General features: G+C 48.7%; 62 protein-coding genes and 1 other annotated feature (2 of these 63 running past the window's edge). Of the genes, 7 read left to right on the top strand and 55 right to left on the bottom strand.

Translation table 11 applies throughout. From position 1 onward, the window contains the following. The 36 genes from ileS to NYE37_RS06005 all read right to left on the bottom strand — a co-directional run. Positions 1 to 426 carry the start of an isoleucine--tRNA ligase gene (gene ileS, locus NYE37_RS06180; protein ID WP_049720284.1) on the bottom strand. Its footprint begins 2,346 nt before the window's first position, so the window shows 426 of its 2,772 coding nt (coding positions 1-426); it begins with the start codon at positions 424 to 426; its stop codon lies off the left edge, out of view. A gap of 52 nt (positions 427 to 478) precedes the next feature. Next, positions 479 to 708: a binding site (T-box leader), on the bottom strand. A gap of 44 nt (positions 709 to 752) precedes the next feature. After that, positions 753 to 1,667 (bottom strand): DivIVA domain-containing protein, encoded by a 915-nt coding sequence (locus tag NYE37_RS06175; protein WP_049720285.1) that lies wholly within the window; start codon positions 1,665 to 1,667, stop codon positions 753 to 755. Positions 1,668 to 1,761: 94 nt separating this feature from the next. Further along, entirely contained in the window at positions 1,762 to 2,520 is a 759-nt protein-coding gene (locus NYE37_RS06170) for a YlmH family RNA-binding protein (protein WP_049720286.1), read from the bottom strand. A 28-nt stretch (positions 2,521 to 2,548) separates the two neighbouring features. Continuing rightward, positions 2,549 to 2,809, bottom strand: coding sequence for a YggT family protein (locus tag NYE37_RS06165; protein WP_037995137.1), 261 nt, complete (start codon positions 2,807 to 2,809; stop codon positions 2,549 to 2,551). A 10-nt stretch (positions 2,810 to 2,819) separates the two neighbouring features. Then, positions 2,820 to 3,230: a cell division protein SepF gene (locus NYE37_RS06160; RefSeq protein ID WP_037994942.1), complete on the bottom strand. Its 411-nt coding sequence runs from the start codon at positions 3,228 to 3,230 to the stop codon at positions 2,820 to 2,822. Positions 3,231 to 3,256: 26 nt separating this feature from the next. Further along, positions 3,257 to 3,958: a YggS family pyridoxal phosphate-dependent enzyme gene (locus NYE37_RS06155; RefSeq protein WP_340711877.1), complete on the bottom strand. Its 702-nt coding sequence runs from the start codon at positions 3,956 to 3,958 to the stop codon at positions 3,257 to 3,259. Then, positions 3,955 to 4,788 (bottom strand): peptidoglycan editing factor PgeF, encoded by an 834-nt coding sequence (gene pgeF, locus NYE37_RS06150; protein WP_037994946.1) that lies wholly within the window; start codon positions 4,786 to 4,788, stop codon positions 3,955 to 3,957. The genes NYE37_RS06155 and pgeF overlap by 4 nt, the downstream gene beginning before the upstream one ends. Positions 4,789 to 4,841: 53 nt before the next feature. Beyond that, complete coding sequence (locus tag NYE37_RS06145; protein ID WP_049720287.1) at positions 4,842 to 5,138, bottom strand: YlmC/YmxH family sporulation protein; 297 nt, start codon at positions 5,136 to 5,138, stop codon at positions 4,842 to 4,844. 150 nt (positions 5,139 to 5,288) lie between these two features. Continuing rightward, on the bottom strand, positions 5,289 to 6,065 hold the full coding sequence (gene sigG, locus NYE37_RS06140; RefSeq protein ID WP_037994949.1) for an RNA polymerase sporulation sigma factor SigG: 777 nt from the start codon (positions 6,063 to 6,065) through the stop codon (positions 5,289 to 5,291). Between the two features lie 74 nt (positions 6,066 to 6,139). Then, positions 6,140 to 6,862, bottom strand: coding sequence for an RNA polymerase sporulation sigma factor SigE (gene sigE, locus NYE37_RS06135; protein ID WP_037994951.1), 723 nt, complete (start codon positions 6,860 to 6,862; stop codon positions 6,140 to 6,142). A 17-nt stretch (positions 6,863 to 6,879) separates the two neighbouring features. Then, a complete protein-coding gene (gene spoIIGA, locus NYE37_RS06130) occupies positions 6,880 to 7,788 on the bottom strand; it encodes a sigma-E processing peptidase SpoIIGA (RefSeq protein WP_340711876.1) in 909 nt (302 codons plus the stop codon). Positions 7,789 to 7,974: 186 nt separating this feature from the next. Beyond that, positions 7,975 to 9,123 carry a cell division protein FtsZ gene (ftsZ, locus tag NYE37_RS06125; RefSeq protein ID WP_037994954.1) on the bottom strand — a complete coding sequence of 383 codons (1,149 nt, stop codon included), beginning with the start codon at positions 9,121 to 9,123 and terminating at the stop codon, positions 7,975 to 7,977. Between the two features lie 39 nt (positions 9,124 to 9,162). Further along, on the bottom strand, positions 9,163 to 10,404 hold the full coding sequence (gene ftsA / locus NYE37_RS06120) for a cell division protein FtsA (protein WP_121874216.1): 1,242 nt from the start codon (positions 10,402 to 10,404) through the stop codon (positions 9,163 to 9,165). Positions 10,405 to 10,600: 196 nt separating this feature from the next. Continuing rightward, positions 10,601 to 11,332: a cell division protein FtsQ/DivIB gene (locus tag NYE37_RS06115; RefSeq protein WP_049720288.1), complete on the bottom strand. Its 732-nt coding sequence runs from the start codon at positions 11,330 to 11,332 to the stop codon at positions 10,601 to 10,603. A 130-nt stretch (positions 11,333 to 11,462) separates the two neighbouring features. Next, positions 11,463 to 12,731 (bottom strand): UDP-N-acetylglucosamine 1-carboxyvinyltransferase, encoded by a 1,269-nt coding sequence (gene murA, locus NYE37_RS06110; RefSeq protein ID WP_049720289.1) that lies wholly within the window; start codon positions 12,729 to 12,731, stop codon positions 11,463 to 11,465. A 14-nt stretch (positions 12,732 to 12,745) separates the two neighbouring features. Further along, positions 12,746 to 13,654, bottom strand: a complete 909-nt coding sequence (gene murB, locus NYE37_RS06105; protein ID WP_037994964.1) for a UDP-N-acetylmuramate dehydrogenase — start codon at positions 13,652 to 13,654, stop codon at positions 12,746 to 12,748. A 116-nt stretch (positions 13,655 to 13,770) separates the two neighbouring features. Beyond that, positions 13,771 to 14,883, bottom strand: a complete 1,113-nt coding sequence (gene murG / locus NYE37_RS06100; protein WP_037994966.1) for an undecaprenyldiphospho-muramoylpentapeptide beta-N-acetylglucosaminyltransferase — start codon at positions 14,881 to 14,883, stop codon at positions 13,771 to 13,773. Positions 14,884 to 14,898: 15 nt separating this feature from the next. Then, positions 14,899 to 16,005 carry a stage V sporulation protein E gene (gene spoVE / locus NYE37_RS06095; RefSeq protein WP_037994969.1) on the bottom strand — a complete coding sequence of 369 codons (1,107 nt, stop codon included), beginning with the start codon at positions 16,003 to 16,005 and terminating at the stop codon, positions 14,899 to 14,901. A 35-nt stretch (positions 16,006 to 16,040) separates the two neighbouring features. Further along, positions 16,041 to 17,411, bottom strand: a complete 1,371-nt coding sequence (gene murD / locus NYE37_RS06090; protein ID WP_049720290.1) for a UDP-N-acetylmuramoyl-L-alanine--D-glutamate ligase — start codon at positions 17,409 to 17,411, stop codon at positions 16,041 to 16,043. Continuing rightward, complete coding sequence (gene mraY, locus NYE37_RS06085) at positions 17,411 to 18,430, bottom strand: phospho-N-acetylmuramoyl-pentapeptide-transferase (protein WP_037994974.1); 1,020 nt, start codon at positions 18,428 to 18,430, stop codon at positions 17,411 to 17,413. Before mraY ends, murD begins: the two co-directional genes overlap by 1 nt. A gap of 10 nt (positions 18,431 to 18,440) precedes the next feature. Next, the gene (locus NYE37_RS06080; protein ID WP_084712913.1) at positions 18,441 to 19,826 is read right to left on the bottom strand and encodes a UDP-N-acetylmuramoyl-tripeptide--D-alanyl-D-alanine ligase; all 1,386 of its coding nucleotides are present in this window, start codon (positions 19,824 to 19,826) and stop codon (positions 18,441 to 18,443) included. A gap of 11 nt (positions 19,827 to 19,837) precedes the next feature. Then, entirely contained in the window at positions 19,838 to 21,325 is a 1,488-nt protein-coding gene (locus NYE37_RS06075) for a UDP-N-acetylmuramoyl-L-alanyl-D-glutamate--2,6-diaminopimelate ligase (protein WP_037994976.1), read from the bottom strand. Positions 21,326 to 21,603: 278 nt separating this feature from the next. After that, positions 21,604 to 23,520, bottom strand: a complete 1,917-nt coding sequence (locus tag NYE37_RS06070; RefSeq protein WP_049720291.1) for a stage V sporulation protein D — start codon at positions 23,518 to 23,520, stop codon at positions 21,604 to 21,606. A gap of 123 nt (positions 23,521 to 23,643) precedes the next feature. Next, positions 23,644 to 25,404 carry a peptidoglycan D,D-transpeptidase FtsI family protein gene (locus NYE37_RS06065; RefSeq protein WP_049720292.1) on the bottom strand — a complete coding sequence of 587 codons (1,761 nt, stop codon included), beginning with the start codon at positions 25,402 to 25,404 and terminating at the stop codon, positions 23,644 to 23,646. A 47-nt stretch (positions 25,405 to 25,451) separates the two neighbouring features. After that, positions 25,452 to 25,817, bottom strand: coding sequence for a cell division protein FtsL (ftsL, locus tag NYE37_RS06060; RefSeq protein WP_049720293.1), 366 nt, complete (start codon positions 25,815 to 25,817; stop codon positions 25,452 to 25,454). 37 nt (positions 25,818 to 25,854) lie between these two features. Next, positions 25,855 to 26,793 carry a 16S rRNA (cytosine(1402)-N(4))-methyltransferase RsmH gene (rsmH, locus tag NYE37_RS06055; protein WP_198050787.1) on the bottom strand — a complete coding sequence of 313 codons (939 nt, stop codon included), beginning with the start codon at positions 26,791 to 26,793 and terminating at the stop codon, positions 25,855 to 25,857. Between the two features lie 10 nt (positions 26,794 to 26,803). Beyond that, a complete protein-coding gene (gene mraZ, locus NYE37_RS06050; RefSeq protein ID WP_062843156.1) occupies positions 26,804 to 27,235 on the bottom strand; it encodes a division/cell wall cluster transcriptional repressor MraZ in 432 nt (143 codons plus the stop codon). A gap of 139 nt (positions 27,236 to 27,374) precedes the next feature. Next, positions 27,375 to 28,634, bottom strand: a complete 1,260-nt coding sequence (locus NYE37_RS06045) for an adenosylhomocysteinase (RefSeq protein ID WP_037994981.1) — start codon at positions 28,632 to 28,634, stop codon at positions 27,375 to 27,377. A 76-nt stretch (positions 28,635 to 28,710) separates the two neighbouring features. Further along, positions 28,711 to 30,348, bottom strand: a complete 1,638-nt coding sequence (gene bshC / locus NYE37_RS06040; RefSeq protein ID WP_082813533.1) for a bacillithiol biosynthesis cysteine-adding enzyme BshC — start codon at positions 30,346 to 30,348, stop codon at positions 28,711 to 28,713. Between the two features lie 57 nt (positions 30,349 to 30,405). Further along, a complete protein-coding gene (locus tag NYE37_RS06035) occupies positions 30,406 to 31,758 on the bottom strand; it encodes an MFS transporter (RefSeq protein WP_062843154.1) in 1,353 nt (450 codons plus the stop codon). Positions 31,759 to 31,807: 49 nt separating this feature from the next. Then, positions 31,808 to 32,797, bottom strand: coding sequence for a ketopantoate reductase family protein (locus NYE37_RS06030; protein WP_340711875.1), 990 nt, complete (start codon positions 32,795 to 32,797; stop codon positions 31,808 to 31,810). A 20-nt stretch (positions 32,798 to 32,817) separates the two neighbouring features. Continuing rightward, positions 32,818 to 34,353 (bottom strand): acyl-CoA carboxylase subunit beta, encoded by a 1,536-nt coding sequence (locus tag NYE37_RS06025; protein ID WP_037994990.1) that lies wholly within the window; start codon positions 34,351 to 34,353, stop codon positions 32,818 to 32,820. Positions 34,354 to 34,370: 17 nt separating this feature from the next. Continuing rightward, positions 34,371 to 35,147, bottom strand: coding sequence for an enoyl-CoA hydratase (locus NYE37_RS06020; RefSeq protein ID WP_049720298.1), 777 nt, complete (start codon positions 35,145 to 35,147; stop codon positions 34,371 to 34,373). After that, positions 35,128 to 36,057, bottom strand: coding sequence for a hydroxymethylglutaryl-CoA lyase (locus NYE37_RS06015; RefSeq protein WP_037994992.1), 930 nt, complete (start codon positions 36,055 to 36,057; stop codon positions 35,128 to 35,130). The genes NYE37_RS06020 and NYE37_RS06015 overlap by 20 nt, the downstream gene beginning before the upstream one ends. A gap of 29 nt (positions 36,058 to 36,086) precedes the next feature. Beyond that, positions 36,087 to 36,299 (bottom strand): acetyl-CoA carboxylase biotin carboxyl carrier protein subunit, encoded by a 213-nt coding sequence (locus tag NYE37_RS06010; protein ID WP_037994995.1) that lies wholly within the window; start codon positions 36,297 to 36,299, stop codon positions 36,087 to 36,089. A gap of 10 nt (positions 36,300 to 36,309) precedes the next feature. Beyond that, positions 36,310 to 37,641: an acetyl-CoA carboxylase biotin carboxylase subunit gene (locus NYE37_RS06005; RefSeq protein ID WP_037995151.1), complete on the bottom strand. Its 1,332-nt coding sequence runs from the start codon at positions 37,639 to 37,641 to the stop codon at positions 36,310 to 36,312. A gap of 167 nt (positions 37,642 to 37,808) precedes the next feature. Here NYE37_RS06005 and NYE37_RS06000 point away from each other — a divergent pair, with 167 nt between their 5' ends. Beyond that, on the top strand, positions 37,809 to 38,282 hold the full coding sequence (locus NYE37_RS06000; RefSeq protein ID WP_049720299.1) for an N-acetyltransferase: 474 nt from the start codon (positions 37,809 to 37,811) through the stop codon (positions 38,280 to 38,282). A gap of 58 nt (positions 38,283 to 38,340) precedes the next feature. On the opposite strand, the gene NYE37_RS05995 is transcribed toward NYE37_RS06000, so the two are convergent. Both NYE37_RS05995 and NYE37_RS05990 read right to left on the bottom strand, forming a co-directional pair. Then, positions 38,341 to 38,949, bottom strand: coding sequence for an RsfA family transcriptional regulator (locus NYE37_RS05995; RefSeq protein WP_037995000.1), 609 nt, complete (start codon positions 38,947 to 38,949; stop codon positions 38,341 to 38,343). A gap of 180 nt (positions 38,950 to 39,129) precedes the next feature. Further along, positions 39,130 to 39,897 carry an enoyl-CoA hydratase/isomerase family protein gene (locus NYE37_RS05990; protein ID WP_049720300.1) on the bottom strand — a complete coding sequence of 256 codons (768 nt, stop codon included), beginning with the start codon at positions 39,895 to 39,897 and terminating at the stop codon, positions 39,130 to 39,132. Between the two features lie 114 nt (positions 39,898 to 40,011). Between NYE37_RS05990 and NYE37_RS05985 the strand changes: the two genes are divergently transcribed. Further along, complete coding sequence (locus NYE37_RS05985; RefSeq protein WP_037995005.1) at positions 40,012 to 40,236, top strand: DUF2626 family protein; 225 nt, start codon at positions 40,012 to 40,014, stop codon at positions 40,234 to 40,236. 111 nt (positions 40,237 to 40,347) lie between these two features. Here NYE37_RS05985 and fabV read toward each other — a convergent pair whose 3' ends face one another. The 8 genes from fabV to NYE37_RS05945 form a co-directional block, all read right to left on the bottom strand. Further along, entirely contained in the window at positions 40,348 to 41,547 is a 1,200-nt protein-coding gene (fabV, locus tag NYE37_RS05980) for an enoyl-ACP reductase FabV (RefSeq protein WP_037995008.1), read from the bottom strand. A gap of 17 nt (positions 41,548 to 41,564) precedes the next feature. Continuing rightward, a complete protein-coding gene (locus NYE37_RS05975; RefSeq protein WP_037995011.1) occupies positions 41,565 to 42,668 on the bottom strand; it encodes a class I SAM-dependent methyltransferase in 1,104 nt (367 codons plus the stop codon). A gap of 12 nt (positions 42,669 to 42,680) precedes the next feature. Continuing rightward, a complete protein-coding gene (gene cysK / locus NYE37_RS05970; RefSeq protein ID WP_037995014.1) occupies positions 42,681 to 43,628 on the bottom strand; it encodes a cysteine synthase A in 948 nt (315 codons plus the stop codon). Next, the gene (locus NYE37_RS05965; protein WP_049720302.1) at positions 43,601 to 43,918 is read right to left on the bottom strand and encodes a rhodanese-like domain-containing protein; all 318 of its coding nucleotides are present in this window, start codon (positions 43,916 to 43,918) and stop codon (positions 43,601 to 43,603) included. The genes cysK and NYE37_RS05965 overlap by 28 nt, the downstream gene beginning before the upstream one ends. A gap of 5 nt (positions 43,919 to 43,923) precedes the next feature. Further along, positions 43,924 to 44,457 (bottom strand): thiol-disulfide oxidoreductase ResA, encoded by a 534-nt coding sequence (gene resA / locus NYE37_RS05960; RefSeq protein ID WP_049720303.1) that lies wholly within the window; start codon positions 44,455 to 44,457, stop codon positions 43,924 to 43,926. Positions 44,458 to 44,493: 36 nt separating this feature from the next. After that, on the bottom strand, positions 44,494 to 45,198 hold the full coding sequence (locus tag NYE37_RS05955; RefSeq protein ID WP_369792448.1) for a cytochrome c biogenesis CcdA family protein: 705 nt from the start codon (positions 45,196 to 45,198) through the stop codon (positions 44,494 to 44,496). A 16-nt stretch (positions 45,199 to 45,214) separates the two neighbouring features. Next, entirely contained in the window at positions 45,215 to 45,787 is a 573-nt protein-coding gene (locus NYE37_RS05950; RefSeq protein ID WP_049720304.1) for a TlpA family protein disulfide reductase, read from the bottom strand. Between the two features lie 78 nt (positions 45,788 to 45,865). Next, positions 45,866 to 46,498: an MBL fold metallo-hydrolase gene (locus NYE37_RS05945; protein ID WP_082240647.1), complete on the bottom strand. Its 633-nt coding sequence runs from the start codon at positions 46,496 to 46,498 to the stop codon at positions 45,866 to 45,868. Between the two features lie 132 nt (positions 46,499 to 46,630). Here NYE37_RS05945 and NYE37_RS05940 point away from each other — a divergent pair, with 132 nt between their 5' ends. Together NYE37_RS05940 and NYE37_RS05935 are read left to right on the top strand one after the other, a co-directional pair. Next, positions 46,631 to 47,188, top strand: a complete 558-nt coding sequence (locus tag NYE37_RS05940; protein ID WP_082813532.1) for a YhcN/YlaJ family sporulation lipoprotein — start codon at positions 46,631 to 46,633, stop codon at positions 47,186 to 47,188. A 144-nt stretch (positions 47,189 to 47,332) separates the two neighbouring features. Further along, the gene (locus NYE37_RS05935) at positions 47,333 to 47,497 is read left to right on the top strand and encodes a DUF2197 domain-containing protein (protein ID WP_082240649.1); all 165 of its coding nucleotides are present in this window, start codon (positions 47,333 to 47,335) and stop codon (positions 47,495 to 47,497) included. Here the strand turns inward: NYE37_RS05935 and NYE37_RS05930 are convergent. The 6 genes from NYE37_RS05930 to NYE37_RS05905 form a co-directional block, all read right to left on the bottom strand. After that, on the bottom strand, positions 47,479 to 47,763 hold the full coding sequence (locus NYE37_RS05930; protein WP_037995025.1) for a hypothetical protein: 285 nt from the start codon (positions 47,761 to 47,763) through the stop codon (positions 47,479 to 47,481). The genes NYE37_RS05935 and NYE37_RS05930 overlap by 19 nt on opposite strands. A gap of 18 nt (positions 47,764 to 47,781) precedes the next feature. Continuing rightward, positions 47,782 to 48,072, bottom strand: a complete 291-nt coding sequence (locus NYE37_RS05925) for a YlaH-like family protein (protein WP_170151240.1) — start codon at positions 48,070 to 48,072, stop codon at positions 47,782 to 47,784. A 15-nt stretch (positions 48,073 to 48,087) separates the two neighbouring features. Beyond that, a complete protein-coding gene (locus NYE37_RS05920; RefSeq protein WP_037995029.1) occupies positions 48,088 to 48,918 on the bottom strand; it encodes a deoxyribonuclease IV in 831 nt (276 codons plus the stop codon). 65 nt (positions 48,919 to 48,983) lie between these two features. Beyond that, positions 48,984 to 49,721: a glycerophosphodiester phosphodiesterase gene (locus NYE37_RS05915; protein ID WP_049720403.1), complete on the bottom strand. Its 738-nt coding sequence runs from the start codon at positions 49,719 to 49,721 to the stop codon at positions 48,984 to 48,986. Positions 49,722 to 49,809: 88 nt separating this feature from the next. Next, the gene (locus tag NYE37_RS05910) at positions 49,810 to 51,300 is read right to left on the bottom strand and encodes a leucyl aminopeptidase (protein WP_049720305.1); all 1,491 of its coding nucleotides are present in this window, start codon (positions 51,298 to 51,300) and stop codon (positions 49,810 to 49,812) included. A 330-nt stretch (positions 51,301 to 51,630) separates the two neighbouring features. Next, entirely contained in the window at positions 51,631 to 51,810 is a 180-nt protein-coding gene (locus tag NYE37_RS05905) for a hypothetical protein (RefSeq protein WP_340711874.1), read from the bottom strand. 275 nt (positions 51,811 to 52,085) lie between these two features. On the opposite strand from NYE37_RS05905, the gene NYE37_RS05900 reads away from it, so the two are divergent. Beyond that, on the top strand, positions 52,086 to 52,706 hold the full coding sequence (locus tag NYE37_RS05900) for a YktB family protein (RefSeq protein ID WP_037995034.1): 621 nt from the start codon (positions 52,086 to 52,088) through the stop codon (positions 52,704 to 52,706). Positions 52,707 to 52,833: 127 nt separating this feature from the next. Further along, on the top strand, positions 52,834 to 54,291 hold the full coding sequence (locus NYE37_RS05895; RefSeq protein ID WP_037995036.1) for an aminotransferase class I/II-fold pyridoxal phosphate-dependent enzyme: 1,458 nt from the start codon (positions 52,834 to 52,836) through the stop codon (positions 54,289 to 54,291). 56 nt (positions 54,292 to 54,347) lie between these two features. Here the strand turns inward: NYE37_RS05895 and NYE37_RS05890 are convergent, their stop codons facing one another. Then, positions 54,348 to 54,491, bottom strand: a complete 144-nt coding sequence (locus NYE37_RS05890; RefSeq protein ID WP_121874250.1) for a GapA-binding peptide SR1P — start codon at positions 54,489 to 54,491, stop codon at positions 54,348 to 54,350. A 165-nt stretch (positions 54,492 to 54,656) separates the two neighbouring features. Next, on the bottom strand, positions 54,657 to 54,959 hold the full coding sequence (locus NYE37_RS05885; protein ID WP_037995039.1) for a DUF3055 domain-containing protein: 303 nt from the start codon (positions 54,957 to 54,959) through the stop codon (positions 54,657 to 54,659). A 205-nt stretch (positions 54,960 to 55,164) separates the two neighbouring features. On the opposite strand from NYE37_RS05885, the gene NYE37_RS05880 reads away from it, so the two are divergent. Beyond that, positions 55,165 to 55,581, top strand: coding sequence for a DUF1885 family protein (locus tag NYE37_RS05880; protein ID WP_037995041.1), 417 nt, complete (start codon positions 55,165 to 55,167; stop codon positions 55,579 to 55,581). A gap of 53 nt (positions 55,582 to 55,634) precedes the next feature. Here NYE37_RS05880 and NYE37_RS05875 read toward each other — a convergent pair whose 3' ends face one another. Continuing rightward, on the bottom strand, positions 55,635 to 56,913 hold the 3' portion of the coding sequence (locus NYE37_RS05875; protein ID WP_340711873.1) for a helix-turn-helix domain-containing protein. It continues 56 nt past the right edge of the window; 1,279 of the gene's 1,335 nt are visible here — the last part of the coding sequence; its start codon lies beyond the right edge, outside the window; its stop codon occupies positions 55,635 to 55,637.

Genomic DNA, 56,913 nt, shown 5'->3' with positions numbered 1-56,913 from the left:
TTTGAATTGTTCTTTTTGTTTATTGACAAAGGATAAAGCATACTCTTTGCACATTTCCCGGAATTTGACCGGATCCACGTTTTTCCGGTCCACTTTTTTCTTGCTGACGATGGCATGCTCAATCGGCAAACCGTGGGTATCCCAACCGGGAATGTAAGGAGCATAATATCCCTTCATCGATTTATACCGGATAATGAAATCTTTGAGAATTTTGTTCAGAGCATGCCCGATGTGCAAATCCCCGTTGGCATAAGGAGGGCCGTCATGCAGAATAAAGGAATTGGCTCCTTTTCTTTTTTCCAGCACTTGCTGATAAATGTCGATCTCATCCCACCATTTTTGCATTTCCGGTTCACGGTTGGGCAAGTTCCCGCGCATTGGAAAATCGGTTTTCGGCAGGTTTAATGTTTGACGGTAGTCCGGCATGTGTGATCACTCCTTTATCCTTTCTAAAAACATAAAAAAACCTTCTGCATCCTCTAGGGACGAGAAGGTTTCCCGCGGTACCACCCTACTGGCTTCGTATCCTTGAATTGGAGACAAAACCTCTCAACCATCCTTAACGTGGATGACGCGGTCGACCTTACTCCAATTTCAGGTGACAGTTCCAGGGTGATTTTCGATAGAAACTCGGATTAGGCTTACACCATCCCTAATTCGCTGCAAACACGAGTTTACCTATCTACTCTTCCCTTTCTTTACCATTAGCCCTGATTCTCTTTTGCTGATCTCCCAGAACATCGGCGTGTCCATTAAAACATGGCTTTCTTCTTCAGTTTTCTGGATGTTCTGCGCAACTCGCGGCGTGGTTCTTCTTCTTCATAATAAGAAGAAGCGGCGACTTCGTCCATGACGGCATTATCTTCGACATTGTTCATGTTATTGAAATCCTGGAATTCCTGCGTGTTGAAATCTTGGTACTCTTGGGTGTTGAAATCCTGATACTCCTGGGTGTTGAAGTCTTTATACTCCTGGGTGTTTTGATCCATCAACATCTCCCGGGATTGATCCTGTTCCGCATATTGTTCAAGTTTCTTACCTTGCTCTTCCAAACCGGACTCCAACTCTTCCAAAGATTCCCAATCGGAGTTTTCCAGAATGTCCAGATGCGATTGCACCAGTGTGCGGAAACGTGCACGGTAGACGGTGGCTTTTTGTTTCAAATCAAGCAGCTCGCTGTGGATGGCACGGGCCTTTTGCAATGCTTCGTTGATGATCCGGTCGGCATTTTTCTCTGCTTCCTGAACAATCAACTCGGCTTCTTTCTTGGCGTTTAAGCGAACTTCCTCGGCCACTTCCTGAGCCACACGGATCGACTTGTGAATGCTTTGTTCCATCGAGCTCAATGCTTGAGGCGACGGATGCTGAACAGGCTCCGGATAACGTTGCATCGGTTGCGGTGCCGGTGCCGGCGCCGGCGGTTGTGCGGCTTGCTGCTGTTGTTGCATTTGCTGCGGCCCGGTTTGGAACATGGACTCGTCTTCCATCAAACGCTCAATCTCTGCCTGTAACTCTTCCACTTGTTGTTCCAGTTCCAGTTTTTCCCGTGTGAGCAGTTCGAAATCTTTAATAATCTGGTCAAGAAAATCGTTCACTTCATCAACATCATATCCACGGAAAGATCTTTTAAACTCTTTATTGTGTATATCTAAAGGTGTTAATGGCATCTTTCGCACCTCCTGAAAAAATTGCACGCATTCTTATTCTACAAAATGAAAAAACGTCCTTCCGAAAGCCTGCAAAAATCCATCCGGGCTCCCATCAATGATAAGTACTCAGTTTTATCCATATTCTTCCTTTTTTGCTATGTCCCTCAATACTTTCTACAGCCAAACGTCCAAATCCTCTTAGTGAAATCAAGTCGCCCGGCGCCACCGGATAATCCGGTTGATCCACTAATTTCCAATTCACTTTGCACTTACCGCTTTTCACCATGGACGCAGCCTTTGTTCTAGAGACCCGATAACCTTCTGATATTACTGCATCGACACGCATCGAGGCCACAGAAGCCGTCCGGATCTTTCCGTTTCTTTCGGGAAGAGTCAGTTCCGCGCGATTAATCTTCCTTATACTAACACGATGGCGTCCGACTTGTCCAATACCCAAAAAAATATATTCCGCCATCTCGCCGGCAACGATAATATCACATCCTTTTGCGTGTGGCAGGATGTCCCCCAGCATGTTCCGTTTGATTCCCAAACCCGTCAAAGCTCCCAATACATCACGGTGTTTCAGTTCTTTTGAATCTTTTGTTTCAAGTCTGTAAAAAACCAAATCCGTCCATTCCGGATTTTCCCCGTAATAATCGGGAGCAATCAAAGCGCGCTTTCGCTCTGCTTCCGGATACCCGCCATCCAGACAGAAGAGAAGAGCCGGCTCCCTTTTGACAACCGACGTCAGAATAAACTGCTCTCTCGGATCCAAAAATGGAGTGACAACGAATTGGTTTTTGTCGGATGCGCGGTGCACATAGTCCAAAGAACGTTCCACAAAAGGGCGTTCTTCCGGACGAAAATGCATAAAAATATTCTCTTTTGACATCACAGAATTATAGCACCCAACCGATAATTGTATAAACGCCTAATTCTACGAAATGCAAAACAAAAAGCGCCACGATGGGGGAGATGTCAATCATCCCGCCGATCGGTGGAATGAAGCGGCGAAACACACTCAAATACGGTTCGGAAACTTTCGCGAGAAAAACGCCCACCGGAGTGTCCCTGAAATTGGGAAACCACGAAGACAAAACATAAATGATGAGCACAATCGAATAGATATTGAAAAACTGGTTCACGATGGAGTAAATCATTTTTTCCACTTCACCTCAAATTTTTTGCCTCTTCCTCTTTGAACAGATCTGTGATCGATCCCTGGATATCCACATTCGCCGGTGTGCAAATAAAGATATTTTCACCCAGTTTTTGAATGTTTCCTCCCAAAGCATAGACGGTACCGCTTAAAAAGTCGATGATCCGCACCCCTTGTTCGCGGCGGACCATTTGCAGGTTGACAACCACAGGGCGGTGGCTTTTCAAGTGATCCGCAATTTCCGGCGACTCTTCATATGCGCGCGGTTCAAATAATACCATACGAATGTTTTTTTGTGTATGGAGCGAAACCACATTGTTTCGTCCCTTCGGACTGGAAGTTCCTTGCTCTTCTTCCGTTTCTTCGTACAAATCCTCATCGGTCACGCCGAAAAAACCCATAATCCGATCCATGAATGTCATTAGGAAATCGCCTCCCGACACAAAGGCTAGCCACCCCGTTTTTCACCCCCAATCAAAACAGAGCCCAATCGCACCCAAGTCGCTCCTTCTTCGATGGCAATTTCAAAATCTTGGGACATGCCCATGGATAAATGAGGTACTTGCAAACGGGGATGGTTTAACCGTTGTAATTTTCCTTGCAATCGTTTTAATTCACGAAAGACAGGCCTCACTTCTTCGGGGTTGTCCGCAATGGGTGCCATGGTCATCAGGCCGGTGATGTCAATGGTGTTTAAATTCGCCACCTCACGGGCAAATTCTTCTAATTCTTGAGGAGAAATTCCATATTTTGATTCTTCTCCCGAGACATTGACTTGCAAAAAACAACGTTGCGGCGGATATCCGCCTTGCAAAACCCGTTTGTTGATTTCTTCCGCGAGGGAAAAACGGTCCAGCGAGTGGATATAGGAAAACTTGCCAACCACATCTTTTGCTTTCCGCCGTTGCAAATGGCCAATAAAATGCCAAGTTCCCCGGTCCTTTAACTCCTCCCATTTGGGAAGGGCGTTTTGCACCCGGTTTTCGCCGACATGCTCCAACCCCAGGTCCAATATGTTTTTAGTCGCTTCTGTATCTAAATATTTAGTGACCGCAAGCACATGAACCTCCTTTGGATCCCGGCAGGAACGCTGACACGCCTGCTCGATTCGTTGTTTCACTTTTTCCCACCGGTTAGCAAATTCGTTCATTCCGATCCCCTTTCCTTCTTTCCGATGTATGCAACCATTCGTCCGGTTTCTCCCTGATCGCGACGATGGGAATAAAAATAATCTTTATCACAGCTTGTACAAAATCGGGACAAAAGGATATGTCGCGGATGGACGCCGGCTTTTTCCAAAATTTTAGCATTGGCTTTTTTCAAATCCAGTTGCCAGCGGCCCCGTCCCCGACTTACTGCGACTTCATTTACGGCTTCTTCATCAGACAATATGTTTTCCAGCGGCCGGTATACCCGTTCATCCACTTCATAACAACAGGAGCCGATCGACGGACCAATCACGACACGGATTTTTCCGGGATCTGCTCCAAGCGATTGCAAACGTCTGACCATTTTTGAACCGATTCCCCCGACCGTTCCTTTCCAACCGGCATGCGCAATCCCGATCCAATCGACATCGGGGGCATAAAAATAAAGCGGAACACAATCGGCAAAGTAGGCCGCCAACAAGATTCCGGTTTCGTTTGTCACCATACCGTCGGTGTCTTGGAAAGCGGTTTTCCGCGCGTCTTTTCCATATCCCCGGTGTTTCTCTTCCACCGTTTCGATATGGACACCATGGATCTGTTCGCCGCAAGTCCAGGCGGAAAAAGGCATCTGAAGCACAGAAGACAGTTCTTTCCGGTTGGATACGACTTGTTTTGGTTGATCACCGACATGAAGTGCGTAATTTCGGCAAAATTTATCTTCTCTGTGATCTTTGGCGCTAAAACCCACGGTCAGATGAGGAAATGCGTTTTCCCATGCATCCACCGTAAAATAAGGCACGCCACTTTTCTGTTGATAACGAAAAGGCTCCATATACACCCTCCCTTCCAACCATATTACCATATCTTCACACCGGAACAAACCGATTAACGGTACTCATCACCGTCCGGTAACATGGAATGGGAAGGGGGTGCCATCGGGGAGGAGCGGCCGCTGTCCAACCGGACCAAAATCACATCCGAACCGATTTTTACAATGTGACGCCATGGAATCACCCACTCATGCCCCCCGGAAACCAGCCCGAACCATCTCGTTTCCCCGGGAACCACAATGGCTTGGATCACGCCTTTTTGCATATCCAACTCCAAATCATAAATTTGTCCCAACTTGCGCCCGTCTGCAATATTCACCACATCTTTTTCCTGCAACTCGGATATTTTCATGGGAAGATGCCCTCCGTTTGCCATTTCATTTTTATTATATATATGTAAACAGGCTGGAAAATGTAATTGGGACATCCCTTTTTTAAGTGGAACTTTTTCCGTAACAAAGAAAGCTTGCCATTTCCACCCGTTGGCAAGCTCCGGTTTATTTTAATTAATAAATTTATTCATTTGTTGTATGGCTGCTTTCTCCAAGCGTGAAACCTGAGCTTGGGAAATGCCGATTTCATCCGCGACTTCCATTTGTGTTTTTCCCTCGAAAAAACGCATGGACAAAATCATTTTTTCTCTTCCGTTTAACCGGTTCAGCGCCTCTTTCAGCGCAATCTCTTCAATCCACTGCATATCTTTGGATTTGTCATCACTTAATTGATCCATGACAAAAATCGGATCACCGCCATCCTGATAAACCGGTTCAAACAACGAAACCGGGTCTTGAATTGCGTCCAGTGCAAACACTACATCTTCTTTTGGGACATTTAATGCTTCCGATATCTCATAGATCGTCGGTTCCCTGGAATGCCGGTTGGTTAGTTGATCGCGAACCTGCAGTGCTTTGTATGCAATATCCCGCAGCGACCGGGATACGCGAATCGGATTGTTATCCCGCAAATATCGACGGATCTCTCCGATGATCATCGGCACGGCATAGGTTGAGAATTTAACATTTTGGCTGAGGTCAAAATTATCAATGGCTTTCATTAATCCGATACATCCGACTTGGAATAAATCATCCACGCATTCTCCACGGTTGTTAAAACGCTGAATCACACTCAATACCAAGCGCAGGTTCCCATTGACCAATTTTTCCCTCGCTTCAAGGTCTCCGGCTTGATATTTCTGAAACAATACACGCATCTCTTGGTTTTTCAGGACCGGGAGTTTTGATGTATCCACACCGCAGATTTCCACTTTGTTTCGTGCCATGAAAAATTCTCCTCCTCAGGATGGAACTAACTTACAGTATGTCCTGCGAAGGAGAATTTATAATGAAAATGAAATTAAACCATTTTATTGAATTCTTTACGCAATCTCTTAATAATTCTTTTTTCAAGACGGGAAATATAGGACTGAGAGATTCCCAACAGATCCGCGACATCCTTCTGTGTTTTTTCTTCACCGCCATCCAGACCAAAACGCAAAATCATAATTTTCCGCTCCCGGTCTGATAGATGCGATAATGCCGTCCGCAAAATTTTTTTATCCACTTCTTCTTCTATGTCGCGGCAAATGATGTCATTATCCGTCCCCAATACATCAGACAGCAGCAACTCATTTCCATCCCAATCCGTGTTTAAGGGCTCGTCAAACGAAACTTCCGACCGGACTTTGTTGTTGCGGCGCAAAAACATCAAAATTTCATTTTCGATACAACGGGAAGCATAGGTGGCCAATTTGATTTTTTTCTCCGGATCAAAGGTGTTCACCGCTTTAATCAAACCGATGGTTCCGATCGAAACCAGATCCTCGATATGGATCCCGGTGTTTTCAAACTTCCTTGCGATGTACACAACCAAGCGCAGGTTTCTTTCGATCAGGATGGCCCGGACGGCCGAATCCCCGCTTGGAAGCCGTTCTAACAAATGGGCTTCTTCTTCTTTGCTCAGCGGCGGCGGAAGGGCTTCGCTGCCTCCGATATAATAGATTTCTTCTCCCTTCAGCCCGAAATGAATTAAAATACGATACCAAAATAATTGAAACGCCATTTTCCATCTGGCAAACATCCCATTTACCCCCTCTTTTAAACGGCTGATACACAGGATGGATGAATGATCGCCTGGTAAGTCCCGTCGGATGAAAGACTTCCGACATCTATACCTATGAGAATTTTCTTGATTTTATTCTCATTTTCTCCTTGCGAAATGATGACATAATCCGGTTTGAGGGCCATCAGGAGATTATTCTTTGTTCCGGCCGCCCGATAAGGAATCAGGCGAATGCGATTCATCCAATCCGCCGGCAGCTCATCCCAGTCTTTTTCAAACCCCGGCTCTTTTGCTATTTTCCACAAAGGTTCCGGAAGCAGCAGTTTTAACTGCTCCAATTCCACCATGATCACCGGCGCGCGGGTGATCGGGTCCCGCAATTGATTTCCGGTGTCCACCAATCCCACACAACACAATTCTTGATCCTTCAGACGGATTTTCACATCGGCTGTGAATTGGTGAAACATTTGCCGCTCATCCAACGAACGCAATGACAAGCGGGTGTACAACCACACAAACGGAAATCCGAAAATGATCAGCCCCCATGAGACCGGGGATCCCCAACCATGTTGGGACTCCGTGTAAAAAATGCCTCCGGCCACCTGGCTGTCACCGGTCATGACATAGTGAAAAGCAACCATCGCTCCTCCCGTAATAAAGCAAATAAGATAAAACATTCCCAAATTCCTGAAAAAAGCAACCGGATCCTTAAAACCAAAAGCAATCCAAATCATAAAAATGGAAACAATGATTTTCACCGGCAAAAAGTAAGCGATGGAAAATTGCGGCCACAGATGCAACATCGAGTAAAACCCGCCCAGAAGGGCAGAAAGCAATAACCGCCACCAGACAGCCTTTTGCTTCCGGATCCCGGAAGTAAGCCAAAGGAGCAAAAAATCAATTGCGCTGTTGAGAAAGAAAATCACATCCGCATACACTGTCATAAGCTCTCTCTCCAAATCGGGGTGAGAATAGTATATCTTAATCTATATTTCAAAGTCTGTCTAAACTTGCCAACCCCATTTGACTTTTTTCGTCGAACCGGGAAACAACATGCAGGCTCCATCCGCACGGCATGCACAAAAAAAGCAACCGAATCCCGAAGGAGTCCGGTTGCAACAAACAGGCGTTCATTTGTTTTTGCGGTTGCGTAAGAAAGTGGGCACTTCCAAGTTGCCGTAAGGATCCATGATGCTTTCTTCATCCGGTTTTTTGGGGGCAGGGTCTTTTTGCAAGCGTTGGAACGGGTTCAAATTGTTATCTTCCCTTCCGCCAAATGAAGGTTTTCCCTGTGATTGCGGTTTGGCGCTCTTTTTCTCTTGCTCTTCATGATCGAAGCCGGTGGCAATCACCGTGACCAAAATTTCATCTTTGAGATCTTCATTAATGACAGCCCCGAAAATCATGTTCACTTCCGAGTGGGAAGCCTGGGTCACAATATCCGCCGCTTCATATACTTCGTACAAACTCAAATTGGTGCCGCCGGTGATATTCATCAACACACCGCGGGCTCCTTCGATCGAGGTTTCGAGCAAAGGACTGCAAATCGCTTTTTTGGCCGCATCGGCAGCGCGGTTTTCCCCGTTGGCCGAACCGATTCCCATCAAGGCGGAACCCCGTTCCGTCATAATGGTGCGGACATCCGCAAAGTCAAGGTTAATGAGCCCCGGGACGGCAATCAAATCAGAAATCCCTTGAACCCCTTGTCTCAACACGTTATCCGCTTCTCTGAACGCTTCCAGCATCGGGGTGTTTTTATCAACGATTTCCAACAGCCGGTCGTTGGGAATCACGATTAACGTGTCCACATTTTCCTTTAATGCCGCAACCCCTTGTTCCGCCTGATTCGCTCTTCTCCGTCCTTCAAAAGTAAACGGTTTGGTGACCACACCGACAGTCAGCGCCCCCAATTCACGGGCCACCGCGGCAATCTCCGGTGCCGCTCCGGTTCCGGTGCCTCCACCCATTCCGGCGGTGACAAACACCATGTCGGCTCCCTTTAAGACGCTTTCGATTTGTTCCCGGCTTTCTTCAGCCGCTTTTTTTCCGATTTCCGGTTTGGCTCCGGCTCCGAGCCCCCTGGTCAATTTTTCCCCGATTTGCAGGCGGACAGGCGCCTTGGAGCGGTTTAAAGCCTGTGCATCCGTGTTGACGGCAATAAATTCGACCCCTTGCACGCCCGCCTCAATCATCCGGTTGACTGCATTGCTTCCGCCACCACCGACACCAATGACTTTTATCTGGGCAATTTGTTCCATTTCAAGATCAAAATCCAACATATTCTTGTCCCTCCAATACAAAAGCTTACCAAAATCTTTTTAAATGAATTCATTTAACCAGTTTTTCATTTTTTCAAAAGCCGACGGTCCACGCTGCTTTTTCTGGCGAGGAGGGTGATGGGAGGTTCGATGCGACTCGGTTTGGAAAGCCCCGCGTTTATGCAAGTAGTGAATCATGCCGACTCCGCCGGTGTATGAGGGTTCTTTGACGCCAATATTTTGGGGAGTGGCAATCCGTACGGCTCCGCCCAATTGGTTTTGCGCAACATGCAGGATATACTGTGTTGCCATGACTCCTCCCGTCAACACATAACCACCGGCAGGTTCTTCCGAAAAGCCCATGGCTTTGACCTGTTGGCGGATCAACTGAAACATTTCTTCCAGCCGGGGTTCGATGATTTGCGCCAACTCCAGTTGGGTTACAATCCGGTCTCTGCTCGTTCCAATCGTTTGCACATTAAACATCTTGTCTGTCAACGCAAATTCTTTACAGGCAACCCCGTATTTGCATTTCACTTCCTCGGCTGAACTGGTCTGTGTCCTGAGTCCTATCGCAATGTCATTGGTTATGTATTCCCCACCAATCGGAATGACGGAAGTTCCTGCAAGGTGACCGTGCTGATAAACCGTCAGTGTCGTGGTTCCGCCACCCATGTCCACCATGACGACACCCAGATTTTTCTCATCATCAGACAGGCAAAGCTCACTGACGGCCAGCGGCAAAAACACCATTCCGGCGATATTTAAGTCCGCCCGCTCCACACAGCGAAGCAGATTGGTCAATATCGTCTTGGTCCCGGTGACAATGATCGCATCCACTTCCAACCGGACACCGACCATTCCGTTTGGATCTTTGATATCATCGAGGCCGTCAACAATAAATTGCTTTGGAACGACTTCAATCACTGCCCGTTCCGGCGGCAACGCAATCACACGCGCCGCTTGCAACACACGGTCAATGTCATGAAGGCTGATCTCCCTGTCTTCACTGGAAACAGCAACAACACCATGGCTCGGCTGCAAAGAGACATGGTGTCCAGACACTCCGACAAACACCTCGGAAATCTCTATGCCAACCATGCGTTCAGCATGATCCACCGCTTCACGTATTGATTGTACGGCTTGATCAATATTGATGATAGCTCCCTTTTTCATTCCTTGTGACTCTGCCGTCCCTACTCCCACAATGTGTGGTGTTCCGTCTGCGTTGATTTCGGCTACGATGACACGAACTTGTGAAGATCCAATATCCAAAGTGATAACGAAATCCTCATTGCTCAATTCTGGGCACCTCCTTGCCCGGGAGTCAGTCTTAATGTATGGGTATCCATTTTAGAATGAAAATATATTAAGGAAAAGGGAGGAAACTCTTACAAACCATATTCAACAATCACAGAGTGATCCCCTCTAAAGCAAAACATTTTTATTTATATTCCTATTTCCATGTTTTTCTTTTTAAACAATCTTCCACCTCATATCAGGTTGCCGGCTCCGCTCCGTCATCCGGAATAAACCAGATGCTTTCCAACAAATACAGTGTACCTTGCGGATGTTTAAAAAACGAGGGATAGTAATTCATTTTTTGTGAAAGATCTTCCACTCGCACAAAAATGCGGTGATGATAACCGGTTAAAATTTCCACTTGATCCTGGTGTTTGGAAACGGGTCGGACTTCTTTGATGGAACGTTGAATCATCGGAGGGATTTTTCCAATTTCTTTCACTGTTTGTTGCAGCATGGGATGGGCAAGATCCCATCCTTTAAATAAAATCCGGTCAGATTTGAATGAAAGCTGCCGGTGAGGTAAAATAGTACCGTCCAATAAAATGGGGAGATGTTTCTGATCTTTGGTTTCAAACCAACCGACAACCGGTTTTTCCCGAATCAAAATGGTCACTTTGTCCGGAAACGATTTTTTGACCTCTGCGTGACGGACTTCGGGAATGGTCCGGATTTGACTTGCGATTTCGTCGGGTTGGACACCAAAAAAAGAAACCCCTTCCTGTATCTGCGCTTTCTTTAAAATCGTTTCGGTTGATACCAATTGGTTTCCGGACACTTGAATCTCTTTGATTTTACTCAGCGGCGATCGCAAGAATATGGCAAACAACGCTCCCATAAAAAACAAAAAGATAAATGCCAAAATCCATGGTGACGGGGACCGTTTTTTGCCAATCCAATTGCGAAAGGGAGGAATGCGTTCATCCACCAAATGATACTCCTTTCCTCTGCTTTCGCCTGACTGACCAAGATGCAAAAAATATAATCTTCCCTATATATTACCACAAATATGGGATGTTGAAAGGTTTTCGCACAAAAAAACAGCGGCACAATCTGTGCTACTGTTCAGCATCCTTCTTGATCCGTTTGATATTTCCTCCCAATTGTCCGAATGTTTCCTCCATTGGCTCATAACCCCGGTCAATATGATGAACGCCATGAACAATGGTCCGGCCGCAAGCCGCCAATCCGGCGATCACCAATGCCGCTCCGGAACGCAAATCTGATGCAAACACTTCCGCTCCCTTCAGTCTTTTTACCCCGCGAATCGTGACCGTACGCCCGTTCAAATGCATATCCGCTCCCATTTTCTTCAATTCATGCACATGTTTCAGGCGCCGTTCAAAAATGTTTTCGGTCACCCGGCTTTCGCCCTCCGCCAGCGCAAGCAGGACCATGGTTTGTGGTTGCATATCGGTCGGAAATCCGGGAAACGGCTTTGTCACCAATTCAGAAGCCGGCCGGATGGATGAACCCGCCTTTACCCGGATGCCCTCCGGATCCCGACTGAAATGAACCCCCAATGGCTCAAGATGTTCGGCGAGCCCTTCCATCTCAGCTTCCTTGATCCCTTTCATAACCAATTTTCCCCCGGTGATTGCCGAGGCAATTGCGAAAGTGCCCGCGGCAATCCGGTCGGACATGACCTGATGGGAAGCGGCTGTCAAATAATCGACCCCAATGACCCGAATCTCGGGCGTGCCGGCTCCTTCAATCTGAGCTCCCATTTTGGTCAGGTATGTTGCCAACTCAACGATTTCCGGCTCACAAGCTGCATTTTCAATGACGGTCTCCCCTTCGGCACACACCGCCGCCATCATGATGTTTTCCGTGGCGCCGACACTCGGAAACTCCAACGGGATGTGTGTGCCGGTCAGTTTGGGCGCTTCGCACTGAATGATCCCATCCGTCTCCACAATTTCCGTTCCCAACATGGCAAGCCCTTTGAGATGGAGATCAATCGGCCGTGCACCGATATTGCATCCCCCGGGTTTGGTCACACGAACCCGCTGAAGGCGTGAAAGCAACGGCCCCATCAGAAAAACCGATGACCGGATTTGCCTCATTAGATGTTCCGGAATGCAATGTCTTTCCATGTTCCGTGTATCCACATACAACGTCGACCGTTCACGAACGATTTCCGCTCCCAACGATTCCAAAATCTTACACATTGCAAAAATGTCGGTCAGTCCGGGAACGTTTTCGACTTGGTGAATTCCTTCGGCTAAAACCGTAGCAGCCAGGATGGGTAAGGTTGCATTTTTTGATCCTTGGACACGAACAGATCCGGACAGAGGTTTGCCACCTTCAATCACAAACCGTTCCAATGTGTCACCTCCGTTTACTCTTCACCCACCACCTGCACTTCCGGTTCGAGACGGATATTGTATTTCTCATCAATGGTTTGAATGATGTGCTCGATTAATTGCAAAACATTTTTGGCCGTGGCATTACCCCGGTTGATAATAAAGTTCGCATGCGTGGTAGACACTTCGGCATCCCCGATCCGAAAGCCCTTTAAACCGGCTTCCTGGATCAGGCGGCCGGCGTAATCCCCCGGCGGATTTCTGAAAACACTACCAGCGCAAGGATATTGTAATGGCTGTGTCTTTCTCCGGCGGTCTTTATAAGAAGTCAGCCGCGACATGATCTCATCCCGTTCACCGTACTCCAATGTGAAGGAAGCTTCGGTCACGATTCCTTTCAGTTTGGTTTGAAGCACGGAAGTACGATAGCGAAATTCCATCTCTTCATTCGACAATGTCACCCATTCACCGGTTTCCAAAAGCACAGTCGCGGAATGAAGAACTTTAGAAATGTCAGAACCATGCGCACCCGCATTCATGTAGACGGCGCCCCCCACGTTACCGGGGATTCCCGCCGCAAACTCCAATCCGGTCAGCCCTTGTCTGGAGGTCATGGTTGCCAGCAAGATGGTGGAATACCCGCCGCCGGCGGTGACCCTGGTTCCATCCACTTTCAACTCGTTAAACCCTTCATCCAATTTGAACACCACACCCCGGATTCCACCATCCCGCACCAACAGATTGGACCCTCTGCCAATCACTCTCCAAGGAATCTGATGCCGGTACACCACCTGCATCGCCTGTTCCAATTCTTCCTTATTGCGCGGATAGATCAGGAGATCGGCAGGGCCTCCCACTTTCCACGTCGTATGGCGGGACAAAGGTTCATTGACTCGCACATCCTGGATTCCGATGCTTTTCATCTCTTGTATGATTTGTTCCACTTGATCGTCCCTCCTCGCCTACCCCGAAAGAGTCCCTCCAACCACTGGCTTAACATAGTTTATGCCGGTCCGTACTGATTGTGACGAACGTCTAATTGGTAGAGACCCTACTTTTCTCATTCATGGGTAACTGCAATTTTTTCCAACTCGCTGACCAATACTTCCGCCGCATGGGGGCGCCCCAGACGGCTGGCCGCTTCACTCATCGCATGATGTTCCTCTTTATTTTCAATCAGCCGTTTCACTTCACGCCACAAGTTTTCGCCCGTGCATTCACTTTCCAGAAGCATTTTGGATGCCCCTTGTTCCTCCAGCCATCTTGCATTGGCTTCCTGGTGGTTGTTGGTGACATAAGGGGACGGAATCAGAATAGAGGGTAAACCCAATGCTGTCAACTCGGCCAGCGTCGAAGCCCCTGCTCGTCCAACCACCAGATAAGTGGCTGCCAGCACATCCGGCATGTTATAGATAAACGGCTTGATATCCAGATTGGGGATATCATCGGTTTCAACCATTTCACGAATTTTATCATAGTGAACTTCGCCAGTCACATAGACAAAATGGACATCCGGCATTTCTTTCATGCGGGGGATCATTTCGAGAACCGCTTCATTAATGGCTTTGGCTCCCCGGCTTCCCCCGAAAATCAAGATAATCGGTTTGTGGGCATCCGTGATTCCCAAAGATTTTCTCCCGTTCGCGGCATTGGCTTGTACCACTTCGGTCGCCCTCGGGTTGCCGGTGAATACAATGCGGTTGGCACGGCTCAAATATTTTTGCGATTCCTCCAGGCTGATGGCAACCACATCCACAAACCGCGATAAAAATTTGGTGGTCAAGCCCAACACGACATTTTGCTCATGAATCAGGGTCGGAATTCCCATCTGATGGGCCGCATACACAGCCGGACCACTGACGTAACCGCCGGTTCCCACCACCACATCCGGCTCAAATTCGCGCATATATTCTTTGGATTTGCGAACGGCTTTGATGAATTTGTGCAAGGTGTGGACGTTTTCCCAAGAAACGCTTCTCTTAAACCCTTGGATTTCCACGGTATAAAAATGAATGTTCCCTTCTTTGGGAACAATTCGTGATTCCAATCCTTCACTGGTACCGATATAAGCGATTTCCACATCCGGGAATTTTTTTCTGACTGCCCGGGCAATTGCCAAAGCCGGGTAAATATGCCCGCCGGTTCCGCCACCGGATAACAAGATTCGTTTCATGATCCTTCCTCCTGATTATTTGGATTTACGTACAAACCGCGATAAATTCATCAATATTCCTACGGCTGCTAATGTCAATGTGAGGGAAGAACCTCCGTAACTCAAAAAAGGCAATGTGATTCCGGTCACTGGAAAAACCCCGGAGACAACCCCGATATTGATCACGGCCTGAATGATGATCATCGCCGTGATCCCTGTTGCCACCAAGCTGTAAAACATGTCGGGAACACCCATGGCCACCCGGATGCCGCGCCATACCAGGACGGCAAACAGCAAAATCACCGTGGCCGCTCCCAAAAAACCCAACTCTTCGGCTAAAATCGAAAAAATAAAATCCGTATGCGGTTCGGGAAGATACAGGTGTTTTTGTTTGCTCATGCCAAGCCCCAGCCCCATGAGCCCGCCGGGGCCGATGGCATATAATGACTGGATCAAATGATAACCCGCACCAAGCGGATCCTGCCACGGATTTAAAAAAGCGACAATCCGTTGAATACGGTAAGGTGCAGCCAGTATCAGCATGACGAATCCGACCACACCCAATAAGAAAAAGAAAGCCAAATGTTTTTTTCTGGCTCCGGCAGCAAAAATCAAAATAATTCCGGCTCCCATCAAAACGGTGCCCGTTCCCAGGTCCGGCTGCATCATGATAAGCCCGAAAGCGAGCCCCAACAACAGAAGTGCAGGTAAAAAACCCCGGGTAAAATGTTTGATGTCATAGTCGGGGTTGGAAAATATGCGGGACAAAAACATAATCATGGCCAGTTTCATAAACTCGGAAGGCTGGATGCTGAAAGCCCCGATTCCCAACCAGCTTCTTGCACCGTTACGCAAAATTCCAACCCCGGGGATCAAGACGATCAACAACAGAATGAAACATATCACAATCCCTGGTTTCGCCCATTCACGAAACTTTTCCGGGTCCAGTTTTGCAATCCAAAACATCAAGAAAACACCCAAAGATGCAAACAAGAATTGCCGCTTGGCGAAATAAAACGCGTCGTCGTATTTATGATAAGCAAAAGCGGCACTTGCGCTGTACACCATCAATACACCGATGGTCAAAAGCAAAACGATCGCAACCACAATGACGATATCGGGTGTTTGGCTCTTTGGATTCATGGGCGTTTTCACCTCTTGAAAATTTGGGCAAGCTCTTATACTTGAAGATTATGCACAGTCTTCTTAAATATGCTTCCCCTTTCCTCAAAAGAGGTGAACTGGTCCCAGCTTGCACATGCCGGGGAGAGCAACACCACATCCCCGGGCCGGGCCAGGTCAAATGCCCGTTTCACAGCCGTTTCCAAACCGTCCACGGAATACACATCTTTCAGCCCGGCATCCTTTCCCCGCCGGGTCAGGATCTCTTTGGTTTGGCCGTATGCAATCAACGCTTTCGCCCTTTTGTTAAAAACCGGGATCAACTCTTTAAAGTCGATGCCCCGGTCCAATCCTCCCCCGATCCAGATGACGGGTTCACGAAAGGATTCCAAGGCTTTGGAAGCCGCTTGCGGATTGGTCGCTTTGGAATCATTGTAAAAACGGACTCCGTTGATCTCAGCCACAAATTCCAAGCGGTGCTCCACCCCGCGAAAGTTTTTCAGCACCTCACGGATCGCAGACACGTCCGCTCCGGCTGCCAGACTCATCGCGGTGGCCGCCAGTACATTTTCCAGGTTGAATTCACCGCGCAGGGCAATGTCATTCACCGGAAGGACGGGTTCCGTTTTGTCCCCGATCCGGGCGGTCACCATGCCCTCTCGGACAAACACTCCTTCCGGCACTTCCTCCTTCCGGCTGAACCACCAAACCTCACTTTTGATTTGTCCGGCCGCCTCTTGACATACCGGATGATCCCGGTTCAGGACGGCGATGTCTTCCGGCGTCTGATTTTGAAACAATTTCATTTTGGAAGCAATATAATCTTCCATATTCGAATGGTAGTCCAAATGCGCCGGATAAACATTCAGGAGACAAGCGATTTCAGGTTTGAATGTGCGGGTGCCTTTCAACTGAAAGCTGCTGAGCTCCGCAACCAGCCACCCGTTGTCCGGGTTGGAGCGGACCGCTTCCGTCAATGCTTGTCCGATGTTTCCGGCCACCTGATTTTGGATTCCGCTTTTGGTCAACATTTCCCCCACCAGGGTTGTGGTGGTGGTTTTTCCGTTGGAACCCGTGATTCCGATGACCGGCGAATCGGAAAGGAGTCCGGCGATCTCCACTTCCGTTATGACGGGGATCCCCTTTTCCAATGCTTGAGCCACCGGTTTGGCATGATAAGGAATGCCCGGATTTTTCACCAACCAATCCACTTCATCATGGATCAAATCATCCGGATGACTTCCGCAAAGAACCGGGATCCCGATTCCTTCCAATTCTTCGGCTTCGGGACATGCTTCCCGCGGTTTTAAATCATTGACCACCACGTTGGCGCCCAACTCATGCAAACATTTTGCAACAGCAACTCCACTGCGGGCCAGCCCCAAAACAACCACCTGGCGGCCCGCCCAAATTCCGGTATTTTTCATTACAACCACATCTCCAAGAAGACACCCAAACCGGCGAGTACCAGACCGAAGAACCAAAAGGTGGTCACCACCCGCCACTCAGACCAGCCGCACAATTCAAAGTGGTGGTGTAACGGGCTCATGCGAAACACCCGTTTGCCACGGAATTTAAATGAAGTCACCTGGATCATCACAGACAATGTTTCAATCACAAAAATTCCACCGATAATGGGTAACAATAATTCCGTTTTCGTAATCACGGCCAACGCTGCAATGCCGCCGCCGAGAGCCAATGAACCGGTATCTCCCATAAACACTTTAGCCGGATTGGCATTAAACACCAAGAATCCCAGAAGCGCTCCGACCACGGCCACGGAAAAAATCGTCACCGTCGGGTTGCTTTGCAAAATCCCGATCACGGCATAAGCGCCGTACGCACTCACTGCTGTTCCAGCCAATAAGCCATCCAAACCATCCGTCAGGTTCACGGCATTGGAAGCACCGATCATCATTAACAAGAGAAGAGGCAGATATAACCAATTCAGATGAATGGTCAAATCAGTAAAAGGAATGTCCAAGCTGAAAATATAGTTGTTGGGACCGCCTGTCCGCACTTCCAAAAGCACCCAGAAAAGAACCAAACCGATAAACAGCTGACCGAGTAATTTCTGGTTGGCGGTCAGTCCGAGATTCCGTTTCATAACCACTTTAATATAATCATCCAAAAAGCCGAGAATTCCGTAACCCAATGTCGCAAACACCAAAAAGAACAGGTCTGCGTTAATAATGGCATCGTTGTTGTTCAACAAGGTCAAACTGCTGAGCGGAACGGCCGTCAACACAATCGCGGTGAGGATAATCACTCCGCCCATCGTCGGGGTTCCCGCTTTTTTCAAATGGGCTTGCGGCCCTTCCTCACGGATGCTTTGACCAAATTTCAACCGTTTTAACACCGGAATGATCATCGGTCCCAGGATGACGGCAATACCAAAAGCAACTGCAAGTGGAATTAAAATAAATCGAAATTCTAGATTCCCCATAGTTCTTCCCCTACGCTCCTTCAGTCATATTTTTGACAATCTGATCGAGCCTCGCTGCACGTGAAGCTTTGACTAAGAGGATGGTCTCTGGATGTCCTTCCCGGAGCAATGTTTCTACAGCTTCATCCGGCGTATGGAAATGAACGAGGGCTTGATTGTCACAAGCTTTTGCTTTCATAGCTCCCTCATGAATCCACCGGCCCCGTTCGCCAATCGTATATAAGCGGTGAATGCCTTTTTCCATGGCATACACCCCCAACTCTCTATGATAATGCTCCTCTTGTTCTCCGGTTTCAAGCATATCTCCCAGAAGAGCCCATTTCTCTTTTTCCGGCTCAATCTCTGCCAACAAGTCCAATGCTGCTTTCATGGATGTGGGACTGGCATTGTAGGCATCATCGATCAGCAACATTCCATTTCTTGCCATCTTCGTCTCCAAACGCATGCCGGTCAGGGTCACATTTGCCAGGCCACGGACAATCTCCTCTTCCCGAAGTTTAAAATACCGGGCCACCTCGATGGCAAGCAACGCGTTTTTGACATTGTGCCTTCCCAATAACGGCAAAGTGAAACGGGTACCGGTTTTCCGGGATTGAAAAGAAACCCCCTCGGTTCCCCTGACCTCTATTTGTTCCGGAGATTCGTCAGAATCGGCTTCCCATCCGGTTTTGATCAACAGCCTGGACTCCTCTTTCAACAAGTTCCGAAGCAACGGTTCATCTCCGTCGATCACCAGTGCCCCCGTCGGGGACAGTCCATCTTTAACTTCCAATTTTGCCTTCGCAATTCCTTCCCGGCTCCCCAGATGTTCGATATGGGACTCGCCGATGTTGGTGATCACCGCGACGTCCGGACGGGCAATGTTCGAAAGGACGGAAATCTCCCCGCGATGGTTCATTCCCATCTCGATCACCGCAATTTCCGTTTCCTCCGGCATCGATAACAAGGTTAAAGGCACACCGATATGATTATTAAGATTTCCTTTCGTTTTATGCACCGCATATTTTTCAGCCAACAAAGATGCGATGAGATCCTTGGTGGTGGTTTTTCCATTGCTTCCCGTCACCGCTACGACTTTGGCCTGACATTCCGCGCGGTATCCGGCAGCCAGTTGTTGCAATGCTTTCAACGTGTCTTCAACCACAATGACAGGGAGGTGAAGCTCCGGAAACGGCCGGTCCTGCTGCCACAAGACGGCTGCCGCCCCTTTTTCTCCGGCATCCTTTACAAACTGATGCCCGTCAAAACGTTCGCCAACAAGCGGAACATAAAGCTGATTGGCCCGGATGTTCCGCGTGTCTGTCGACACCCCGCACACCAGCCGGTGAAGATCGACAGGGCTTCCCCTCCAGCTTCCGCCGGTTGTTTCCAAAATCCATTGACATGTACGTTGCATTTCATCATTCCTCACTTTGCCCACATGGATCGAATGGCATCGGCGGCCACTTCCCGGTCATCAAAATGATGGCGTACGCCGTTGATTTCCTGATAGGTTTCATGACCTTTTCCGGCAATTAAAATCACATCTTCCGGTTTGGCTTTGGCCACCGCTTCATAAATCGCTTCCTTGCGGTTTTCAACCACCAAATAACGGTCTTTGGGATACTGATCCACCCCGACCAACATATCTTCCAAAATCGTGACCGGATTTTCCGTACGAGGGTTATCCGAGGTGAAAATGGCCAAATCACTGTTTTTCACCGCAATTTCCGCCATCAGCGGACGCTTGCTGCGATCGCGGTCCCCACCGCAACCCACAATGCAAATCACCCGACCCTTGGCAAATTCGCGAATGGTGGTCAACGCATTTTCCAGGCTGTCCGGTGTGTGGGCGTAATCCACAAGAACCGAATAAGGCTGTCCCAAATCAACCGGTTCAAACCGTCCGCTGATTCCTTCCACTTTGGCCAAGGCCGACTGAATCTGTTTCAGGTCCATGCCTTCAATCAGCGCGACGGAAACGGCCGCCAATACATTATATACATTAAATTTGCCGACCAATCTTGACCGGATGGGAACTTCTCCGCGAAATGTCTTTAACGTAAAGGTCGTTCCCGAAGATGAAAACCGGATATTTTCCGCCGTGACGTCAGCAGGCTGCTCGATGCCGTAGGTAATAACCTGCGCCGGCGTCCGTTGCATGAAATAACCGGAAGCTTTGTCATCCGCGTTGAAAACGGCAAACGCATTATCTTCTAAATCTTCCGCATAAGCATTTCCCAATTGACTGAACAGCAAACTTTTCGCTTCGCGGTAGTTTTCCATCGTCTCATGATAATCCAAATGATCTTGCGTCAAATTCGTGAAAACAGCGATCCGAAATTGACAACCTCTGGTTCTTCCCATGTCCAAAGCATGCGATGAAACTTCGATGACAGAATACTCACAACCCTCATCTTTCATCATTCGAAACGTTTTTTGCAAATCTGTCACTTCGGGAGTTGTATTTTTGGTTGCAAACTTTTTCTTTCCGATTTTTGTCTGAATGGTTCCGATCACGCCGGTTAGAGAACCTTTGTGTCTGAGAAGCTGTTCAATCAGATAAGTCGTGGTTGTCTTTCCGTTTGTTCCCGTCACTCCAATCAGCTTTAATTCTTGCGTCGGATAGTGGTAAAATTTCGCAGCCACCACGGCCATCGCTCTGCGTGTGTCAGGCACTTGAATCACGGGAATGCCCGGCAAATCAACCGGTTTTTCCACCATGACCGCCGCGGCGCCGTTGGCCACCGCCTGCTCGACAAAACGGTGGGCATCCACCTTCGTCCCTCTCAGAGCAATAAACAAGTCTCCCGGCTGAACCTGACGGGAATCGATTTGGATGCCATGAATTTCGGTCATCAGATCCCCTGTCGTCTTGTACAACATTAACGGCCGGATTAACTCACATATTCGCATCTTCTTCCTCCTTTTCGACAACAGAAAGACAACAGAAAATGCCAGGGGTATTCCTGGCATGGTCTATTCACATACCCTATTTTAATCTCCTTTCTATCATTTGTCACTTTCCTTGGCAAGTACGCACTTTCCTGCAATTACCGGATAAACCCCCGAGAATTCAAGGAGTGAGCAAAATCAAGCCACAGAATCCCCTTAGAAATGTTTGCATTTTGTTTGCAAATTGTTTGCATTTAAGTAACAAAGAAGCGCTGGTTGACGAGCCAATCGGGGGTTTTCTATGAATCCCCCAAATAGATTTTGATGGTCGTTCCTTTTTTGACACGTTGCCCGGGCTTGGGCATTTGATCAATCACCTTTTGCCCGTTTCCATAAACTTGCAGCGGAAAGGAATATAAACTGGAACGAATTTCATCGATGTCTTGATTGACCAAATTGGGTGCCGGGACAATCGGGATTTCTGCCGGTCCGTTTTCCGGCGGGATTTGTTTGGTTCGTTTGGGGATTTTTAAATACCGCAAGCTGTCATCCAAAATATTGCCGACAATGGGGGCGGCAACCACTCCGCCGAATTGAATTCCCTTGGGATTGTCGACTGCCACATAGACGACCAATTGCGGATCATCCGCCGGCGCAAAGCCGATGAACGAGACGATGTGGTTATTTTGCATGTATCTGCCATCCGGTCCCACCTTTTGTGCGGTTCCGGTCTTTCCGCCCACCCGGTATCCATCCACAAACGCTTTCCGTCCCGTCCCCTTCGCCACGACACTCTCCAAGGTTTGCCGGACTTGGGCGGAAGTCGCTTCGGAAATGACCTGCCGTTTGACTTTGGGTTTGACTTCTTCCACCACTTTTCCGGTTTCCGGATCCACCCATGCCTTGGCGATGTGGGGAACCATCAGCTTCCCGCCGTTGATCGCGGCCGAAACGGCAGCCACCTGTTGAATCGGGGTCACTGAAACCCCTTGTCCGAATGCCGTGGTTGCCAATTCAACCGGCCCCACTTGACTTTCCTCAAATAAAATTCCGCGTGCTTCTCCATTCAGGTCAATCCCGGTTTTCTCCCCAAACCCGAACTTGCGGATATAGGAAAACAATGTTTCTTTTCCCAGCCGCTGTCCCAACGTGACAAATCCCGGGTTGCAGGAGTTTTCCACCACTTCCAAAAATGTCTGATGTCCATGGCCTCCCGATTTCCAACAACGCAACCGGGCACCGCCCACCTTGATGTAACCGGGATCATGAAAGTGATCCTGTAAATTCACTTTCTTTTCTTCCAGTGCCGCGGCCAAAGTGATAATTTTGAAAGTCGATCCCGGTTCATATGTTTTCCAGATCGGCAGATTCCGGTTATAAATCAACGGGTCGGTCACCTTGTACTGATCCGGGTGAAAAGTGGGACGGCTGCTCATCCCCAGAATTTCACCGGTATTGGGGTTCATGGCAATGGCCAAGGCATTTTCCGGTTGATACTGGGCCATCGCCTGATCCAATTCCCGTTCGATGATGGTTTGAATCTGGTAATCCAGGGTAAGCATCAAGTCCAGACCATCCTGAGGGGGAATAAACCGGTCCACCCCTCCCGGCAATTTGTCCCCGCTGGCGGTGGCACTGAACGAAACATATCCCTTTTTTCCTTTCAATTTTTCATCATAGATCAATTCCAACCCGGCCAGCCCCTGATTGTCGATCCCGGTAAATCCCAAAAGATGGGCGGCAAAACTGCCATGGGGATAATACCGTTTACTGTCTTCTGCAATGGCAATCCCCGGGAGCCTGAGCCCTTGAATTTGCCGTGCTTTCTCTTCCGAAATCTTTCTCCCCCACGGATGAAGTTTAACAATCAATTGCCGCTGTGTGATTTTTTCATAGATTTTTTGTTCGGGTGCCTGGAGAATACGGGCCAATTGCTTTGCTGTATCGGCCGGATCTTTGATTTGGGCCGGAATCGCCATGACGGAAGGGGAACTGATGTTGTATGCCAGCTTCTTTTGATTCCGGTCCAATATCTTTCCCCGTTTCGGTTCATAAGGAATATTCCGGCTCCACAGGTCTTTGGCTTTTTCCGCCAATTCCCCGCCGGCAATCAATTGGACGTAAGCAAGCCGTGCCATCAAAACCATAAATACAAATACGGAAATCAAAAACAAAGAAAACAATCGTTTTCGAACGGTGATTTGTTGGCCGTGCATCTTCCCCTTCCTCTCCTTCCCATCTCTTACTCTAAAACTATGAAATCCGCCGGAAAAAAATGACACAGCCTGTCTTCTTCCATAAAAAAAAGACCCGCTTTAAAAGCGGGTCTTTCCATCCCTTTATTTAATCGTCTCGGCGAATTTGTCATTTGGTTGTACTTGCCTGATTTGCAGCGATTTTTTCATGATCTCCCTGGCGATCGGAGCGGCCACTGTTCCCCCGGTGGCATTTTTGGACGATGACGGCTCATCAATGGCGACATATACGACCACTTCAGGCTTGTCATACGGGGCAAAACCGATAAAGGATACGATGTATTGATTCTCCATGTATCCCCCGTCCGGATCCGGTTTTTGTGCCGTCCCCGTTTTTCCGGCCACACCATAGCCCGGTAAATCGGCTTCGACACCGGTTCCGTTTTGTACCACCCCACGCAATAACTCCCGCACTTGTTTTGCCGTGGATTCTTTTACGATCCGACGGCTTTCGGGTTGAAAAGATTTCACTTCTTTTTTCAACCCTGGTTCCCATATCGATTTCATGATATGGGGGGTCTTCCAGACACCGCCGTTGGCAATGGCGCTCACGGCTGCAACTTGCTGAATCGGTGTGACCGAAATCCCTTGTCCGAATGAGGTGGTGGCCAATTCCGTGGCATACAGGTTCCGTCCGAAAAAGTATCCCCTTCCCTCTGCCGGCAGGTCGATTCCGGTTTTTTTCCCGTATTGCTCCGTGATATTTCCGAAACCAAACCGGTTGATGTAATCCGTTAATTTCTGTGCGCCCAACTTTTGCCCCAGAATGACAAAAGCGACATTGCTGGACAGTTTGATTCCGTCCCGAAACGTGATGTTTCCCCATCCGCTTCCGTTCCAATCATGGATCACCCGGTCATCCACCCGGATCGAGCCGGACGGGAATGTTTGATCCGGATTGAATATGCCTTCTTCAATCGCCGCGGCCAAAGTCACAATCTTAAAGGTGGAGCCAGGTTCAAACTGTCCTTGCACGGCCCGGTTGATACTGTTTTCGTCACTCAGGGTCTCGGCATACCGGTTCGGGTCAAAAGTCGGGCGGGATGCCATGGCCAAAATTTCTCCCGTATTGGGATCAGCGACAATCGCCGTTCCCCCTTTGGCCTCATGAGCACTGATCGCTTCGTCCAACTCCAGTTCCACTTGATGTTGGATGCGCGAATCAATGGTTAAGACAAGATCTTTCCCATGCTCCGGAGGCTGGTTTTTTTCCGGCTGATCCGTGACCATCACACCGTTTCTGGCCTTCAGGTATTTGATGTAACCTTCTTTTCCCCTGAGCCATTTATCGTAATATTTTTCGATGCCGCCAACGGCTGTGTCATCATACCGCAAAAATCCCAAAACATGAGCGGCCATGGTTCCGTTATACTGCCTCATGAAAGTGGGAAAAGCATAAATGCCTTGGATAAGCCCGTCCTTTTTTAAGGATTCCACCTGATTGAGTGTCTCTTCCGGATACTTGTACTTCCCATTGTACCGGAGTTCCACAGAGTCTGAATCCTTCGACAGCAATTTGACCAACTCGTCTTCTTTTATTTTCAACACCGGTGCCAGATACTTTGCGGTTTTTTCAGGATTTTTCACCTGCCGGGTGTCTGCGACAAAGTAATAAGCGTCCACTTCCCATGCCAATTGCTGCTGCTTGGTCCGGTCATAAACAGTGCCTCGTTTGGGGCGAAGTGCATCTTCTTTGATCCACGTTTCTTTGGCCGCCGCGAGCAATTTGTTATGGTCCACCGCTTGCAGCCAAAACAATCTTCCAATCACAATGATGAATCCCACGATCCAAACGAGCCCGATCAGAAGAGAACGCCGTTTGCTCTTCTTAAACATCGAACCCATGTCAAGCCTCTCCCATCTCTCTGACAAATATTGTGTCTATTTCGGCATCAGGGGCTGGTTGAAGGTAAGTATTTTGGTGCTGTCAACTCTAATCCTTTCTGTTCAGCAAATTTGCGAATACGCTCCACACTTCTTAATTTGTTGGCTTCTGTTTCCAATTGGAGATTCTCTTTTTCCACCTTTTCGATTTCAAGTTCCGTATTTTGAATCGCCACATTTAACTCCGACACTTTGGCATAACGCGACAAAACCAGAACAGCCAAAGCAACGCACAAAATAACGCTGAACAGGTAAAGCAGTCTTTCACCGGTCGGAAACGCTTTAAAAGGGGTTGGCCTTTTTTGCTTCCGCTCCACTCTGTAAGGCTTATGGAGCTGTTTTGCAGCCGAACCATGAAAACGATCCGCTCTCATATATAAATCCTCCTCACACTACCTGCTTCTTTCATTTTTATATTTTTTCCGCGACCCTCAATTTTGCGGACCGGGCCCGTTGGTTTCTCTCTATTTCTTCCGGACTCGGCAGGACGGGTTTTTTTGTAATCATCTTCAATTCCGGTTTTCTGCCGCACGTGCAGACAGGAAAATCAGGAGGACAAATGCATCCCCGGGATTGTTCCTTGAAAAACTGTTTACAAATCCGGTCTTCCAGAGAATGAAAGGTGATCACACTGATGCGCCCTTGCGGGCGGAGCAATTTCACACTTTCTTTCAACGCCTCTTGAAAAGCGTTTAATTCATCATTGACGGCAATCCGAATCGCCTGAAACGAACGACGTGCCGGATGAGGCCCCTTTCTGCGTGCAGGAGCGGGAATCACCTGCTTGATCACGTCCACCAGCTCCAAAGTGGTGCGAATCGGTGCTTGCTTTCTCGTCCGGACAATTTCGCCGGCAATTCGCCGGGAAAATTTTTCTTCGCCATATTCAAACAAGATGCGAGCCAATTCTTCCTCCGGCCATTCATTGACAACATGAAAGGCGCTTAATTCCTGTGACTGATTCATCCGCATGTCGAGCGGAGCTTCCTGGTGATAACTGAAGCCCCGTTCTCCCTGATCGAGCTGGGGGGATGAAACACCCAGATCAAACAACAAGCCGTCGACCTTTTCATAACCTAGTTCATTCACAACTTTCCTGACATGTCGAAAGTTGGTGTTTATCAAATGCAAGTTGCATGTGTGTTCTTTTAATTTATTTTTGGCATGATCCAATGCTTGCTTGTCCTGGTCTAATCCGATGAGGGTTCCTGATGGAGACAGTTGCTCGGCGATCAACTGACTGTGTCCCCCTCCGCCCAGCGTACAATCCACATAGATGCCATCCGATTTGATACAAAGTCCATGGACTGCTTCTTCTCTTAATACCGTTTCATGTTTAAACACTTTCATTCATCCTTTGCTACAAATCCAGATCAATCAAACTTTCTGCGATTTCATTAAACGATTCTTCGGAGTTACAGTAATACTCTTCCCATTGTTCTTTGCACCAAATCTCAACACGGGTGGAGACACCGATGATCACACACTCTTTTTTCAAACGAGCATACTCCCGCAAATGGGGAGCAATATGGATTCTGCCTTGTTTGTCAAATTCCACTTCGCTTGCTCCAGAAAAAAAGAAGCGCGTAAATTTACGTGCATCCGCTTTGGTAAAAGGAAGAGCTTTTAATTTTTGTTCCAGTTGCGTCCATTCGGAAGGAGGATAAGCAAACAAACAGCGGTCCAAGCCACGGGTGATCACAAAAGAAGATCCCAATGATTCCCTAAACTTCGCAGGGATGATCAATCTCCCTTTATCATCGATATTATGCCTGAATTCACCCATGAACATACCGCTGTCCTCCCCTCTGGCCTCCCTTCCTCACCACTTTCCACCACTCTCCACCACACTGGTAATTATACCACACGGAATATAAAAAATCCTGCACGCAATGTGCAGGATTCAACCGTATATTTCCTTTCATCTCCAATCAATCCAACTGCCAGCTTGCCAGATATTTTTCCTGTTCTTCCGTCAAGCGGTCAATCGCCACTCCATTGGCTTCCAGGAAATAGCGGGCCACTTGCTCGTCGATCTGATAAGGCACATCCAACACTTTCGGTCCCAATTCGCCATGATGTTCATGCACATACAGCAGGGAAAGCGCCTGCAGGGCAAAGGTCATATCCATGATTTCGGCCGGATGCCCGTCTCCCGCGGCCAGATTCACCAGACGCCCTTCGGCCAACAGGTAAAGTTTCCGTCCGTCAGCCATCTCATACTCCGCGATGTCTTTTCTCACCACGCGTTGTTTCACGGCCGCTTTTTCCAACTGTTCCACGTCGATTTCGACGTTGAAGTGGCCTGCATTGGCCATGATGGCTCCGTTTTTCATCACTTGGAAATGCTCACCCGAAATGACTCCTTTATTCCCCGTGGTGGTGATGAAGAAGTCTCCGTGCCGGGCCGCCTCCTTGATCGGCATCACTTCAAAGCCGTCCATGTATGCTTCCGTTGCTTTGACAGCATCCACTTCGGTGACGATCACTTTCGCACCCAAGCCTTTGGCGCGCATGGCAACACCCCGTCCGCACCATCCGTAGCCGACAACGACCACGGTTTTCCCGGCAACGACCAGGTTGGTTGTGCGGTTGATTCCGTCCCAAACAGATTGCCCGGTTCCGTACCGGTTGTCAAACAAGTATTTGGAATGAGCATCATTGACCGCCACCATCGGGAATTTTAATGTCCCCTCTTTCTCCAGGGAGCGCAAACGCAAAATCCCGGTGGTGGTTTCTTCACATCCGCCCAAAACATTTTCCAACAGGTCCGGACGTTCCGAGTGCAAAATGCTGACCAGGTCCCCGCCGTCATCAATGATCAAATCCGGTTTCGTTTCAAGCGTTTTGATCAAATGGTCTTTATATTCTTCCGGAGACGGGTTGTATTTGGCAAACACTGTCACGCCGGAATCAGCCAAGGCTGCGGCGATGTCATCCTGGGTGGAAAGCGGGTTGCTTCCCGTAATGGCCACTTCCGCTCCTGCATCCCGAATCAATTCAGCCAGGCAAGCCGTTTTTGCCTCCAAATGCAGGGAAATCGCCACTTTTTTTCCGGCCAGCGGCTTTTCCGAGCTCAACCGTTCCCGCAACCGGCTCAGCACCGGCATATGATCCCAAGCCCAATCCATTTTCAAGCGGCCTTGCGGGGCCAGGTTCATATCACGGACAATGCTGTTTTCTGCTGACATATAAATCCCCCTGTTCCCATATGTAAATCCGATAATCGTGGTTATTATACACGATTATCTTCCAAAAGGAAAAAGACTAAATCAACAGGACATGGACGGAACCATCCAGCCGCACTTCGTAAGAAGGCGCCCGCAGCAAAAAGTCAACCCAATCCATCCCGTGTTCATTCCATGCCCATATCATATTGTAAACCCTTTCCTGGGGTTTGTCGTTCGGATAAATTCCGTGAATCAGTTCGTCCCATTTCCGTAACGATGCGCGATGTTTCTCTTCCAGGCTTTTTTTGGCAAAACGGTGCAAGTAATCGATTTGCGCTTTGATTTTTTCTTCATTTTTTTTTCCGATTTCCCTCATATTCATGCCGATGGTTTGGTGCAAATAACCAACCAGCTGCTCATGATGCCCTATGATGGCATCCGCCGCTTCCTGAAACCGGTCGGTCAGATCCGGAGGCTGTTGCTCATCAATCCACTTCAATTTTTTCTGATTCAAATTATCCAGTTCCTCAAGCCCCAAAGCAAACTCGTCCATCCGTTTTTCCAACGCCGGGTCCATCATCGTGACAAACACGCGCGGAATCACAATCGGCATTTTCAGGCCGAGTTCGTAAAACGCCTCTTTCAACAGGGACCAATACGCAATTTCACCGGGTCCGGCCACGAAGTAAAGGGTGGGGAACAAGGCTTCCTGCATGAGCGGACGGGTGATCACATTATTGCTGAACAATGCAGGCTCTTGTTCGACCAATGACATCAATTCATCTTCCGACCACTTTTTCAGGCCGTCTTTGGTGGTCCACTGCCCCCCTTTTTGAAACAGGAGCTGCCGCTCGTCATCGACTTGAATGAACAAATTTCCCTGATCCTCTTTTAAATCGACCGGAACTTCCAGTCCCCTTGCAGCCAGACGGCCGGAAGCGTTCTGCACCGCCCGGGCAATCGCTTGGCTTTGCCGGATCATGCTTTTAAAAACCGGCACCTCCAGCCGGCGCAGATTTTCGTCATGGGAATCCACCAACAACAATCCGTACGGGCCGAAAAAATGATGGAACACTTTGGCAAACAAGCGGGTCCATGACCGTGTGCCAATTCCCCACTTTTGGCACTGTGCCAGCCATTCTTCTTTGTAAGGACGGTCCGGCAGGATCTTGGCCAATTGATCCAGCCAGTCCCGGTACTGTTTTTCATCCAGCCTACGCCGGGAAATGGGGATTTTCCGCTGATCTTTCACTGCAAACCGGTGTTTCACCGGTTCTTTCTCGCCGTTTTGCACCCATACATGGTTCACTTCCTCCAAATCATGGTCCTCACCGGCAATCCAAAAAACGGGAATCACCGGCTGTCCCAGTTGTTCCTCTGCCTGTTTTGCCAACCGGATAATGGTGATGGCTTTATAAAAAGTATATAACGGTCCGCCCAACAAACCGGCTTGTTGGCCCCCGATCACGACCATGCTGTCCTCTTTGGCCAACCGGTTCAAATTTCGCTCCACTTCGGGATGCAACAAATCCGGCTGATGGTAAGACCGGAGCACCCTGACCAATTCCTGACGCGAAACGGCCGGTTTCGATGTTTTCAAATCGCGGGCGCGTTCGTAAATGCTTTCCTCCTGCCAAGGATGGTACTGATAAAACGAACCGGCAAACTCCCGGTCGTGAAGAAATTCATCAAATATACTGGATTTCTTGGTCATTGCTATCTTTTGTAACCTCATATATAACTCCTCTTTAAAAGAAAAGTCTGATGCTCCACCGTTACAAAGTATATCACTTCAATTATTATAGTGGCTAACTTTTTTTGTCCCCAAAAACAGACTAAACAAAAATCCCAGAAAAGAAACTCCTGCAACAAACAAAAAGATGCGCACCTCTTCACCGATGAGCACACCGGGTTCAAACAAGCGGGCCGCCGTCACAAATCCCAGCGCTCCCCCGGCCGCCCTGAACATGCCGGCAGCCATCAATCCTGAACGGATCCGGCGGGGCGATACCCATTTGAACATATATCGGTGAACGGGATCAGCCACTGCAAAGCTCAGAAACCATCCCAAGAAACTGAACGCAAAAAGCATCCACCGGCTGTCCGGGCCCCAGATCAAACCCGCACAAGTGACGGCCGAAAGCAAAAAAGCCGTATAAGCCAGACGGTGCACATACACAGGATTGGACAAAAAACCGATGACAGATAGCGCCATCATGGCACCGGTCACAATCAAACTCAAACAGACCGCTGTGCCGTATGTCCCGGTTTCATACTGCCGGGCAAACCAAAAAGGAAGCAAGGTCAGAATCGTCCACAGAAACCCTTGCAAAGTGACCTGTATATATAAAATCCACAGACGCCAATTGGCAAACAGATGCGGTTCAAAAAACGGATAGCTTCCCTGGCGTTCAACCATCAACAGAGGAACCACCATTCCAATGGCCACAATCCAAAGCGGCAACACTTCTTTATGCAAGACTGAGGAGATCCCTCCGGAAAAATCGGTGCTGGTGACGGCCATCATCAAAAACAAGACGATCAACCCGAAAAATACGATGGATTCGCCGCCGACCCCTTTGCGGTTCGGCTGATCAACGATTTTCCACGTTTGGGATATCAACAGCACCAAAAAAGCAAACAAAATATGCAAAATAAAAACCGATTTCCATCCCAGGGCTCCTGCCAGCCCGGCGGATGCCAAGGGAACTGAACACCATGTGACTGCAAATGCCAGCATGATCAAACTGCGTTTGCCTTTGGGCATTTTGCCGAGTTTGCGCCGGCATTGCGAGGAGACAACTGGCACCATGCCGCCGGTTCCGATGGCCTGAATGACACGGCCGCACATGAACCATACCCACTCCACGGCCAATCCGGCGAGCAAGGTTCCAAGCACAAAGAAAGTGAGAGCCGTCCACAATACTTCCATTTTCCCTTTGGAAGCCACCCAGTTATCCATCATGGGCAAAGAAAAGGCAAAAAAAGCCAAATGGAGTGAAACGGCCCACACCGCCCAATTCATCGACAAATGGTACTCCTGGATAATCAAAGATAGAACGGGCACCACCGTCAACAAATCGAATGTGCTGAAAACCATGCTGATGATATACGTATCAAATGACAACGATTTGGGACGAGACAAACCAATCCCCCCACAGTACTCCTATCCATAATTGTCTTCAGTCTTCCCATTATAGCATGAACTTTTCTTTCTCCCGAATCCGTCCGGTCCACAGTTGATTGACGGGCAAATTTCTTTGGTGTTTGGCCCCCAAACGGACAATCGCCCCGTTTAAATAATCAATTTCCGTCGGCCGGTGGTGTTTCACATCCTGCAGCATGGAAGAAAAATTGGCGGAAGTCCGCCGGCAAACCTCATGAATTTGTTCCCATATCTGCTGGAACGGAAGCGAAATCCCTTCCAGTGACGCCACTTCCGCCACTTCTGTTAAAATCCCCTCTTTTTCCGCATCATATTTGGGGTGTAACAACGCACCGTTTCGGATTTCATACCAAGCAGTCATCGGATTGATCACGCAATTGACGGCCAACTTCCCCCAAAGCCTTTGCCGGATGTCTTCATCATATTGAAGAAGGTCTTTTCCCGCTGTTTCCAGCAAAGACCTGAGTGCCGGCGACGTTTTTTTATCCCCATCGGGATAAGAGCCGATCCAGCTCGTTCCTTTTCCCGTATGCCTCACATGATTGCCGTTTTTTAATGCGCCTTCCGTCGTAACCGCCAAATAGGTTTCGCAACGGGAAGACAACTGTTCCAACCATTTTTGGTGGCCCCATCCGTTTTGAAAAAACAACACCTGTGTTTCCGGGTGAATCACGTTTTTCAACAGGGGAATAACCGATGGCAAATGGTGTTGTTTCACCATCACCAAAATGACATCAAAGGGGGGGTCTTCCCGGATCCAACCGGCCGGCCGGGCCTTTACCCGGATTTTTTTCCGTTCTCCCGACAACGTTGTCAAGGTGATTCCCGTATTGTTTACTTGCCGGGCCTGACCGGCCGTACGGGTGACCAGCAAAAACGGACCGGTTCGGGGTGCAAGGCGTGCAGACCATAACAATCCCAGCGCTCCGCCTCCCCATACTGCTATTCTCACCGTTTCATCCCTCACTTTGGCTAAAAAAAGAGAGCCATTGGGATCATGGCTCGTAAACGTCTTCATTTTCTATCATAACCTTTTTCTCATACAGGGTAAACGGGATGTTTCCGTTGGCTGAATTGAAGCTGTTTGCTCGCATAAGCCTCGAAGCGCCGGCTTAATTCCGTCCGCAATTCATCCGGCTCCACAATGCCGTCAATCACCATTTCGCCGGCCAGACGGTAAATATCGATGTCTTGCTTGTATTCTTCCCGCTTTTCCATGACAAAACGGGTTCTCTCCGGTTCTTCCAACTCCCGGATTTTGTTGCTGTACACCGCGTTGACAGCCGCTTCCGGCCCCATCACGGCAATTTGTGCCGTCGGGAGGGCCAGGCAACAATCCGGTTCAAAGGCCGGGCCGGCCATGGCATACAATCCGGCGCCATATGCTTTCCGGACAATGACCGAGATTTTGGGCACGCTCGCCTCCGAAACGGCGGAAATCATCTTTGCTCCGTGCCGGATAATCCCGGCCCGCTCCACTTGCGTCCCGACCATGAAACCGGGGACGTCCGCCAAAAACAACAACGGAATATGGAAAGCATCACATAAGTTAATGAAACGGGTTGCTTTGTCCGCCGAGTCCACAAACAAAACCCCGCCTTTGACCTTTGACTGGTTTGCCACAATCCCGACAACCTGCCCGTCAATCCGAGACAATCCGGTGATCAATTCTTTGGCAAACAAGCTTTTGATCTCAAAGAACGACCCTTCATCCACCAGGCTTTCAATCACTTCCATCATGTCAAAAGGAGTGTTTTGGTGATCCGGGACAATTTCCGAAACGGGACGCGCCTTTGGGGACGGTTCCTTCGCTTCAACAGGCTCCGGGCTTGTCTGGTAGTTGGCCGGGAAATAACTTAAATACTTTCGTGCGGATTGAATCGCTTCTTCCTCCGACGAAACCAGCACATCCCCGCATCCACTCACGGTACAGTGCATCCGCGCTCCGCCCATTTCTTCCAGGGAAACTTTTTCCCCGATCACCATTTCCGCCATGCGCGGGGAACCCAAGTACATGCTCGCGTTTTTGTCCACCATGATCACAATATCGCAAAAAGCGGGGATATAAGCTCCGCCGGCCGCTGAAGGCCCGAACAAAAGACAGACTTGCGGAACCATTCCGGACATTTTTACCTGGTTGTAAAAAATGCGGCCCGCTCCCCTCCGGCCGGGAAACATTTCAATTTGGTCCGTAATCCGGGCACCGGCCGAGTCCACCAGGTAAATCATGGGGACTTTCAATTTCATGGCCGTCTCCTGAATTCGTATGATTTTTTCCACGGTCCGCGCTCCCCAGGAACCGGCTTTCACAGTGGAGTCATTGGCCATAACGCAAACCGTTTGGCCGTTGACCTTTCCAATCGCCGTCACCACACCGTCCGCCGGGAGATCACCGGCCATGAAGTTGGCAAACAACCCGTCTTCCAATTGAAACTCGTCATCAAACAACCGTTTCAATCGATCCCGCACGAAAAGCTTGTTTTGTTGCTTCAGCTTTTCATGATATTTGGGAGCACCCCCTTTTTGCACGGTTTCTTTGTTTTTGCGCAATTGCCCGACAACGGATTCTTTCACAAACCATCCCTCCCGGTTTATTCCCCGGTATAGCGGGGTTTTCTTTTTTCTTCAAATGCTTTGAGCCCTTCCTGCCGGTCTTTTGTCGGAATCAGCGTTTCATAAGCCGATGTTTCCAGAGCCAGCCCGGTCATGAGATCAGTCTCCAATCCGCGATCAATGGCCAGCTTGGCCTGCCGGACCGCAAGCGGTGCATTTTCTCCGATTCGTCCGGCCAACCGGCAAGCCGTCTCCAAAGCTTTTCCTTTCTCCGTCACTTCATTGACGAGACCCCGTTTTTCCGCTTCGGATGCGGTGATTTTTTGTGCCGTGAATATCCATTCCTTTGCCTTTGCTTTTCCGACCAACCGTGGAAGGCGCTGTGTCCCCCCTGCTCCCGGAATGATCCCGAGCGACGTTTCCGTCAGCCCCATCACCGCATGTTGTTCGGCAATCCGGATATCACAGGCCAAAGCCAGTTCCGTCCCGCCCCCGAAAGCGAACCCGTTGATGGCGGCAATGACGGGCTGCGGCATTTGTTCGATGCGGGTGAAGGTATCCCGAATCAACCGGATAAAACGGCGAACCTCCCTGTCATCCATCGTGCGGCGCTCCTTGAGGTCGGCTCCCGCGCAAAAAGCTTTTTCTCCGGCTCCGGTAATAATCACGGCCCGTGCCTTCGGATGATCGGTCAACGTTTCAATCGCCGACTGCAATGCCTGAAGTGCCGGCATGTTCAGGGCATTGTGTACTTCAGGACGGTTGATCGTGACAATGGCCGTATGCTCTTTCCACTCAGTGACCACCGGTGCCATCTTCATTCCCTCCCCCGCTTTCTTTTTTCTTGGCCACATAACTTTGCAACACTTTGGAGGGCAACGTTTTTCCCAAATACTTCTGCACATACAGGCTGGTTTCACACAGCCGGTCCAGATCGATTCCCGGGTCGATACCTTGCCTCTTCAGCATGTAAACCAGGTCTTCGGTGGCCAGATTCCCCGCCGCTCCCGGTGCGTACGGACAACCGCCCAAGCCGCCGAAGGAAGTATCCAGGGTGTGAATTCCTTCTTCCAGACAAACATAGGCGTTGGCCAATCCGGTCCCGCGGGTGTCATGGAAGTGACCGGCCAGTTTCGAAGCTGGAACCGCTGTCAAAAGGTCTTTCAACCGTTTTTTCACTTCAAGAGGCGCGGCAACCCCGATCGTATCGCCCAATGAAATTTCGTAAACCCCCATATCCAGAAGCTGTTCACAAATGTGAACCACGTTTTGAAGCGGAACATCCCCTTCATACGGACATCCGAAGACGGTGGAAACGTACCCCCGCACCCTCTTCCCATGTTGGTGTGCGAGTTGAACCACTTCCCTTAAAACCGGAATCGTGTCCCGGATGCTTTTATTGATATTCTTCCGATTATGGCTTTCGCTCGCGGACAAAAACACGGCATACTCATCGACGCGGGTGTCAAGGGCTCGCTTCAACCCCCGCAGATTCGGAACGAGCGCTCGATAGGTCACCGGCAAACGGGGAAGACCGGAAGCCAACCGATCGGCATCGGACAATTGGGGAATCCATTTGGGATGGACAAACGAAGTCACTTCCAGATGCTTTACCCCCGATTGAAACAAGCGCTCGATAAGTTCCTGCTTCACTTCGGTTGCCAACGTGACGGGCTCGTTTTGCAACCCGTCCCTCAAGCCGACTTCCACAATTTTGACATCCACTTGGATTACGCCACCTCGGATCAGAGTTTTTAAGAAAGCTCGATCAAAACATCTCCGTCACTGACAAAGGAACCGGATTCCACCTTGATTTCTTTGACAACGCCAGAATATTCCGACTGTACCGGCACTTCCATTTTCATCGATTCCAAAATCACCACATCCTGTCCGGCCTCCACTTTGTCCCCCACGGCCACCAATACTTGCATGACGGTTCCCGCCATGGTCGCTTCCACTTTGGCCATTTGACTCACCTCATTTTAAAATGTTTTGGATCAATTTCGTATCATAATTCCCTTGCTGAAACAGTTCGCTCTCCAACACGCTTTTTAAGAGCGGAAGATTGGTTTGGATCCCCTCCACCTTACACTTTCGCAAAGCTTCTCCGGCTTTTTCCAACACTTCCGCCCGACTGCAACCGCTTACAATCAACTTGGCAATCATGGGATCATAAAAGGGCGAAACCACGTTTCCTTCCTGAATCCCCGTATCCACGCGCACACCTTCTCCTTCGGGAAAAGAGAGTCGGGTCACTTTACCCGGCGAAGGCAAAAAACGTTTCGGATCCTCAGCATAGATGCGAAACTCCATGGCATGGCCCCGGCACGAAATTTCCTCCTGCTTTAGCGGCAAGCAATTTCCTTCCGCCAGCCGGATTTGCCAGTCCACAAAATCAACACCGGTGATGGCTTCCGTGACAGGATGTTCCACCTGCAAGCGCGTGTTCATTTCCAAAAAATAAAATTGTTCGGATGCATCCACCAAAAATTCAACCGTGCCCACTCCGGTAAACTGTGCCGCTTTGGCTGCTTGGACCGCCGCTTTTCTCAATTTTTCGCGGGTGGATTCATGAATGGACGGCGATAATCCCTCTTCGATCACTTTTTGATTCCGTCTTTGCACCGAGCACTCTCTTTCATACAAATGAACCACATTTCCGTGTTGGTCTGCGGCAATTTGGACTTCGATGTGCCTTGCAGGAGAGATCACTTTTTCGATAAACAAACCGTCATGGCCAAAATAAGCCTTGGCCCGGCTTTTCAGCGATTGAAAATGCTTTTTCAGCTCTTCTTCACTCAAACAAACTCGCATCCCGATTCCGCCCCCGCCGGCGCTTGCTTTGACCAAAACCGGATAACCCATTTCCCCGGCCACGGCGACGGCGTCATCCGGGCGGGACAAACCGTCGGAGCCCGGAATGACCGGAATTCCCGCTTTTTTCATGGTTTTTCTGGCCACGACTTTATCGCCCATCCGCGAAATGACGGAAGGATCCGATCCGATCCAAATCAGCCCGTTGGCTTGCACTTTTTCGGCAAACACGGCATTTTCCGATAAAAAGCCGTAACCCGGATGAATCGCATCCGCCTTGGTTTGAAAAGCGGCATCCAAGATCGCTTCCATATTCAGATAGCTTTTGGGAACCGGGGGTGGACCGATGCAGACGGCTTCATCCGCCATCCGGACAAACGGCATTTCCTGATCCGCTTCGGAAAAGACCGCCACGGTTTTTAACCCTTTTTCCCGGCACGTTCGGATGATACGGCAGGCGATTTCTCCCCGGTTTGCAACAAGTACCTTTTTTATCGACATAATTCACCTCTTTATTCTAAAATAAATATAATCATTATTAATGATTATATTTTAAATTGTTCTACAAAAACGGTTTTTACTCCTTCTCAAATAAATCAAAGTTTTGTGGTAAAATAGGGGGAACAAGAATAAAAATCTTAAAAATTCAGGGGGCAGGAACCATGAATGCTTTAAAAGTCGAAAGATTGAAAATTAATTATAAAACATTCGAGGAATTCCAACAATTCCATGAGTTCGGACTTCCGGAATTATCCATGTTGGAAGATCTGCAAGAGAATATGGTGGAAAACAACAGCCATTCCCCTTTTTACGGCATATACCAAGATGGAAAACTGGCGGCCAGAATCAGCTTATACCGGGTGGATGCCAAATATGACCGCTATTTTTCACCCGCTCAGGATTATTATGAAATTTGGAAGTTGGAAGTGTTACCCCCGTTTCGCCGACAAGGCATGGGAAAAGCGCTGGTCTCCTACGCCAAAAGTTTGGGATTGCCGGTCAAAACCAATGCCCGCTGCCGGACGGATGAATTTTGGAAAAAAATGGGCTTCACCCCCGTCAAATACCACCCGGAACGCGACCGCGGCGAAAGTCCCTATGTCTGGTTGCCGGAAGGGGTCGCTTTAAAAGATTGAGGGATTTTCACACCCATAAACGGAAAGACCCACATGTTTCAATATGCGGGTCTTTTTTTTACTTGTCGATCTGCTCCAGGGATTCTTCCCCCGGTTTGAACCGGCTCTTGTCTTGCAATTCCCCATCCCCTTGAATCGCCAGCTTGCGGGCTCTCTCCATGATTTGCACCAGGGTGCGGTAATCATCATTGACAAGACGGTAATCGCTCTTTACATCATTCAGTTGTTCTTTCATCTCTTGGTTTTCTTTTTCCAGCTTCCGGATCTGGTTTTCCCGTTCCTTCAATTCCTTTTCCAATTGTTGTTGTTGCCTTTGTAGTTCACTCACTTCCGTTTTATATTGACGCAAAAAGCGGATGATCTTATCGATGGACTGAACCATGTTTTCGGAAGACAAAGAATCCGGCCGGAAACGGTAACCGGTTTTGCCCCGTTCCTGTAACTTTTTTTGCCGCTGTTGCTTGGCGATTTGAATGGCGGATTCGTACTTTTTGCGTACCGTGCTGTTCCATCGGAATCCGCAAGCAGCCGGGGTTCTTCCCAACTTCTCGGCCACTTCCTCAAACGCGGATAATTGTGTTCCTCCTTCCCGGATATGCCTTAAAGTCACTTCCGCCAAAATCATGTCATCGTCAGGAGTCCAAGCATCCTGGCGTTTCACTGCCATAAACCGTACCTCCTATCCCTCTTAAGCCCCTCTCACACAAGGTCAACTTCCTTATCCTTACTATATGCAATTGATATAAATCATAGTATATGGATCTACTAATTTTTATTACCATCCGAATGTAGAAGTATACCCCAGCAGGGCGAAATAAAAGAAATCGAAGTTACGGTTTTCCTTTGTTCATTTCGTGCGGGTACGCTTTAAAAAATCGGAAACCGCCCGATGGTGACTCTCGCTTTCCCACAAAGCGGCACAATTTTCCGCCTCTTGATGCAAAAGCTCCGCAGTGTCTTTGCCCTCCCGGACTGCTTTGGCAAGCAATTTATATCGGGCAGTGACTTCCGGAGAACCTTTCACCAGGGAATCAACAAACCGCTTGACTTCATCCCAAAACCGGTCACGCTCCCATACCCGATCAACCAGTCCCGTCTCAAAAGCCTCTCTTGCCTCCATCACTTTTCCGGACAACAAAACCGGCAAGGCCCGTCCCGGTCCGATTTTTTTCATCAACCGGCTGGCGCCTCCCCACCCGGAAGTAATATGCAAATTCACCTGGATCATCCCGAACCGTGCCGAATCCGAAGACACACAAAGGTCGCAGCTGGTGGCAAACTCACACCCGCCTCCCACGGCAGGCCCCTCCACCGCCGCAATCGAAAGCAAATGCGACTGGTAAATCCGTTCCAGGCATTTTCCCATCCGCAACATGACGGGCCGGATTTCTTCCGTTTTGGTCATTTGGTGAAATTCCCCCACATCGCCTCCGGATAAAAAAGCTTTCTCATCGCCGTAAAATACAACCGCCTGCAATTGTTCATCCTTTTCCCATTCATTCCATACGGACTCCAACTCTTCCATCATCTTCTGATTCACTGCATTTCGGACTTCCGGCCGGTGAAAACGGATCCATCCGGTTTTCCCCGTTTTTTTCACTTGAATTGTCTCCATCATGGAACATCCTTTCTTCATTGCTTGATAGCCGCATGACACTGAGGGTATAATAAATCTGTCATCGTCTTCTGAGATCTCAACGTATCAGGGTACATAGAAAGGAGTGGGACCATGGACCGCATGTTTCGTGTTCTCGGTTTCTGGGCTTTTGCGATCGCCCTCATGTTCCTGGCTGGCCAAATGTACATCCCGGCCTTCCTTTTCATCGCGCAAACCATCCTCTTCACGGTATTGGGTTACATGCGTTTCACGGAAAAAACATATATGTATCTGTTTGGTGGTTATATGTTTATTTCCTTTATCGGTATGGTTGGGTATGCCACTTTCATGATGTAATATTTACGAAAAGATTGCAAAGCGTTTTCACTTTAAAAAACCTCATCCCGGCGGCTCTTTTCTTTGTGGTGAAAGCAAAAGAAAAGAGCCGTCTTTTTTGACGGCTCTTTTTCATGCTTCATCGATACTTGGAATGTTCACGGCCGGATCCACTTCTTGATCATAGTCGACGCCCTCTGTTTCAAAACCAAACAGCTGGAAGAAATCGCGGCGATATCCTTCAATATCCGAAATTTCTTCCAAAGTGGCGCTGTCGATCAACTCCCACTGCTCCATCACCGCCTGCTGCACTTCCGGCATCATTTCCAAATCATCAATCCGGATGCGCCCTTTTTCATCCACGGGCACTTCTCCGCCTTGGTAAAGTCTTTCCGAAAAGAGACGGTACATTTGCATGATGCAGTCTTCGTGCAACCCTTTTTCTTTCATCACTTTGTACAAGATGGAAATGTAAAGCGGAACAATCGGAATCGCGGCACTGGATTGCGTCACCAGGGCTTTATTGACAGACACAAATGCCCGTCCGCCCAAGTCTTTCAGTTTTGCGTCCAGTTCATGAGCGGTTTTTTCCAAATGGTCTTTGGCTTTTCCGACGGTCCCTTCCCGGTAAATGGGGAAAGTCAATTCCGGACCGATATAGGAATAGGCAATGGTGGTGACGCCTTCTGCCAACACATCCGCTTCTTTCAAAGCGTCCATCCACATCTGCCAATCTTCCCCGCCCATGACTTGAATGGTGTCATGAACCTCTTCGTCGGTGGCCGGTTCAATCGTCATTTCGGACACGTTTCCGCTGTGGAAATCCACCGCTTTGTTGCTAAAGGGTTTTCCGATCGGTTTCAAAACGGAATGGAAGGTCTCTCCCGTTTCCGGATGGACTCGCCGGGGGGCCGCCAGGCTGTAAACCACCATATCCACTTTGCCCCCCAAACGGTTTTTGATCTTTTGGATCGTTTGTTCTTTGATCTCTTTGCTGAATGCATCCCCGTTTATGCTCTCTGCCACCAATCCGGCTTTACGGGCTTCTTTCTCAAAAGCCGCCGTGTTGTACCAGCCTGCCGTGGCCGTCCGGTTTTTCACACTGGGTTTTTCAAAAAACACCCCGATGGTGTCGGCTCCGCAACCAAAAGCCGCCACTATCCTCGAAGCCAGTCCGTAACCGGTTGAAGAACCGATAACCAGCACTTTTTTCGGCCCGTCAATTTTGGGCCTGCTTTTGACATAATCGATTTGATTTTGCACTTGCTTCGCACAACCGTCCGGATGGGCCGTTGTGCAGATAAAGCCGCGAAATTTCGGTTTAATGATCATCTTTCATCCTCTTTCATTCATTTTTTTTCACCAGTGGATTTGGTCTGGATGAGCACTTGGAATGCTTCGCCCATGGTTTCGGGATGAATGAGCTGCTTGATGGCCCGAAGCCGCTTTGCATCCTCGCCAAACGGATCCCTCCCGGGGGATTCAGGCAGCCAGTCAAACACGCCCGCCTCAATCAAAAACCGGGACTGGGACCATAACTGCTCCCCCGTAAACCCGGCCTCCCGGCCCCATTCGATCAAATGGGAAAAATTCACGTCATATGTAAGATCCTTTTCACCCGGATCCGAATAGAAATCATGGCAAACCCGATGCGCTTGATAGGCGCGGATGGTTTTTCCCTTTTGCAGTAATTGTTCGCCGGTCCCGCCATAGTCAATGGTAACCAGCACTCCTTGCTCCATCCAGCCGGCAATTTCCTGCAGCCAGTCACGCGCCGCCAGACAGATTTCCATCTCTTGGCCTTCTTTTAATTTCATAAGCCAACTTTCCATTTGTTGACGGACGGGACTGTCTTCAGACAAAGGAATCCACTTTTCCTTCAAATAAGGCTTCCGGTTCATGGTGGTCACAAACGCCTCAGTCCATCTGCCCTGATCTTTTTTTATCCGATGAACCGGAAAAGCGTCAACCAGCTCGTTGCTGTAAATAAATGAGAAAGGCCGTGCAGGAATGTCGCTCAAGCGGTTGACGGTCCGAAAACCGACCGGGGACGAGGCGAAACGTTCTTCCAGCAAACGGCGATGATACGGGCTGGTTTCGATTAAGTAAAATGAGATCTCTTCCGGGGAAAAACCCTGCTCCATCAAACCTTGCGCAAACTGTTCGGCAATGCGGCCGTCACCGGCTCCCCATTCAACAATCGTCCAACGGGACCGGATTTGGTTTCTTTTCAGCCAGTCTGCAAAAAAACGGCTGAGCACCTTGCCAAACAGGTCACCCACGTGCGCGTTGGTGAAAAAATCACCCTTTTTCCCCAATTTGGTCTGTTCTTTTGCGTAATAACCCCATACCGGATGATACAACGCCTGTTCCATAAACCGGGGAAACCCGATGGCACGGAGGCGGGTCGATTCAATTTCTTGAATCAACCCGTCCAAGAGAGAATTACTCATGACAAGCTCCCCTTATGAGAAATCAAACACATTGGCGCTCAGGTACCGTTCGCCGGTATCCGGAGCCATGCAAACCACTTTCTTGCCTTTTCCCAACCGCTTCGCCACTTGCAGAGCCGTCCACACCGATGCTCCTGATGAAGGGCCGACCAGCAGGGCTTCTTGGCTGGCCAACTTGCGTGTGGTTTCAATGGCGTCTTCATCACTGACATGAAAAATTTCATCATAAATGGACTGATTCAACACCGGCGGGATAAACCCGGGGCTTGTCCCCGGAATTTGGTGCGGTCCGGGTTTGCCGCCCGCCAGGACGGGGGAGTTTTCGGGTTCGACCACCGCAATAAATAAATCCGGCAAATGAGATTTTAAATATTCTCCGGTTCCCGTAATGGTTCCTCCCGTACCGGCCGTTGCCACAAATGCATCGATCTTTCCTTCCATCTGCTCCAAGATTTCCGGTCCGGTCGTGTTGCGGTGAACTTCCGGATTGGCCTCATTTTGGAACTGATAAGGCATGAAGGAATTCGGAATTTCTTTGGCCAGTTCTTCCGCTTTCTTAATTGCCCCGGGCATCCTTTCCCTGCCCGGTGTCAACACCACTTTGGCCCCGTAGCCTTTTAAGAGTTTAATCCGTTCCTGGCTCATATTGTCCGGCATAACCAAAATGGTTTCATAGTTGCGCGCGGCACCGACCAGTGCCAATCCGATTCCGGTGTTGCCGCTGGTGGGCTCAATAATGGTTGCCCCCGGTTTTAAGACTCCCCGTTTTTCCGCATCCAGGATCAAGTTCAGCGCCGTGCGGTCTTTGACGCTTCCACCGGGATTAAATTTTTCCAGCTTCACATACACATCCGCCCAGTCCGGCTGAACCAGACGGTTTAATTTGACCATCGGGGTCCGGCCCACCAATTCCAAAATATTTTCCGCAACGCTTACTCTTTGCTGACGGGTCCGTTCCATTCCAACATTCCACCTTTTAAATTAAACAATTGTTCAAAACCTTTTTGGGACAAAACCTCTGCCGCGATCACACTCCGCCGGCCGCTCCGGCAAACCAGCAAGATCGGTTTGTCTTTGGCATGTTCCAATTCATGAAAACGGTTTTCCATTTCATCATATGGAATGTGGGCCGCTCCGGGAATATGCCCTTCTTGATATTCTTCATCCGTGCGCACATCCACCACCACATATTGCTCCGGGTCAAAAGCCTTGCTTAATTCTTTGGCTTCAATATCCTGATATTTGCTCACACCGGTCACTCCTTTGGTAAAATGGGTAAAATATGAATGCGAAGTTGGTCAAGGTTCAAGGGACCTTCCACTATCTTGCGGATTTTTCCCTCTTTATCAATGAAAAAAGAGCTCGGAATCGGAACAATGCCGTAAAGCTCAGTGACTTCACGATTTCGGTCCAACAAAACCGGAAAATTCAATTGATATTGCTCCACAAAAGAAGAAACAGCCACATCGGTTTCCGCAATATTGACGGCCAACACCTCAAACCCCTGGTCTTTGTACTGGTCATAAGCATTTTGCAGCGCCGGCATTTCTGTGCGGCAAGGTTCACACCATGTCCCCCAGAAATTGAGTAAAACGGCTTTTCCCCGGTAATCGCTCAGCTGCACCGTTTTCCCGTCCAATGTCGTCAGGGTAAAGTTGGGTGCCGGTTCTCCTTCCTGCAATCTGCTTTTTGAATCCTGGGTCACGGCCTGATATAAAGCATAACCAATTAAAACCACCATCACAAGAAACAAGATGCGCCGCACCCAGTACCTCGTTTTTTTGTCCATGGCCTCACCCGACTTTCTAATCCAATGTACCTCAAATCAAAATCCTTGAAAACCTGTGACTTTTGCCAGCCAGGCGGTGAAAACCGTCATCTGATCAGTATATAACAAAACCCCCAGCAAAACCATCAATGCCCCGCCGGCCTTCATCAATTTTTCCGAATACCGCAAAATCCAACGGGTTTTTCCCATGAAAAATGCCATCAGCAAAAATGGAATCGAAAATCCTAAAATATAAGCCGTCACATAAACAAATCTCATTTCCGGATTCAAAGCCGTAAGCGTGATGATGGCGGCAAAGATCGGGCCGATGCAGGGGGTCCATCCGGCGGAAAAACCGATCCCCACGGCCAGCGAACCCAAATAGCTGACATTTTTTTTGGACACCTGCCATTTATACTCACGCATTAAAAAAGCGGGCCGAAAAATCCCCAGCATAAACAAACCCATCGCCACAATGAGAACGGCCCCCAGCATCCGAATCAGATCCTGGTATTCTTTAAAATAAGCGCCAAACCAGCTTGCGCTGAATCCAATGGCATAAAAAATCATGGAAAAACCGATAAGAAAAAAAACGGTATGCAACATGACTTCCCGCATCCGGCGTTTTTCCTTCAGCTGGTTGACTGAAATTCCCGTGATGTAGGAAAGATAGGACGGATACAGCGGCAAAGAGCACGGAGAGACAAAGGAAAGCACCCCCGCTCCAAAAGCCAACCACCAGCTGACTTGCTCAACCATGATTTCTTCCCTCCCTTTTTCATTGCATCAGTTCTTGCACCGCAGAAAAAAGCTGTTTTTCCGAAACGGCCCCCATAAAGTGATGGGTGATTTTTCCGTTTTCATTGATGATAAACGTGGCGGGAATGCTGAACAATTGATATTGGTCCACACCGACCACCGTCCCGTTCCGGTCCCGGTCAAGGGCGACCGGAAACGTGTACCGGTGGTTGTCAAGATAAGGTTTGACATCGCTTTCATCGCGCTCCATCGCGGTTTCATTCACCATGATCACATTGATCTTTTCGCCGTATGTTTCATGCAATTTTTGGAAATAAGGCATCTCCTCCTTGCATGGCGGGCACCAGGTAGCCCAGAAATTCACGACGGTCGGTTTCCCCTGGTTTTGATATAACTCCACTTCTTCACCGGATAAGACGGGCAACTTAAAATTGGGCGCACAAAATCCTTGTGCCGGTTTGGGTTCCCCTTGGCACACCACCCGGTTCATCACGGAAGTCGAATTTCCTTTTGGTTTGTCAACGGCCATGAAGACGGCTCCTGCCACCGCTGCAGCCAAAACCGCGGCAATAACGGTTTGTCGCTTGTTCATTGCAAACACCCTTTGATGATGGACTCATTGCTTCGTTGTCCAAAGTATATGTCAACGGCCGGATTCTTTAAACCTTATTTACAGCATTCCGGTCACAAACGGATTATGCATCTGTTCCCTCCCGATCGTGGTTTCCGGTCCGTGTCCGCACAAAACACGGGTTTCTTCGGGAAACTCCATGATGATGTCGTGAATGGTGCGCATCAGGGTCTCGTGATCCCCTCCCGGCAAATCCGTTCGCCCGATGGAGTCTTGAAACAAGACATCACCGCTCAATAAAAGGGAATCCACCACATAAGTCACACTGCCCGGCGAATGGCCCGGCGTATGTATCACTTCCCATGATTTTCCGAGCAAAGTCAGCACCTCTTTGCCTTTCAGCAAATGGTCCGCCGGTTTCGCTTGCACTTTCGGCAACCCGAAAAACGAGGAGCCGTTCAGATCCGGATTGGTCAGCCAATCCGCTTCCGCCTCATGGACATAGACCGGAGCCCCGGTCAATGAACGAACCTCTTCCAGCCCGCCGATATGGTCAAAATGAGCGTGCGTCAACAGCACCGCTTCAATCTTGAGTTCCAATTCCTGAATCCGTTCAACCAATGGTGCCGGTTCCATGCCCGGGTCAATCACCACACCGCGTTTTTCATCCGGAAGATAAAGCAACCAAGTGTTGACCATCACCGGCCCCAATACAAAAGATTCCACCTTCATCTTCTCACCCCATCTCATTCATCGGATTTATGCTCATTCTACACTGAAAATGCGCTTTTCAGCAAAACGGTACATGGAAGTTCCGTTTTCGGACAAAATAAACACAAATATACGGAAAGGAAGTGGGACCGGATGAACACACTTCTGAAAACCATCAGCGGTCTTGCCGGCCTTGTCTTGATTCTTTCGGCTTGTTCGCAAAAAAATGAACCTCCGGCGGACAATGCATCGCCTTCACCCAATCAGCCACCGCAAACTGTGAAAGTCAGGCAGACCGCTCCGAACGAAAAGAAAGACCAGTCGTCCCAGGCCGTTGCAAACCGCCTGGTGACCATTGCTCAAAACGTCCCGAACGTCAAAGGGGCCTCCGCCATCGTGCTTGGCAAATACACCATTGTCGGGGTGGACCTGGATCCGACCCTGGACCGGGGAAGAACCGGCACCATCAAATATACGGTGGCCCAAGCCCTGAAAGAAGATCCGCAAGGAGCCAATGCACTGGTCACCGCGGACCCCGACATCACACAGCGGATCCGGGAACTGAATGAAGATCTTCAAAACGGCCGTCCGGTTCAAGGAGTGATGGAAGAACTGGCCGAAATCGCAGCCCGTATCGTTCCGCAACCTTCCAGGGAAACCGAGAAAAACGAACACCCCCCCTCGAAGGAAGATCAACAGCGGCTGAAATAAAAAAGCAAACATCGGGATTTTCCCATGTTTGCTTTTCTTCTTTTTCTTTTGTTAATCAATTGATCAAACTTGTTTGCCTTCCGCTTTCATAAAATATAGTATACTAGAAAATAGCCTATTTGATCCGTTAAAGGAAGATGCCTCATGAAAGTGATTTGCATTTTGTGTGACCAAGTTTTCCGTCCGGACCCGCTCACAGAGAAAAAAATCAAAAAGCATCCGCACCGGATTCAAATTTGTCCGCAATGTCACGAACGAATCACCAAACAAGTGACGGAACGGAAAAAAAATCAATCTTCAAAGACTTGATTGTACTTTGGTTCCGCCATGATGTCGCGGAGCAATTGTTCCGCCGTGTCTTTTGGGAAAATCTCCTCTTTTTCTTCTCCATCCACCTGATAACAAACCACATACCGGTCTTTTTCTTTTCTCTTTTCCAAATTTTCCACGCGGTGATCTTCCCGCAACATTTCCTCAAAAAACTGCACGGTGTCCCGTGCAGAACGATCGCTGGGCCTTGCATCCTGAACCACTTGAATTTGCAGCCAGTTAAACAGAGCATCCTTGAGTTGCATGGTCATCTCTCCCTGATTTCATGCCATTTTTTCGTCTTGTTCTTTCTTTCGCACCAGATAAAGCCGCAACCGCGTCACTGCAATCAACACCACCGTGACCAGCAGCGCGGGAACGATGGGCAGTCCCATCAGATGAAAAAGGGCGAGCAGCCAACAGCCGACAGCCAAAGTAATGTAAACCAACACCGTTTTTAACACGGGCAGCCGGACCGCAAATGCCGTTTTGTAAATCACGGCCGTTAACACCAAAATCACGAGATAAATGCCTGAAATCGGTAAAGAATTCAACCAGTTATTGAGCCATGCCAACATCTTACACCCCTTTTATCCTTTCAATTGATGGAGATATTTCATCTCTTCACTGTATTCTTGTTCATCCTCCACCGGCGTTTCCAGAACCACGGGCAATCCTTCAAAACGGGGTTCTTTCAGAAACAGCGACAAGGCTTTTTCCCCGATTTCCCCTTTGCCGATTTTTTCATGCCGGTCCTTCCGGCTTCCGGCCGGGGCTTTGCTGTCATTAAAGTGAATCGCCACCAAATTTTCAAGATACTTCGTCTTTTCCATTTCGTTCACAAGATCTGAAAAGGTTTCTTCCGTCCAGATCCCGGCGGCAAACCCGTGACATGTGTCAAAACAGAATCCGATTTTCTCCGGCGCATCGGTGGCTTCCCGAATGTCGACAAGCTCCTGAATCGTAAGTCCCAATTCGCTGCCTTGCCCGGCGGTGTTTTCCAGCAGCAGCTTGGTGTTTCCTTCATAATCCGCCAAAATTTTATTCAGTGTCTCCACCATTCTTTCACGACCGTACTCTTCCCCTTCCCCCACATGTTTTCCGCAATGAACCACCGCTCCGACAGCGCCGTAAGCTTCGGCAATCATTAAATCTTCCTTGATGGAACGAATGGTCACTTCATGAAGATCCGGTTTGGGGGTGGACAAATTGGTGATATAAGGTGTATGGCAAACCAACGAAATGCCGTGCTCTTCACAAAATCGCCTTCCCCGCCCGGCATCCGTGTGATTTAATTTTTTGGGGCGTAAGCCACGCGGATTTTTCGTAAACACCTGAAACGAATCCGCTCCCAATTCGCGGGCTTTTTGCGCAGCTTTGTAAAAACCTTTGGCAACGCTGATATGACAACCGATTTTCATGGACTTCTCCTCCTGTAAAGACAAAAAGCGCCTGAGGTAAAGGCGCCGTTCACGTTCATATTTTATCACTTTTCCTTTGGCGATAGCAACTTTCTCATCCGGTCCGGATAGTTGGTGATCACTGCGTCCGCCCCGGCATCCATCAACCGTTTCATCTCTTTTTCCTCATTCACCGTATACGGACGGACCCGGATTCCATGCCGGTGACAACCGTCAATCATCCCGGTGGTGACGGCCAGATGATGCGGATGAACCGCATCCACCCCCAGATACTTTGCATACACCCAAGGATCGACCATGCCGCAGGCGTAAAGCGCACCGGTTTGCATGCCGGGACGGGCTTGTTTCACAGCCAACAGCGACTCATGCCGGAAAGAAGAGAGAATGACCCGGCCCTGCACGTGAAACCGCTCCACTTCTGCAATCACTTTCTGTTCCAATCCGGGATACCGGATGATGCCGTTTTTCAGCTCGATGTTGATCTCAACAGGAACCCCTTCGAGCCTTTCCAGCACTTCACCCAATGTGGGAACGGGTTCGTTTTGAAAGGATGGATGAAACCAACTTCCATTATCCAGTTGTTTCAGCTCTGCCAGCGTCATGTCTTTGATCCATCCGGTTCCGTCGGTGGTCCTGTCCACTTTTTCATCATGCATCACAATCACATGCCCGTCGCGGCTTAAATGCACATCCAACTCCACGCCGTCCGCCTTGGCTTCCACGGCTTTTTCAAAGGCAGACAACGTATTTTCCGGAGCCGCCCCCGAAAAGCCCCGGTGGGCAAACACTTTGGTCAAACTCACCGATTCCACCCACAATACTTTCGTTCTTTCCTGTTGATTTCCACACGCCGCTTTGGCATTCCTTGTCAATTCGGGAAAAAAGATGCCCTCATCCCAACCGGACGGCGAGTTGGATCAACGTGCGCGTCATCACGCCGGTTGCCCCTTTGACGAATATCCCTTTTTCTTTGGGGGATTCAACCGTTCCGCCGATATCCAAATGGACAAACGGGGTGTCTCCGGCAAAAGCTTTTAAAAACATGCCCCCCTGGATGGCTCCGGCCGGAAAACCTCCTTCATTTTTCAAGTCGGCAATATCGCTTTTCAGATATTCATCATATTCTTCGTACAGCGGAAGCTCCCACACCTTTTCCCCCGCGATGCGTGCAGCTGCTTTCACTTCCTCTGCCCACTTCTCATCATTACTCATCAAACCGGTCACCTCATAGCCCAACGCCACTTGGACCGCCCCGGTTAACGTCGCAACATCAACAATCCGGGTCACTCCCAACCGTTTCGCATAAGCGATCGCATCAGCCAACACCACTCTGCCTTCCGCATCGGTATGTTGGATTTCAACCGTTTTGCCGCTAAAAGTGGAAATCACATCGCCGGGACGGTATGCTTTCGGACCCACTCCGTTTTCGCACACCGGAATGACAGCGCATACATTAAAGTGCGGCTGCAATTCACCGATGGCATCCATCGCCGCCAAGACCGCTGCCCCCCCGGCCATGTCGTCTTTCATTTCCCCCATCAAGCGTGCCGGTTTAATTTGCAATCCGCCGGAGTCGAAAGTGATTCCTTTTCCAATCAGCCCCAGAACTTCCTGGCTGTCCGGCGCGCCTTGATACGTCAGCACAAGCATGTACGGATCATGGGCTCCGGCTTGTGCCACACTCAATAACCCGTACATCCCCAGCTCCTCCAACCGGCCGGTGGTGATGATATCAGCTTTCAAATTGCGTTTTTCGGCGATTTGTCTTGCTTCTTCGGCCAATTGGTCCGGAGTCATGCGGTTGCCCGGTTCATGTACCAGATAACGGGCGTAATTGGTGGCCTTGGAAAAGATTTGGCCGCGTTGTTTTCCGGCTTCAAACGCCGATTCCCGGAGCGTTGCGTCGGAAATCCACACAGCGTTGATTTTCTTTTTCGATTGCTCTTGTTTATAGGTGTGATGCTCATAAGTACCCAATTCCATGCCTTCAACGACCGATTGTACGACATCAACCGGATTGTACCTTTCAATGACAATGGAAGGACAACCGATTCCCAAACTGTCAATGCCTTTCTTTTTGGCGGTGCGGGCCACGGCCGCCACGGCATCTTTAAACGCCGGCAAATCCAGTTTGCCCTCTTTGCCCAAACCGACGACAAAGACACGACCGGACGGAATTTTCCCCCAATTGTGAAGAGTCGTAATCTCACCGAACTTTCCGGTGATTTCCCCCAGCGAAATGAGATTGGAAATCCGAAAACCGAGTGCTTCATCGATTTCCCGGGTAACGCCCAGCAAAGATTCGCGCTTTTGAAAATGAAAAACCACAATCGCATCCGCAGACAATGAAGCAAGCGGTTCTCTCGTCAATTTCCATTCCATTCAAACGCCTCCCCAAATCGGTTTCTGGATGTCTTAAATTAAAAGTGCATTATCTCTGTAAAAATTCTTGCATGTAACAGTTTCGACAAAATCAGACCCGTTTCCTGTCTTGGATAAATAGACGAAATTGTTTTATAACAGACACAACTAAGCATCAAGCGGATTGAAATATGAATATATACAATATATATACTTATATACATCTTTGGCATGTTTGTTCTTTCGCCGGTTTTCGCACGATCAATAATTCTCATCCCTTTTAATTTTTATAATATTTAAATAATTTATCGCCATAAATAAGAGACCCACGTGAGCGGGTCCGGATGTAGATCATAACGCTTCCAGCATCATCATCTCTTTTCTGATTTCCTCCAGTCGCGCTTTGCATTGGTCGATTTTATTGGGATGGTTTTCTTTGAGAGCATCGTACAGGTTTAACAGCTCATAATCCAACTCCATTCTCAACACCAGGATCCTTTCTTCCGCATCCCGACAACGGTAAGCCTTCATCAAATCCTCCATGGTTCCGCTACACCCCTTATTTTTTAATCGGGTATCTTAGGATGCCTGCCATCTTGTTGCTTGGCTACAGCATTGCCTGTTTTTCAAGAAATAAACCTGCCCGGAAAAACGTTTTGTCCCTTCGAAATCTCCGGTTCTGATTTTCTATAATCTATGCTTAAAAACTTGCAAACGGAACGACACTTGACAAAGTGGATGATTTTCAGAATGGAACTGCCTTGTGGTAAGATAGTGATCAAAACGGAAAAGGGTGGTGAAAATCGATGGCAATTCCTTCATTTACGGAAGAAGATTTTGCTGTCTTTCAAGTAAACGGCCTTGAAGAACGCATGGGAGAGTTAAAGAAACGGATCCGGCCGAAGTTTGAAAGCATCGGGGAACAAATTACTCCGTTTCTTGAGCAAATGATCGGAGAACCGTTTTATCTGCATATTGCAAAACATGCCCGCCGGACCGTGAATCCGCCGGATGAAACTTGGATGGCCTGGGCCGCCAACAAACGCGGGTATAAAGCCCATCCGCATTTTCAACTGGGAATCCGCGACACGCATCTTTTCATCTGGTTTGCTTTGATTTATGAATGCGGACGCAAACCAAGTTTTGCCCGCAACCTTCGTATGCAATTGGACGAGATCTGGCCGGCGATTCCTGACCACTTCCACATTTCGGAAGATCACACCGTTCCTGAAACCACTCCCAAAAAGGATTGGGATGTGGAAAAAGGGCTGGACCGGCTGGAAAAGGTGAAAAAAGCCGAGTTTTTGTGCGGAATTCTCATCCCCCGGGATGAAGCGGTTTCCCTAAAAGGTAAAGACATCATCCAACGTAGCGAATCGGTCTTTCAAACGCTTTATCCTTTGTACCGGTTGGCAGTTTCTTCCTGACCTTGATTCTTGCCTGCAATCCTGAGGGTTTTGCAGGTTTTTTTATGGATTTTTTTCTTTTGTTTAAGAATGCTTTTTGTTATACTAACGGTCGTGCATGATTTACTCGAAAAGGCAGGCAACAGCAATGAACCAAAGACAATATCAAACACCACTGTTTTCCAAGCTGATTGAACACTCACAAAAAAATCCATTGCAATTCCACATCCCCGGCCATAAAAAAGGGCAGGGAATGGATCCGGAATTTCGCCAGTTTGTCGGGTCGAACATCCTGTCGATCGACCTCATTAACATAGAGCCGTTGGATGATTTGCATCTTCCCAAGGGGGCGATCAAGGAAGCTCAGGAGCTGGCTGCCGAAGCTTTCGGGGCCGACCATACCTTCTTTTCCGTTCAGGGAACCAGCGGAGCAATCATGAGCATGGTGATGTCCGTCGTCCATCCGGGGGAAAAAATTATTGTGCCGAGAAACGTGCACAAATCAGTGATTACAGCCATTATTCTGGCCGGTGCTTACCCGGTTTTTGTCCACCCGGAAATGGATGAGCGGTTGGGAATCGCCCACGGCATCACCGCCAGTCAGGTTCAAAAAGCGTTGAACCGACATCCGGATGCCAAAGCGGTGCTGGTCATCAATCCCACTTATTACGGAATCGCCGGAAATCTGCGCGAAATTGTCGAGGTTGTCCACCGGCACGGCATTCCCGTCTTGGTGGATGAAGCACACGGCGTGCTCACCCATTTTCATGACCGGTTACCTTTGTCAGCTATGGATGCCGGTGCGGACATGGCCGCAACCAGTGTCCACAAATTGGGCGGATCGCTCACGCAAAGCTCGGTGCTCAACTTACGGGAAGGACTGGTCAATCCCCACCGGGTGCAATCCATTATCAGCATGTTGACGACCACCTCCACTTCCTATCCCTTGCTGGCATCCCTTGATACCGCCCGCCGTTATCTGGCCGTAAACGGTAGTGATATCATTGAACAAACATTATATTGGGCCGATACGGCACGAAAACGGATCAATGAAATCCCCGGGCTGCATTGCATCGGGAGAGAATGGCTGGGAAGCGATGCATTATATGACATCGATGAAACCAAACTGCTCATCCATTTAAAACATTTGGGCATCACCGGATATGATGCAGAAAAATGGTTGCGGGAACATCATCGCATTGAAGTCGAATTGAGCGATTTATACAACATTTTGTGTCTGGTCACGCCGGGCGACAGCGAAGAAACGATTCTTCCGTTAATAGATGCCCTTCAGGATTTATCCGATCATTTTTATCAGCCTGGACGTTCCAATCATGTTCCCATTCAAACCCCGGAAATTCCGGAACTGGTTTTGTCGCCGCGCGAGGCGTTTTACAGCCCGACGGTGTCGGTTCCGCTGGAAGAAGCCGCCGGAAGAATCAGTGCCGAATTCATCATGATTTATCCGCCCGGGATCCCTGTTTTTGCGCCGGGTGAACGGATCACGGAAGAAAACATCGACTATATCAAAGAGCACATCCACGCCGGATTGCCTGTCAAAGGAACGGAAGATCCGAACGTAAAAATGATCCGGGTGATTGAATAAAAAAGAGGCCGCTTGATGCGGCCTTTTTTTATACCCACCTTTGTCCTTCTTTATCTTTAAGCCACGCCTTCCACTTGTTTTTCAGACGATTTGGACGGATGATCTTCGCAACCTTGGCAGGAACCGTACAAGGTGCCTGCTTTTTCTGATTCGACATAAGCAATCACTTTGTCGCAGGTTTGGCATACGATGACTTCCAACACAGGAACCCCCTCCAATAACATCTCATAAAGAGTGAAAACGATTCAATTATGATGTATTAATAGTATATTATGATATACTAATTTTGTCAAAGGAGAGGATGGGATGTCATATTCTTCATTTTTCCATTAAAAAAGAGCAAATCCGGAGACTTGCTCTTTCTGTCAATATTCCCGTTCGGCCTGGTTCCCCAATGCCGGGAGACAGCTTTTCAAAAAGATCGAAACTTCTCTCGCTTCATCCATGGATCGGAGATGGAAAATTCTTTTCAAATAATCTAAATTTTCGGCGTCTTCTAAAGAAAGCAACGAGGAGCGTCCCGTCTGCATACAAACCACTAACGGCTTTCCAAAGAACAGATTGGTGTAGACGATGCCATAATCATAACGGCCGTTATCCGAAATAAAACCGACAAATCGCACTTTGGCCTTTTCTGCCTCGTCATACAAACGTTCATAAAGGCTCATCTTATCTCCTCCTCGCTTTAATTTAGAAGAATATCATTTCAAACGCGAATCCTAAAATACAGAAGATAAATAATATATACCCGTATATTATCATGCTCAAACATAAATTTATTGATCAAGCCAACAAAACATCAAACAATTTGATGAAATATTCATACACATGTTAATATAACGAAAGAAGTATTGATATGAAGGAGCGATCGCCGTGAGTAAAAGCGCATACATAAAACTGGTTCCCGGTTCCAAACAAGAAACCATTGATTTGGACGGGGTCAAACAATTGCTCGACACCTACTGCGAAATGACCGGTCTGACGGGAAAACAATTGGGGTGGTCTTATGAAGCGGCGGCTTTTCCTTATGAGGTGAGCCACGAGGAGCAAGACGGCATTTCTTATCTATACCTCAAAGGCAAAAGCCCGGATAAATATAACGGCTTAATCATTGGAACAAGCAAGGAAGAAGCGTCGGGCGTCCATTATATCCAAATTGTTCTTCCTGCCAATGCATCCCACGGGGACCTTGCCAAAGGAAATGAGTTTTCCAAGTTTTTTGCCAAACAGTTAAAGGGAGAACTCCACTTGTTTAACGGCCGGGTCATGTATTACAACAACCGGAAATAATTTTTTTCCTCCACCTGTTTGTCCCTTCAGGTGGAGGAAAACGGTTAAAACAATCAATGGACGGACAATTCTTTTTCTTGTTCCACGGCCATCTCGATTTTGTAAAGCTCGGTCACATACTCCTGAAACTTGTTGAGATCCACCCGTTCATAACACTGTGCCAGTTTTAAAATGATTTTGTGTTCCTCCTCCCGGTCGCCTTCCTTTCCCGCCAACTCCCGCGCTTTTTCATAATACAAAATGGCTTCTTGATATCTGGCTTGTTGCAGGTAGCAATCGCCCAAAGCCATGTACGTTTCCCGGCTCACTTCCGTCTGCCGGGATCGTTCGCAACCCAAAGCGGCTTCTTTCAAGACTTCCTCCGCTTCGCTCCATCGGTTTTGCCCCAAATAACTGAGGCCCAGGTGCGTTTGCCCCCGGATTTTTAACAGATCGTTTTTCAGTCTTTCCTGCAGGCTCAATACCGTCAGGAAACAGTCTTCGGCCTCTTCCCATTTTTTGATCAACAAATACACCTTTCCCATCAATTGCCATAACCTGCACGCTTTTCCCGCTTTCCCGTTGATCCGCGCCAGTTCGATTCCTTGGATGGCATACCGGATGGCCTCGTCATGCAACTTCAACTTCATTAACACCTTGATGCGAACCATGTATAATTCCAACACAGTATCAACGCTCTCAATGCAGCTGATCTCCTTCCAGAATTTTTCGATTTGGCGCAACGCTTCTTCCAGACGGTTGGCTTCATTCAGATAGATGATGCGTGAAACCTGCAAAAGATATTTGTAATGGCTCCGTTGTCCCTCTTCCTTAAAGTGGCTGATTCCTTCCTCGATATAGCTTAATGCTTGATTCCATTCTCTGTTTTCATAAGCAATGCGGCTTAATTCATGGTAACTGGCTGCTTTGATGTTGGTCATGGAACGGTCTTCCCGTTGTTCCATGATCCGGATCGCTTCCAGAAAGTAGTTTTTGGCCTTCACCCAGTTTTTCTTCTTTAAATAAATTTTCCCCCGCAAATAATGAATCATGCCGGCCAGCTTATGATTGGCGGGCACATCCAATTTGCGAAGCCGTTCCAATCCCTTGTCCGGATTCATCAAATCCACCATGCTCTCGATGGCGGTCAACTTTAAAACCATTTGCTCTTCTTCTTGTTTTTCTTTGGCCAACAAATCATGGACCCGATCCAGATTCACATTTAACTTTTCCGCAATATACCGCACTTTTTCTTCATTGACATAAGTAATCCCCCGTTCGATATTGCTGATCGTGGAAGGAGAGATGAAATCGTCGGCCAGATCTTCCAGCCTCAGTCCCAATTCCTTTCTC

Origin of the sequence: Thermoactinomyces sp. FSL K6-2592 (genome assembly GCF_038006465.1) — a bacterium.
Taxonomy (GTDB): domain Bacteria; phylum Bacillota; class Bacilli; order Thermoactinomycetales; family Thermoactinomycetaceae; genus Thermoactinomyces; species Thermoactinomyces vulgaris.
Note: the sequence above shows the minus strand (reverse complement) of the source record. Positions and strands in the feature narration are given on the sequence as shown.

Excerpts from the sequence above, each read along its gene's own strand:
- NYE37_RS06065 (WP_049720292.1), bottom strand. The coding sequence starts at position 25,404 with ATGGGTTCGATGTTTAAGAAGAGCAAACGGCGTTCTCTTCTGATCGGG.
- resA (WP_049720303.1), bottom strand. The coding sequence starts at position 44,457 with ATGGACAAAAAAACGAGGTACTGGGTGCGGCGCATCTTGTTTCTTGTG.
- NYE37_RS05885 (WP_037995039.1), bottom strand. The coding sequence starts at position 54,959 with ATGAGCCTTTATGAACGTTTGTATGACGAGGCAGAAAAGGCCAAAGTG.
- NYE37_RS05975 (WP_037995011.1), bottom strand. The coding sequence starts at position 42,668 with ATGAGTAATTCTCTCTTGGACGGGTTGATTCAAGAAATTGAATCGACC.
- mraZ (WP_062843156.1), bottom strand. The coding sequence starts at position 27,235 with ATGTTCATGGGTGAATTCAGGCATAATATCGATGATAAAGGGAGATTG.
- ftsL (WP_049720293.1), bottom strand. The coding sequence starts at position 25,817 with ATGAGAGCGGATCGTTTTCATGGTTCGGCTGCAAAACAGCTCCATAAG.
- murD (WP_049720290.1), bottom strand. The coding sequence starts at position 17,411 with ATGAAAAATACCGGAATTTGGGCGGGCCGCCAGGTGGTTGTTTTGGGG.
- NYE37_RS05985 (WP_037995005.1), top strand. The coding sequence starts at position 40,012 with ATGGACCGCATGTTTCGTGTTCTCGGTTTCTGGGCTTTTGCGATCGCC.
- NYE37_RS05905 (WP_340711874.1), bottom strand. The coding sequence starts at position 51,810 with ATGAAGGCTTACCGTTGTCGGGATGCGGAAGAAAGGATCCTGGTGTTG.
- NYE37_RS05950 (WP_049720304.1), bottom strand. The coding sequence starts at position 45,787 with ATGAACAAGCGACAAACCGTTATTGCCGCGGTTTTGGCTGCAGCGGTG.
- murG (WP_037994966.1), bottom strand. The coding sequence starts at position 14,883 with ATGAAACGAATCTTGTTATCCGGTGGCGGAACCGGCGGGCATATTTAC.
- NYE37_RS05940 (WP_082813532.1), top strand. The coding sequence starts at position 46,631 with ATGAACACACTTCTGAAAACCATCAGCGGTCTTGCCGGCCTTGTCTTG.
- NYE37_RS06160 (WP_037994942.1), bottom strand. The coding sequence starts at position 3,230 with ATGACATTCATGGATCGGATTATGGGTTTTTTCGGCGTGACCGATGAG.
- NYE37_RS06075 (WP_037994976.1), bottom strand. The coding sequence starts at position 21,325 with ATGCGAATATGTGAGTTAATCCGGCCGTTAATGTTGTACAAGACGACA.
- NYE37_RS05920 (WP_037995029.1), bottom strand. The coding sequence starts at position 48,918 with ATGAAAATCGGTTGTCATATCAGCGTTGCCAAAGGTTTTTACAAAGCT.
- NYE37_RS06045 (WP_037994981.1), bottom strand. The coding sequence starts at position 28,634 with ATGTCAGCAGAAAACAGCATTGTCCGTGATATGAACCTGGCCCCGCAA.
- NYE37_RS06175 (WP_049720285.1), bottom strand. The coding sequence starts at position 1,667 with ATGCCATTAACACCTTTAGATATACACAATAAAGAGTTTAAAAGATCT.
- NYE37_RS06000 (WP_049720299.1), top strand. The coding sequence starts at position 37,809 with ATGAATGCTTTAAAAGTCGAAAGATTGAAAATTAATTATAAAACATTC.
- NYE37_RS05990 (WP_049720300.1), bottom strand. The coding sequence starts at position 39,897 with ATGGAGACAATTCAAGTGAAAAAAACGGGGAAAACCGGATGGATCCGT.
- sigE (WP_037994951.1), bottom strand. The coding sequence starts at position 6,862 with ATGTTTGCCAGATGGAAAATGGCGTTTCAATTATTTTGGTATCGTATT.
- fabV (WP_037995008.1), bottom strand. The coding sequence starts at position 41,547 with ATGATCATTAAACCGAAATTTCGCGGCTTTATCTGCACAACGGCCCAT.
- rsmH (WP_198050787.1), bottom strand. The coding sequence starts at position 26,793 with ATGAAAGTGTTTAAACATGAAACGGTATTAAGAGAAGAAGCAGTCCAT.
- NYE37_RS06145 (WP_049720287.1), bottom strand. The coding sequence starts at position 5,138 with ATGAAAATATCCGAGTTGCAGGAAAAAGATGTGGTGAATATTGCAGAC.
- NYE37_RS05895 (WP_037995036.1), top strand. The coding sequence starts at position 52,834 with ATGAACCAAAGACAATATCAAACACCACTGTTTTCCAAGCTGATTGAA.
- NYE37_RS06030 (WP_340711875.1), bottom strand. The coding sequence starts at position 32,797 with ATGAAGACGTTTACGAGCCATGATCCCAATGGCTCTCTTTTTTTAGCC.
- pgeF (WP_037994946.1), bottom strand. The coding sequence starts at position 4,788 with ATGGAGCCTTTTCGTTATCAACAGAAAAGTGGCGTGCCTTATTTTACG.
- NYE37_RS06010 (WP_037994995.1), bottom strand. The coding sequence starts at position 36,299 with ATGGCCAAAGTGGAAGCGACCATGGCGGGAACCGTCATGCAAGTATTG.
- NYE37_RS05995 (WP_037995000.1), bottom strand. The coding sequence starts at position 38,949 with ATGGCAGTGAAACGCCAGGATGCTTGGACTCCTGACGATGACATGATT.
- NYE37_RS06170 (WP_049720286.1), bottom strand. The coding sequence starts at position 2,520 with ATGCATTTTCGTCCGGAAGAACGCCCTTTTGTGGAACGTTCTTTGGAC.
- ftsZ (WP_037994954.1), bottom strand. The coding sequence starts at position 9,123 with ATGTTGGATTTTGATCTTGAAATGGAACAAATTGCCCAGATAAAAGTC.
- NYE37_RS05910 (WP_049720305.1), bottom strand. The coding sequence starts at position 51,300 with ATGGAATGGAAATTGACGAGAGAACCGCTTGCTTCATTGTCTGCGGAT.
- NYE37_RS06020 (WP_049720298.1), bottom strand. The coding sequence starts at position 35,147 with ATGGCACCGGTGGTCACTGAGTGGAAAGAGCATACGGCCATTGTCACG.
- NYE37_RS06080 (WP_084712913.1), bottom strand. The coding sequence starts at position 19,826 with ATGCAACGTACATGTCAATGGATTTTGGAAACAACCGGCGGAAGCTGG.
- mraY (WP_037994974.1), bottom strand. The coding sequence starts at position 18,430 with ATGGGGAATCTAGAATTTCGATTTATTTTAATTCCACTTGCAGTTGCT.
- NYE37_RS06155 (WP_340711877.1), bottom strand. The coding sequence starts at position 3,958 with ATGAACGAATTTGCTAACCGGTGGGAAAAAGTGAAACAACGAATCGAG.
- spoVE (WP_037994969.1), bottom strand. The coding sequence starts at position 16,005 with ATGAATCCAAAGAGCCAAACACCCGATATCGTCATTGTGGTTGCGATC.
- NYE37_RS05935 (WP_082240649.1), top strand. The coding sequence starts at position 47,333 with ATGAAAGTGATTTGCATTTTGTGTGACCAAGTTTTCCGTCCGGACCCG.
- cysK (WP_037995014.1), bottom strand. The coding sequence starts at position 43,628 with ATGGAACGGACCCGTCAGCAAAGAGTAAGCGTTGCGGAAAATATTTTG.
- bshC (WP_082813533.1), bottom strand. The coding sequence starts at position 30,348 with ATGAGGTTACAAAAGATAGCAATGACCAAGAAATCCAGTATATTTGAT.
- NYE37_RS05930 (WP_037995025.1), bottom strand. The coding sequence starts at position 47,763 with ATGCAACTCAAGGATGCTCTGTTTAACTGGCTGCAAATTCAAGTGGTT.
- NYE37_RS06070 (WP_049720291.1), bottom strand. The coding sequence starts at position 23,520 with ATGCACGGCCAACAAATCACCGTTCGAAAACGATTGTTTTCTTTGTTT.
- NYE37_RS05900 (WP_037995034.1), top strand. The coding sequence starts at position 52,086 with ATGGCAATTCCTTCATTTACGGAAGAAGATTTTGCTGTCTTTCAAGTA.
- NYE37_RS05945 (WP_082240647.1), bottom strand. The coding sequence starts at position 46,498 with ATGAAGGTGGAATCTTTTGTATTGGGGCCGGTGATGGTCAACACTTGG.
- spoIIGA (WP_340711876.1), bottom strand. The coding sequence starts at position 7,788 with ATGACAGTGTATGCGGATGTGATTTTCTTTCTCAACAGCGCAATTGAT.
- NYE37_RS06165 (WP_037995137.1), bottom strand. The coding sequence starts at position 2,809 with ATGATTTACTCCATCGTGAACCAGTTTTTCAATATCTATTCGATTGTG.
- sigG (WP_037994949.1), bottom strand. The coding sequence starts at position 6,065 with ATGGCACGAAACAAAGTGGAAATCTGCGGTGTGGATACATCAAAACTC.